General features: G+C 52.2%; 59 protein-coding genes and 1 tRNA gene. 35 read left to right on the top strand and 25 right to left on the bottom strand.

Features of this window, described 5'->3' with window-relative positions; all coding sequences use genetic code 11:
* Positions 1-193: 193 nt before the first annotated feature.
* Entirely contained in the window at positions 194-751 is a 558-nt protein-coding gene (locus EHW56_RS14205) for a single-stranded DNA-binding protein (RefSeq protein WP_152796955.1), read from the top strand.
* Between the two features lie 105 nt (positions 752-856).
* Here EHW56_RS14205 and EHW56_RS14200 read toward each other — a convergent pair whose 3' ends face one another.
* Together EHW56_RS14200 and EHW56_RS14195 are read right to left on the bottom strand one after the other, a co-directional pair.
* Positions 857-2,017: an alpha-hydroxy acid oxidase gene (locus tag EHW56_RS14200; protein ID WP_152796953.1), complete on the bottom strand. Its 1,161-nt coding sequence runs from the start codon at positions 2,015-2,017 to the stop codon at positions 857-859.
* Between the two features lie 145 nt (positions 2,018-2,162).
* Positions 2,163-3,050, bottom strand: coding sequence for a LysR family transcriptional regulator (locus tag EHW56_RS14195; RefSeq protein WP_046073884.1), 888 nt, complete (start codon positions 3,048-3,050; stop codon positions 2,163-2,165).
* Between the two features lie 120 nt (positions 3,051-3,170).
* On the opposite strand from EHW56_RS14195, the gene csrD reads away from it, so the two are divergent.
* The 10 genes from csrD to tldD all read left to right on the top strand — a co-directional run bounded on the left by csrD (position 3,171) and on the right by tldD (position 16,613).
* The gene (csrD, locus tag EHW56_RS14190; RefSeq protein ID WP_046073885.1) at positions 3,171-5,150 is read left to right on the top strand and encodes an RNase E specificity factor CsrD; all 1,980 of its coding nucleotides are present in this window, start codon (positions 3,171-3,173) and stop codon (positions 5,148-5,150) included.
* A complete protein-coding gene (locus EHW56_RS14185; RefSeq protein ID WP_152796951.1) occupies positions 5,147-5,641 on the top strand; it encodes a hypothetical protein in 495 nt (164 codons plus the stop codon). Before csrD ends, EHW56_RS14185 begins: the two co-directional genes overlap by 4 nt.
* Before the next feature lie 173 nt (positions 5,642-5,814).
* Positions 5,815-6,858 carry a rod shape-determining protein gene (locus EHW56_RS14180; RefSeq protein WP_046073887.1) on the top strand — a complete coding sequence of 348 codons (1,044 nt, stop codon included), beginning with the start codon at positions 5,815-5,817 and terminating at the stop codon, positions 6,856-6,858.
* A 33-nt stretch (positions 6,859-6,891) separates the two neighbouring features.
* The gene (gene mreC / locus EHW56_RS14175; protein WP_077606033.1) at positions 6,892-7,821 is read left to right on the top strand and encodes a rod shape-determining protein MreC; all 930 of its coding nucleotides are present in this window, start codon (positions 6,892-6,894) and stop codon (positions 7,819-7,821) included.
* The gene (mreD, locus tag EHW56_RS14170; RefSeq protein ID WP_046073888.1) at positions 7,821-8,309 is read left to right on the top strand and encodes a rod shape-determining protein MreD; all 489 of its coding nucleotides are present in this window, start codon (positions 7,821-7,823) and stop codon (positions 8,307-8,309) included. Before mreC ends, mreD begins: the two co-directional genes overlap by 1 nt.
* Positions 8,310-8,332: 23 nt before the next feature.
* Positions 8,333-8,899: a nucleoside triphosphate pyrophosphatase gene (locus EHW56_RS14165; protein WP_046073889.1), complete on the top strand. Its 567-nt coding sequence runs from the start codon at positions 8,333-8,335 to the stop codon at positions 8,897-8,899.
* 47 nt (positions 8,900-8,946) lie between these two features.
* Positions 8,947-10,416 carry a ribonuclease G gene (gene rng / locus EHW56_RS14160; RefSeq protein WP_046073890.1) on the top strand — a complete coding sequence of 490 codons (1,470 nt, stop codon included), beginning with the start codon at positions 8,947-8,949 and terminating at the stop codon, positions 10,414-10,416.
* A 24-nt stretch (positions 10,417-10,440) separates the two neighbouring features.
* On the top strand, positions 10,441-14,277 hold the full coding sequence (locus tag EHW56_RS14155) for a YhdP family protein (protein WP_172970057.1): 3,837 nt from the start codon (positions 10,441-10,443) through the stop codon (positions 14,275-14,277).
* A 2-nt stretch (positions 14,278-14,279) separates the two neighbouring features.
* Entirely contained in the window at positions 14,280-15,098 is an 819-nt protein-coding gene (locus EHW56_RS14150) for a carbon-nitrogen hydrolase family protein (RefSeq protein WP_046073892.1), read from the top strand.
* 66 nt (positions 15,099-15,164) lie between these two features.
* Complete coding sequence (tldD, locus tag EHW56_RS14145) at positions 15,165-16,613, top strand: metalloprotease TldD (RefSeq protein ID WP_152796946.1); 1,449 nt, start codon at positions 15,165-15,167, stop codon at positions 16,611-16,613.
* Between the two features lie 35 nt (positions 16,614-16,648).
* Here tldD and yjgA read toward each other — a convergent pair whose 3' ends face one another.
* Positions 16,649-17,176 (bottom strand): ribosome biogenesis factor YjgA, encoded by a 528-nt coding sequence (gene yjgA, locus EHW56_RS14140; RefSeq protein ID WP_046073894.1) that lies wholly within the window; start codon positions 17,174-17,176, stop codon positions 16,649-16,651.
* Positions 17,177-17,304: 128 nt separating this feature from the next.
* On the opposite strand from yjgA, the gene pmbA reads away from it, so the two are divergent.
* Positions 17,305-18,645, top strand: coding sequence for a metalloprotease PmbA (gene pmbA / locus EHW56_RS14135; protein ID WP_152796944.1), 1,341 nt, complete (start codon positions 17,305-17,307; stop codon positions 18,643-18,645).
* A gap of 65 nt (positions 18,646-18,710) precedes the next feature.
* On the opposite strand, the gene EHW56_RS14130 is transcribed toward pmbA, so the two are convergent.
* Genes EHW56_RS14130 through folB form a run of 3 tightly spaced genes read right to left on the bottom strand, consistent with a single transcriptional unit; the run spans position 18,711 to position 20,361 of the window.
* Entirely contained in the window at positions 18,711-19,508 is a 798-nt protein-coding gene (locus EHW56_RS14130) for an undecaprenyl-diphosphate phosphatase (RefSeq protein WP_077578657.1), read from the bottom strand.
* 5 nt (positions 19,509-19,513) lie between these two features.
* Positions 19,514-20,011, bottom strand: coding sequence for a 2-amino-4-hydroxy-6-hydroxymethyldihydropteridine diphosphokinase (gene folK, locus EHW56_RS14125; RefSeq protein ID WP_172970056.1), 498 nt, complete (start codon positions 20,009-20,011; stop codon positions 19,514-19,516).
* A complete protein-coding gene (gene folB / locus EHW56_RS14120; protein WP_152796942.1) occupies positions 20,008-20,361 on the bottom strand; it encodes a dihydroneopterin aldolase in 354 nt (117 codons plus the stop codon). Before folB ends, folK begins: the two co-directional genes overlap by 4 nt.
* A 170-nt stretch (positions 20,362-20,531) precedes the next feature.
* Between folB and plsY the strand changes: the two genes are divergently transcribed.
* A complete protein-coding gene (plsY, locus tag EHW56_RS14115; protein WP_046073899.1) occupies positions 20,532-21,131 on the top strand; it encodes a glycerol-3-phosphate 1-O-acyltransferase PlsY in 600 nt (199 codons plus the stop codon).
* 88 nt (positions 21,132-21,219) lie between these two features.
* On the opposite strand, the gene tsaD is transcribed toward plsY, so the two are convergent.
* On the bottom strand, positions 21,220-22,245 hold the full coding sequence (gene tsaD / locus EHW56_RS14110; protein ID WP_152796977.1) for a tRNA (adenosine(37)-N6)-threonylcarbamoyltransferase complex transferase subunit TsaD: 1,026 nt from the start codon (positions 22,243-22,245) through the stop codon (positions 21,220-21,222).
* A gap of 253 nt (positions 22,246-22,498) precedes the next feature.
* On the opposite strand from tsaD, the gene rpsU reads away from it, so the two are divergent.
* The 4 genes from rpsU (at position 22,499) to rpoD (ending at position 26,957) form a co-directional block, all read left to right on the top strand.
* Positions 22,499-22,714, top strand: coding sequence for a 30S ribosomal protein S21 (gene rpsU / locus EHW56_RS14105; RefSeq protein ID WP_046073901.1), 216 nt, complete (start codon positions 22,499-22,501; stop codon positions 22,712-22,714).
* A 24-nt stretch (positions 22,715-22,738) separates the two neighbouring features.
* Positions 22,739-23,182, top strand: a complete 444-nt coding sequence (locus tag EHW56_RS14100; protein ID WP_152796939.1) for a GatB/YqeY domain-containing protein — start codon at positions 22,739-22,741, stop codon at positions 23,180-23,182.
* Positions 23,183-23,264: 82 nt separating this feature from the next.
* Positions 23,265-25,016: a DNA primase gene (gene dnaG, locus EHW56_RS14095; protein ID WP_152796937.1), complete on the top strand. Its 1,752-nt coding sequence runs from the start codon at positions 23,265-23,267 to the stop codon at positions 25,014-25,016.
* A gap of 93 nt (positions 25,017-25,109) precedes the next feature.
* Positions 25,110-26,957, top strand: coding sequence for an RNA polymerase sigma factor RpoD (gene rpoD, locus EHW56_RS14090; protein ID WP_046073904.1), 1,848 nt, complete (start codon positions 25,110-25,112; stop codon positions 26,955-26,957).
* A 97-nt stretch (positions 26,958-27,054) separates the two neighbouring features.
* Here the strand turns inward: rpoD and mgtE are convergent, their stop codons facing one another.
* From mgtE to EHW56_RS14030, 12 genes are all read right to left on the bottom strand, one after another.
* Positions 27,055-28,422, bottom strand: a complete 1,368-nt coding sequence (gene mgtE, locus EHW56_RS14085; protein ID WP_152796935.1) for a magnesium transporter — start codon at positions 28,420-28,422, stop codon at positions 27,055-27,057.
* A gap of 134 nt (positions 28,423-28,556) precedes the next feature.
* Complete coding sequence (locus EHW56_RS15575) at positions 28,557-28,832, bottom strand: HPr family phosphocarrier protein (protein WP_046073906.1); 276 nt, start codon at positions 28,830-28,832, stop codon at positions 28,557-28,559.
* On the bottom strand, positions 28,829-29,680 hold the full coding sequence (rapZ, locus tag EHW56_RS14075; protein WP_152796931.1) for an RNase adapter RapZ: 852 nt from the start codon (positions 29,678-29,680) through the stop codon (positions 28,829-28,831). The genes EHW56_RS15575 and rapZ overlap by 4 nt, the downstream gene beginning before the upstream one ends.
* A gap of 25 nt (positions 29,681-29,705) precedes the next feature.
* Positions 29,706-30,149 carry a PTS IIA-like nitrogen regulatory protein PtsN gene (ptsN, locus tag EHW56_RS14070; RefSeq protein ID WP_046073908.1) on the bottom strand — a complete coding sequence of 148 codons (444 nt, stop codon included), beginning with the start codon at positions 30,147-30,149 and terminating at the stop codon, positions 29,706-29,708.
* A 3-nt stretch (positions 30,150-30,152) separates the two neighbouring features.
* Positions 30,153-30,440: a ribosome hibernation promoting factor gene (gene hpf, locus EHW56_RS14065; protein WP_046073909.1), complete on the bottom strand. Its 288-nt coding sequence runs from the start codon at positions 30,438-30,440 to the stop codon at positions 30,153-30,155.
* Positions 30,441-30,465: 25 nt separating this feature from the next.
* Positions 30,466-31,941 (bottom strand): RNA polymerase factor sigma-54, encoded by a 1,476-nt coding sequence (locus EHW56_RS14060; RefSeq protein ID WP_046073910.1) that lies wholly within the window; start codon positions 31,939-31,941, stop codon positions 30,466-30,468.
* A 172-nt stretch (positions 31,942-32,113) separates the two neighbouring features.
* The gene (gene lptB, locus EHW56_RS14055; protein WP_152800432.1) at positions 32,114-32,839 is read right to left on the bottom strand and encodes an LPS export ABC transporter ATP-binding protein; all 726 of its coding nucleotides are present in this window, start codon (positions 32,837-32,839) and stop codon (positions 32,114-32,116) included.
* A gap of 8 nt (positions 32,840-32,847) precedes the next feature.
* Complete coding sequence (gene lptA, locus EHW56_RS14050; protein WP_046074202.1) at positions 32,848-33,381, bottom strand: lipopolysaccharide transport periplasmic protein LptA; 534 nt, start codon at positions 33,379-33,381, stop codon at positions 32,848-32,850.
* A complete protein-coding gene (lptC, locus tag EHW56_RS14045) occupies positions 33,362-33,925 on the bottom strand; it encodes an LPS export ABC transporter periplasmic protein LptC (RefSeq protein WP_046073912.1) in 564 nt (187 codons plus the stop codon). Before lptC ends, lptA begins: the two co-directional genes overlap by 20 nt.
* A complete protein-coding gene (gene kdsC, locus EHW56_RS14040) occupies positions 33,922-34,482 on the bottom strand; it encodes a 3-deoxy-manno-octulosonate-8-phosphatase KdsC (protein ID WP_077606040.1) in 561 nt (186 codons plus the stop codon). The genes lptC and kdsC overlap by 4 nt, the downstream gene beginning before the upstream one ends.
* Positions 34,482-35,456 carry a KpsF/GutQ family sugar-phosphate isomerase gene (locus EHW56_RS14035; RefSeq protein ID WP_046073914.1) on the bottom strand — a complete coding sequence of 325 codons (975 nt, stop codon included), beginning with the start codon at positions 35,454-35,456 and terminating at the stop codon, positions 34,482-34,484. The genes kdsC and EHW56_RS14035 overlap by 1 nt, the downstream gene beginning before the upstream one ends.
* Before the next feature lie 12 nt (positions 35,457-35,468).
* Entirely contained in the window at positions 35,469-36,431 is a 963-nt protein-coding gene (locus EHW56_RS14030; protein WP_046073915.1) for a calcium/sodium antiporter, read from the bottom strand.
* 399 nt (positions 36,432-36,830) lie between these two features.
* On the opposite strand from EHW56_RS14030, the gene mlaF reads away from it, so the two are divergent.
* The 7 genes from mlaF to murA are packed head-to-tail and all read left to right on the top strand — an operon-like array spanning position 36,831 to position 41,406.
* Positions 36,831-37,628 carry a phospholipid ABC transporter ATP-binding protein MlaF gene (gene mlaF, locus EHW56_RS14025; RefSeq protein ID WP_046073916.1) on the top strand — a complete coding sequence of 266 codons (798 nt, stop codon included), beginning with the start codon at positions 36,831-36,833 and terminating at the stop codon, positions 37,626-37,628.
* Complete coding sequence (gene mlaE / locus EHW56_RS14020) at positions 37,628-38,407, top strand: lipid asymmetry maintenance ABC transporter permease subunit MlaE (protein WP_369795692.1); 780 nt, start codon at positions 37,628-37,630, stop codon at positions 38,405-38,407. Before mlaF ends, mlaE begins: the two co-directional genes overlap by 1 nt.
* 2 nt (positions 38,408-38,409) lie before the next feature.
* Positions 38,410-38,889: an outer membrane lipid asymmetry maintenance protein MlaD gene (mlaD, locus tag EHW56_RS14015; protein WP_046073918.1), complete on the top strand. Its 480-nt coding sequence runs from the start codon at positions 38,410-38,412 to the stop codon at positions 38,887-38,889.
* A 5-nt stretch (positions 38,890-38,894) separates the two neighbouring features.
* On the top strand, positions 38,895-39,569 hold the full coding sequence (gene mlaC / locus EHW56_RS14010) for a phospholipid-binding protein MlaC (RefSeq protein WP_046073919.1): 675 nt from the start codon (positions 38,895-38,897) through the stop codon (positions 39,567-39,569).
* On the top strand, positions 39,566-39,880 hold the full coding sequence (locus tag EHW56_RS14005) for a lipid asymmetry maintenance protein MlaB (RefSeq protein WP_046073920.1): 315 nt from the start codon (positions 39,566-39,568) through the stop codon (positions 39,878-39,880). Before mlaC ends, EHW56_RS14005 begins: the two co-directional genes overlap by 4 nt.
* Before the next feature lie 2 nt (positions 39,881-39,882).
* The gene (gene ibaG, locus EHW56_RS14000; RefSeq protein ID WP_077606044.1) at positions 39,883-40,137 is read left to right on the top strand and encodes a BolA family iron metabolism protein IbaG; all 255 of its coding nucleotides are present in this window, start codon (positions 39,883-39,885) and stop codon (positions 40,135-40,137) included.
* A 9-nt stretch (positions 40,138-40,146) separates the two neighbouring features.
* Positions 40,147-41,406: a UDP-N-acetylglucosamine 1-carboxyvinyltransferase gene (gene murA / locus EHW56_RS13995; protein ID WP_152796929.1), complete on the top strand. Its 1,260-nt coding sequence runs from the start codon at positions 40,147-40,149 to the stop codon at positions 41,404-41,406.
* 84 nt (positions 41,407-41,490) lie between these two features.
* On the opposite strand, the gene degS is transcribed toward murA, so the two are convergent.
* From degS to zapG, 3 genes are all read right to left on the bottom strand, one after another.
* Positions 41,491-42,561: an outer membrane-stress sensor serine endopeptidase DegS gene (degS, locus tag EHW56_RS13990; RefSeq protein WP_152796971.1), complete on the bottom strand. Its 1,071-nt coding sequence runs from the start codon at positions 42,559-42,561 to the stop codon at positions 41,491-41,493.
* A 149-nt stretch (positions 42,562-42,710) separates the two neighbouring features.
* The gene (locus tag EHW56_RS13985) at positions 42,711-44,075 is read right to left on the bottom strand and encodes a Do family serine endopeptidase (RefSeq protein ID WP_152796969.1); all 1,365 of its coding nucleotides are present in this window, start codon (positions 44,073-44,075) and stop codon (positions 42,711-42,713) included.
* 71 nt (positions 44,076-44,146) lie between these two features.
* Entirely contained in the window at positions 44,147-44,554 is a 408-nt protein-coding gene (zapG, locus tag EHW56_RS13980; RefSeq protein WP_152796927.1) for a Z-ring associated protein ZapG, read from the bottom strand.
* 267 nt (positions 44,555-44,821) lie between these two features.
* Between zapG and zapE the strand changes: the two genes are divergently transcribed.
* The 8 genes from zapE (at position 44,822) to sspB (ending at position 51,259) form a co-directional block, all read left to right on the top strand.
* Positions 44,822-45,928 carry a cell division protein ZapE gene (zapE, locus tag EHW56_RS13975; protein WP_152796926.1) on the top strand — a complete coding sequence of 369 codons (1,107 nt, stop codon included), beginning with the start codon at positions 44,822-44,824 and terminating at the stop codon, positions 45,926-45,928.
* Positions 45,929-46,206: 278 nt separating this feature from the next.
* Positions 46,207-46,635 (top strand): 50S ribosomal protein L13, encoded by a 429-nt coding sequence (gene rplM / locus EHW56_RS13970; RefSeq protein WP_046073927.1) that lies wholly within the window; start codon positions 46,207-46,209, stop codon positions 46,633-46,635.
* Positions 46,636-46,648: 13 nt separating this feature from the next.
* On the top strand, positions 46,649-47,038 hold the full coding sequence (rpsI, locus tag EHW56_RS13965; RefSeq protein ID WP_046073928.1) for a 30S ribosomal protein S9: 390 nt from the start codon (positions 46,649-46,651) through the stop codon (positions 47,036-47,038).
* Between the two features lie 378 nt (positions 47,039-47,416).
* Positions 47,417-48,007 carry a ubiquinol-cytochrome c reductase iron-sulfur subunit gene (gene petA, locus EHW56_RS13960; protein WP_046073929.1) on the top strand — a complete coding sequence of 197 codons (591 nt, stop codon included), beginning with the start codon at positions 47,417-47,419 and terminating at the stop codon, positions 48,005-48,007.
* Positions 48,007-49,275, top strand: coding sequence for a cytochrome bc complex cytochrome b subunit (locus EHW56_RS13955; RefSeq protein ID WP_046073930.1), 1,269 nt, complete (start codon positions 48,007-48,009; stop codon positions 49,273-49,275). The genes petA and EHW56_RS13955 overlap by 1 nt, the downstream gene beginning before the upstream one ends.
* The gene (locus EHW56_RS13950) at positions 49,272-50,009 is read left to right on the top strand and encodes a cytochrome c1 (protein WP_046073931.1); all 738 of its coding nucleotides are present in this window, start codon (positions 49,272-49,274) and stop codon (positions 50,007-50,009) included. The genes EHW56_RS13955 and EHW56_RS13950 overlap by 4 nt, the downstream gene beginning before the upstream one ends.
* An 87-nt stretch (positions 50,010-50,096) precedes the next feature.
* The gene (sspA, locus tag EHW56_RS13945) at positions 50,097-50,735 is read left to right on the top strand and encodes a stringent starvation protein SspA (protein WP_046073932.1); all 639 of its coding nucleotides are present in this window, start codon (positions 50,097-50,099) and stop codon (positions 50,733-50,735) included.
* Positions 50,735-51,259, top strand: coding sequence for a ClpXP protease specificity-enhancing factor (gene sspB / locus EHW56_RS13940; protein WP_152796924.1), 525 nt, complete (start codon positions 50,735-50,737; stop codon positions 51,257-51,259). The genes sspA and sspB overlap by 1 nt, the downstream gene beginning before the upstream one ends.
* A gap of 128 nt (positions 51,260-51,387) precedes the next feature.
* On the opposite strand, the gene pyrI is transcribed toward sspB, so the two are convergent.
* From pyrI to argF, 3 genes are all read right to left on the bottom strand, one after another.
* A complete protein-coding gene (pyrI, locus tag EHW56_RS13935) occupies positions 51,388-51,855 on the bottom strand; it encodes an aspartate carbamoyltransferase regulatory subunit (protein ID WP_077606047.1) in 468 nt (155 codons plus the stop codon).
* Positions 51,852-52,796, bottom strand: a complete 945-nt coding sequence (gene pyrB / locus EHW56_RS13930) for an aspartate carbamoyltransferase (RefSeq protein WP_152796922.1) — start codon at positions 52,794-52,796, stop codon at positions 51,852-51,854. Before pyrB ends, pyrI begins: the two co-directional genes overlap by 4 nt.
* 214 nt (positions 52,797-53,010) lie before the next feature.
* Entirely contained in the window at positions 53,011-54,018 is a 1,008-nt protein-coding gene (gene argF, locus EHW56_RS13925; RefSeq protein ID WP_152796920.1) for an ornithine carbamoyltransferase, read from the bottom strand.
* 319 nt (positions 54,019-54,337) lie between these two features.
* Between argF and EHW56_RS13920 the strand changes: the two genes are divergently transcribed.
* The 3 genes from EHW56_RS13920 to EHW56_RS13910 form a co-directional block, all read left to right on the top strand.
* The gene (locus tag EHW56_RS13920; RefSeq protein ID WP_152796918.1) at positions 54,338-54,556 is read left to right on the top strand and encodes a hypothetical protein; all 219 of its coding nucleotides are present in this window, start codon (positions 54,338-54,340) and stop codon (positions 54,554-54,556) included.
* Between the two features lie 153 nt (positions 54,557-54,709).
* Positions 54,710-54,785: transfer RNA gene (locus EHW56_RS13915), tRNA-Ile, on the top strand.
* A 695-nt stretch (positions 54,786-55,480) separates the two neighbouring features.
* Positions 55,481-56,532: ISAs1 family transposase (locus tag EHW56_RS13910; protein ID WP_152800034.1), on the top strand; the 1,052-nt coding region annotated here is incomplete at its 3' end.

Below are 56,532 nucleotides of genomic sequence, written 5' to 3'. Positions count from 1 at the left end.
GTCTAAACCATTTTTATCTTTAAGGTATACGCTGCGAGTGATAACCCATTGTGCTGACGCTTTAACTGCAGAATATGGAAACAGATCGCGTGGAAAAGCTTCGAACCTCTGGGGTGCTCGTGCTAGACTTCCTCCTTATTTATCCAGTTTGCGAAATCGTTTCGCGCGCAACCAAGAACAGTGGGAGTCACCTATGGCCAGCCGTGGCATAAACAAAGTCATCTTGATTGGTAATTTGGGCAACGATCCGGAAATCCGTTACCTCCCCAACGGCGGTGCGGTGGCGAACCTCAGCCTCGCGACCTCAGAGTCATGGCGTGATAAAAACACCGGTGAGATGCGTGAGAAAACAGAGTGGCACCGTGTTGTGCTGTTCGGTAAAACGGCCGAAGTCGCGGGTGAGTATCTGCGCAAAGGCTCTCAGGTGTATATCGAAGGTCAACTGCAGACACGCAAGTGGCAAGACCAAAACGGGCAAGACCGTTATACCACGGAAGTCGCGGTACAACCGTTTAGTGGCAGCATGCAAATGCTGGGTGGCCGTGGTGGTCAGAGCCAAGGTCAGCCCATGCAGCAGTCACCGCAGCAGCAAGGTGGATGGGGACAGCCTCAGCAGCCTCAGCAGCCTCAACAACCACAGCAAAACTTTAACCAACAGCCACCGCAGCAGCAGTCGGCACCACAGCCACAGTCGCAACCTCAGCAGCAATACAACGATCTGCCTGATTTTGACGACGATATTCCGTTCTAAAACGGACTGCGTTAAGTGGCGAGTCAACGCCAACGTGGTTGAAACGAAAAAGCCCCTGTTGGGGCTTTTTGCTTTTTGGCGTGGTCGGTGACTGAACGGGCTGGGTTAGGCGACACCAGGGCCCGCTTTTAAAAAGTGCGGCAATTGCGCCGGCGTTGGGCATTTTAACTGGCCCATTACTTGGGTCATTTGTTGGGTGAGCATATCTATCGCGTGTTCCCCCCCATGATGGCCCAACGCGCCACAGGCATAGACAAAAGTGCGGCCCAGCAGGGTGAAGTCGGCGCCCATGGCCATCGCTTGGGCTACATTCCCGCCGCTTTGTACGCCACTGTCCATCAGCAGTTTAATCTTGTCACCATATAAGCGCTTGATGGTTTGAATGGTATCCAGTGGCGACTCGCCAACATCTAACTGACGTCCCCCATGGTTGGATAAGACCACTGCGTCGGCACCGAGCGCAACCGCTTGTTTGACATCGTCTGGGTTGACCAAGCCTTTTAATACCAAGGGGCCGTCCCAGTTATCGCGGATCACCTTGAGGCTGTCGAAGTCGACGGCGCCCATCACCGTATTGTTCATAAAGTTCGCCAGTTCGCTGGTGGGCATGTTTTTTGGCATGTAAGGCTTGAGGGTTTGCATCTCAGGCACGCCAGCCAGTAACGTCTGCCAGCTCCATGCCGGACACTGCATCATTTGCACGATATTGCGTAGGTTCATTTTCGGCGGCATCGCCAAGCCATTTTTTATATCGCGCGGGCGATAACCGAAGGTCGGCACATCCACAGTGACGACCAGCACTTTATACCCTGCACCTTTAATGCGGCCCATGAGATCTTTACGGATCTTGGCATCCGTTGGGTTATAGAGTTGATACCACGCCGTTCCCTCAGAGATCTCGGCGATGGTCTCAAGACTCGCTGAGGATACGGTGCTGAGCACATAAGGAAGCTTTGCTTGATAGGCCGCTTTTGCCAAAATTTCCGGCGCCTTGGGCCACATTAACCCTTGAAGTCCGACGGGGGCGACGCCAAAAGGCGCGGCATAGCGTTGGCCAAATAGCTCGACGGATAAGTCGATCTCTGGGGTAGGCGCAAGCAAGTCAGACTGCAGTTTTACGTGTTCAAACGCCCCGGCATTGTGCGCCACGCCAATTTCATCGTGACAACCGCCGCAAAGATAATCAAAGGCGAAGGCTGGGATACGCCGTTTTGCTGCACGTTTAAGCGAGGGGGTATCAGGGTACTTAGGATTATAATAGGCCATGAATATTGCACGTTGTTGAGGTGAGTGTCTTGTCTCACCCTAGCGCAGTGATTGTTATCGATATATAGATAAAAGATAAAATACTTTTTCCAAAATCGGCTAAGCCCCGATGATAGTTGGCGTTACCTCTTGCTTTACCTGCACACTAAACGTACAAATCTTTAACTTTCTGTTTAATAAAATCGATAAATAATTTGGTTTTGGTGTGGTTGTATTCCAGCTTAGGGTAGTAGGCGTAGGCCGATAATCGTGGTTGCTTAAGGGCTGGTAGCACCGGGACCAATAAGCCTTGGTCGATTTCTTTTTGCACCGTCCCGGCGCCCCCTAAAATGATCCCCATGCCAATCACCGCGGCACTGACCAAGGCTTCAGGGTTGGGTGAGACAAAATTACCGGACAATTGTAAGCGGGTGCCATCTTCAAACACCCGCTCTTGAGGCTGATGCGAATTACCGTAAAGCAAAATATTATGTTGGGTAAGTTGCGCTGGCGTGGTGATGGGCGGATGGCGCTCGAGGTAGGCAGGGGCAGCAAAAAAGCCAGGTTGAAAATCAAATAATTTGGCGGCGATGTAGCTGGCGGAGTTAAAGTACTCGAGTTCACGACTGATTACCACGTCCAGATTCAGATCCGGCAGCTGGCCAGGGGTGAGGGTGGTGAGTTCGACTTTGATTTTCGGATAAATCTCAAGAAACTCAGCAATAAAGTTGACCAGAAAGCGGTTCCCTGTCACCAATGGCGCACCGATACGCAATACACCACTGACCTCACCAAAGGTGGAGGTGGTCTCACTGACTAATTGTTGCCAGTCATCGACCCACGTCTTGGCGCGGTGGTAGAAGAGATCACCCGCATCTGTCATCGACAAACTGCGTGTAGTGCGTTTGAGCAATTGAACCCCCAGTTGGCGTTCTAGCCAGCTTAGGCGTTTTGACAGGGCAGAGCTTGAGGTGTGTAGCTTGGTGGCCGCTTGGGCCAACGAGCCATGATCCACCACGCAGATAAAGCTTTGTGTACAGGTAATCCAGTCCATGAGTCCTCGTTGCGTAAAAAGACAGCCACCGATTCGTGGTCTAGGCATTCACATTATGATAACCAAGCCTGATAATAGCGGCTACTAGCCCCCGAAGGCGACCCAAGTCAGCAGAGAATCATGGATAGAACAGCCAGTGCGATCAAAGTCAGCGGTATGAAGCTGACCAACCGACTCGTTGCATTTGTCACGCTTATTGTGGTGTGCGCCATTTTTGTGTTGTTTATCGGCGGTGCGATCAGCTTCCGCCAATTGGGGATTGATTTCATCTCGCATTATGTTGACGGCATGGTTGAGGTGATTGATCAAGAGATGGCCAGTGACCAGCGTGATAATCAATACTTTTCGCGCTGGCTCCCCAAGATGCTTAAAGCCAGTGACGTGACGTCCCTCACTATCTACTCGGACGCTGGGATCTTGTATCAATATGAGCAAATTCAATACCAGGCGGTGACCAATCAACAGGTAATCTCTCGTGATATACCGCTCGATAGCAACCCAGGGTTTGCGGTCAAACTGACCTTTGTGCCGCCGTATGCGGAGTTTGCCTATTCCATTGGTCCATTGTCCTCCTTATCGGCGGCGATTTTGGTGATTGTCTTGGGGCTCACATGGGGGATCCGTTGGCTCCGGCGTCAGCTGTATGGCAGTGAGGTGCTTGAGCAGCGTGGCCGACTGATCTTAGCGGGGCGACTCGATGATGCGCAGCAAGGTGATAGCCGCGAGTGGCCGATCCCGGCAAGCGCGGCGTTAACGCAACTGATCGAAGAGCTTAAAGAAGCGCGCCAAGAGCGTAGTCGTTTTGACACCTTTATTCGCACCAACACCTTCTTAGACCAACTCACCGGCGCCGCGAATCGAGTGATGTTTGATAATCGCTTGCACACACTAGCTAGTGATGATGCCAGCCAAGGCAGTGTGATCCTAGTGAGGGTGGCGGAATGGGAAGATCTGGTGGCGCAGCACGGGCAAGAAGCCGCCGATCAATTGATTCAAGCGATTGGCAATGTTCTGTCGAATGCGATTCAGCGTTTTCCGGATGCCGTGTTGGCACGTTATTTTGCCTCGGACTTTGCCATTTTGCTGGTCAACCAAGCGGGAGAAGAAGTGCATCCCTTTTTAGCGCAAATCACCAATGCGTTAGATAAACTCGCGCCACCCGAGGCGTTGGATCAAGATAATTGGTTCCACCTTGGGATGACCTCATTTGGCGCCAGTGAGCGACGTGGGCGACTAATGGATGAAGCCGAACGTGCACTTAAAGCGGCGGCGCTAACCGGCCAGAATGGTTGGTCACAGTTCGACAAACAACTAAGCCAACTGGATAAACGTGGTAGTGTACGTTGGCGCACCTTACTCGAGTCGGTGATGGCGGGAGAAGGGCCAATGCTTTATCGCCAACCGGTGTTTGCGCGAGATGGCAAAACCCGCCTTCATTATGAACTTTTAGGCCGAATTAAGGACGAAAAAGGCAAGGTGCTTAAGGCCTCGCGCTTTTGGCCAGGGGTAGAATGGGTTGGCATGGACGTGGCGTTTGACAAGGCGACCGTGGGTCGCGCGCTGTGGTGGCTAAAAACGCGTGACTACATCGATAACTACGCCGTCAATGTAAGTGCGTACTCACTTTGTCAACGTGAGTTTGTGGTGTGGTTGCGCGATATGTTGTTACAAACGCCAAGAAGTACATTGAATCGCTTACTGGTGGAAGTGTCTGAAGGTGCTTTGGTTTCACACTTTGATGCGGCGCGGCCTTGCTTACGAATGATTGCCGCGTTAGGGTGCCGTCTAGTTGTTGACCAAGCAGGTAGAACGATAGTAAGCACTCACTATGTTAAAGATATTCAACCCGCTTATATTAAGCTTCATCGTAGTTTGGTGCGCAATATCCACCAACGGCCAGAGAACCAGCTGTATTTGCGCAGCGTGTTAGGTGCTTGTGAGGCTACCACCACCGAGGTACTGGCGGTAGGCGTGGAAACCAATGAGGAATGGTCAGTGGTTAAAGAACTGGGTGTCGCGGGCGGACAAGGGCGGCTGCTTGGGGCGGAAATGTCTCCGCACCCAGCACAGAAAAAACGCCGCCGATGGGGGAAGCGATGAGTCAAGCCATCAAGCTATCGCATCAATCGGGACGTGGGTGGCTAGAAGCGTTATTACTGGTCAGTATTTTGTCGGTGCTGGTGGTGATTGCGATCCCAAAGTTCTACGATTATGAGGCGGATGCCAATGTGTCAGCACTCAAAGGGTTAAAAAGCGGCATCGAAACCGTCATGGCGCACACCCACGCGTTAGCCACAAAACATGAAATAAGCCGCCAAGCCACACAATCACTGAGTGTTAATGGCACGCAGATCGATATCGCTTATGGTTATCCTGCGATCAGCGCTTTACCCAAGTTAGTGACAACGCTGCAGGATGCAACACGGTGGCGTATTCGGCGCTATCCGGAGCAAGATCGCGTCGATTTTATTTGGCTGTTTCACGATCAGCCCGCGACGGCCTGTTATTTGACCTATCGCGAAGCAACGGCGTCAACGAAGGCATCGACGCAGTTGGTGATTCATCAGTCATGCCAATCACCGACCCGATAAAGATAAAAGGAATAATGCGTTTTTGATGGAAAAACCATCAAAATGACAGCGCATTGAAAAAAAACACAGATCTCATTCAGGTTTACAGCACCGTATCTTGCCGCTTACCTTGCGCGTTGATACATTTAGCTCAATTTGTCTGATTTCATAGCTTGCAGGATTAATCGACCATCATGTTTAAGAAACTTCGCGGGATGTTTTCCAACGATCTATCCATTGACTTGGGAACCGCCAATACACTGATTTACGTAAAAGAACAGGGCATTGTTCTGGATGAGCCGTCTGTTGTCGCTATTCGCCAAGACCGTGCAGGCTCTCCCAAGAGTGTGGCTGCTGTGGGTCATGATGCGAAGCAGATGCTGGGTCGAACACCGGGGAACATTGCCGCGATTCGTCCAATGAAAGACGGTGTGATTGCTGATTTCTACGTCACCGAAAAAATGCTGCAGCACTTTATTAAATCGGTGCACGATCACAGCTACATGCGTCCAAGCCCGCGCGTCTTGGTGGCCGTACCTTGTGGCTCAACCCAAGTTGAACGCCGAGCCATCCGTGAGTCGGCATTAGGTGCCGGTGCACGTGAAGTCTATTTGATTGATGAGCCCATGGCAGCGGCGATTGGCGCAGGCTTGCCGGTATCAGAAGCAACTGGTTCGATGGTGATCGATATCGGCGGTGGTACCACAGAAGTGGCGGTCATTTCGCTTAATGGCGTGGTGTATTCATCGTCGGTACGTATTGGTGGTGACCGTTTCGATGAATCGATTATCAACTATGTTCGCCGAAATTATGGCAGCTTGATTGGTGAAGCCACCGCAGAGCGCATCAAGCATGAAATCGGCTCCGCTTACCCAGGCGATGAAGTGCGTGAAATTGAGGTACGTGGTCGTAACCTTGCTGAAGGGGTGCCGCGTAGCTTCACGCTTAATTCCAATGAGATCCTAGAAGCGCTGCAAGAGCCCCTAACTGGGATTGTCTCTGCGGTGATGGTGGCACTAGAGCAATGCCCACCAGAGCTGGCGTCTGATATTTCTGAGCGTGGCATGGTGATCACCGGTGGTGGTGCGCTGCTGCGCGATCTTGACCGTTTGCTTACCGAAGAAACCGGCATTCCAGTCGTCGTTGCCGAAGATCCGCTGACTTGTGTCGCACGTGGCGGAGGTAAAGCGCTAGAAATGATCGATATGCACGGCGGTGATCTTTTTAGCGAAGATTAACGTGACTGCGCCTACAAACAGGTCGTTTTCATTATGAAACCTATGTTTGGCAGAGGACCCTCTCTGCAACTGCGCCTGTTTTTCGCTCTTTTACTATCAGTCAGCCTTATGCTGGCTGATAGTCGTCTTGATGCGTTCGCAGGAGTGCGTTATTTCCTAAACACGCTGGTGGCACCGCTACAGTATGCGTCCAACGTCCCGCGCGACACCTTAGATGAACTGGTGATGCAGTTTCGCTCTCATCAACGTTTAGTTGCAGAGAACCGCGCATTGCGAAAACAGGTGTTACAACTGGAAAGTGACCAGCTTCTTTTAGCGCAGACAGAGCGCGAAAATCAGCGCCTACGCGAGCTACTGGGCTCATCGTTTATTCGTGACGAACGCAAAATGGTGGCTGAAGTCATGGCCGTTGACTCGGACCCTTATAAACATCAAGTCATGCTAGATAAAGGGCGGACCAATGGGGTTTATGAAGGGCAACCGGTAATCAACGAGCACGGGGTGGTTGGCCAAATTGCGTATGTGGGCGCCCACAATAGCCGCGTTCTGCTGCTGACCGATCCCACCCATGCGATCCCGGTTCAGGTCATGCGTAATGATATACGGGTAATTGCCTCTGGGCGCGGGTCGACCCACTACATTGGTTTAGACAATATTCCTAGCAGCACGGATATCAAGGTGGGTGACAAGTTAGTTACCTCGGGACTGGGCGGTGTCTTTCCTGAAGGCTACCCGGTTGGTACGGTGACGGAGTTTTCGTTTGATAATAAGCGCCCATTTGCCCAAGTGCGAGCCACCACAGCAGTGAAGTTTGATCGCCTGCGTTATCTGCTTTTGGTGTGGCCAACACCTGAAAAGGGCGAGAATGCACGCCCGGATCAACCTGTCGCGCAGCCGCCATCAGACACCGCACCATCACCTGATACAGCGCCATCTCCAGATGGTGAGGGAGAATCGCCGTAATGGCAAATGTGACATTTCGCGGCCAGTTTGTAATTTGGCTCTCTTTTATCATAGCGCTGATTTTGCAAGCCGCGCCCTGGCCGGGGGAGCTTGCACCCTTTCGTCCTTCTTGGGTATTGCTGGTGACGTTTTATTGGGTGCTGGCATTGCCCCACAGGGTTAATGTCGGTACCGCGTTAGTACTCGGCCTTTTATGGGATTTGATGTTGGGCTCGACCCTTGGGGTGCGTGGCTTGATGATGGCGATTTTGGTTTACATCGTCGCGCTGAACTTTCAATTGTTACGCAACATGTCGTATTGGCAGCAGGCACTCTTATTGGCATTGCTGACCTTGGCGGGAAAATTGATCGAGTTCTGGGCGGAGTACTTGGTGTCTAACGTACAGTTTAATCCAGAGCAGCTTTGGGCGGGTGTGCTTAACTTTATACTCTGGCCTTGGATCTTCCTATTATTGCGCCGTTTACGCCGTCGCTTTGCCATTCGCTAACGCACTAATCGTAAAGAGGTATCATGAGCTTTGATTTATATCTGGCCTCGGGGTCGCCTCGGCGTCATGAACTGCTCACCGAGATGGGCGTGAATTTCTCCCGTGTCGTGGTCGATGTGGAGGAGCAACAACAGGCCGGTGAGTCGCCTTATGCTTACGTGTCTCGCTTATCGCAAGACAAGGCACGGGCAGGGGTTGTGCAAACCGGTGGCCATACCCCAGTGCTCGGTGCTGATACCATTGTGGTTGACGGTGAACAGGTCCTCGAAAAGCCTCATGATAAAGCGGAGGCGATCCGAATGCTTAAGCAACTGTCAGGGCGCGAACACCAAGTGATGACAGCGGTCACTGTCGCCAATGCCATGAAGCAGATCACCACTGTGGTGACCACCAAGGTGTGGTTTTGTACGCTAAGTGACGAACAGATTGAGGCTTATTGGCAATCGGGCGAGCCAGTCGATAAGGCTGGCGCCTATGCGATTCAAGGGCTGGGCGGTAAATTTGTCACCCGGATTGATGGAAGCTATCACGCCGTGGTTGGTTTGCCACTGTATGAAACCGAGCAGCTGCTCAAACAATTTTCGGTCTGAGCGCACATCTGTCGCTAGACCCCACTTTTGAGAGATTCGGGGAAACCATGAGTGCGGAACTGCTAATAAACGTCACCCCCAGCGAAACCAGGGTGGCGATGATTGAGGGGGGGAACCTCCAAGAGATCCATATCGAGCGAGAAGCCAAACGCGGTATTGTAGGCAATATCTACAAAGGCAAAGTCAGTCGTGTGTTGCCTGGCATGCAGGCAGCCTTTGTCGATATTGGCCTAGAGAAGGCCGCGTTTTTACATGCCTCAGATATTGTTCCCCATACCGAGTGTGTGTCGGAAAATGAGAAGCAACAATTCCAAGTGCGCGATATCTCCGAGCTGGTTCGCCAAGGGCAAGATATTGTGGTGCAAGTGGTCAAAGACCCGCTGGGCACCAAGGGCGCGCGCCTTACCACCGATATTACCTTGCCTTCGCGTTATCTGGTCTTCATGCCAGGTGCGGCCCATGTTGGGGTATCACAACGCATTGAAAGTGAAGACGAGCGTAAACGTCTCAAAAGCATTGTCAGTGATTATTGCGACGAGCTCGGTGGCTTTATTATCCGTACCGCCGCTGAAGGGGCAACAGACAATGAAATGGCGCAAGATGCTGCCTTTTTAAAGCGTTTGTGGAATAAGGTGTTAGAGCGCCGCACGCGTTATCCAGCCAAATCCATGCTGTATGGTGAGCTGGCACTGGCACAGCGCATCGTGCGTGACTTTGTGGGTACCGAGCTGGATTTAATTCGGGTTGACTCCAAGCAAGCCTATGAAAAGCTCCAAGAGTTCACCTCTGAGTTTGTGCCGGAGCTGGCCGACAAGCTGGTGTATTACGACGGTCAGGTGCCGATTTTCGATATGTATGATACCGAAAATGAAATCCAACGCTCGTTGGAGCGCAAAGTCCAGCTCAAGTCTGGCGGCTACCTGATTATCGATCAGACCGAGGCGATGACCACCATTGACATCAATACAGGCGCGTTTGTTGGGCGGCGGAATCTGGATGAGACTATCTTTAATACCAATATTGAGGCCACACGCGCGATTGCTCGCCAATTACGGCTGAGAAACCTCGGTGGGATCATCATTATCGATTTTATCGATATGAGCACGGATGAGCACCGGCGTCGCGTGTTGCACTCTCTCGAGCAAGCGCTCAGCCAAGACAGAGTGAAAACCAACATCAATGGTTTCACTCAGCTAGGGCTGGTGGAAATGACACGCAAACGCACGCGAGAAAGTATTGAACATGTACTGTGTGGTGGCTGTCCAACCTGTGATGGGCGAGGGTCGGTTAAAACCGTGGAAACCGTCTGCTATGAAGTGCTACGTGAAATTACTCGCGTTAACCGCATTTATGAAGCGGATAAATTTGTGGTGTACGCGGCCCCTGCGGTGATTGAGGCATTGGCAGAGGAAGACTCGCACCTTGTGGCGGAGTTAGAAGTGTTTATCGGTAAGCAAGTGAAAGTGAAATCCGAGCCGTTATACACGCAAGAACAGTTTGACGTAGTAATGATGTAATCCATGACCTGGGTGATAAGGGGTATGCGCTGGCTTACGGTCAGCGTGATCAGTGTGATAGTGATAACCGCCCTACTAGTCGGCGGTTTGCGCTTTCTATTGCCCAATATGGAGATCTTGCAAGCGCCGCTCCGGCAGTGGGTATCGGCGCAAACCGGCTTTAGCGCACAACTGGATGGTATTGCGGGCCAGTGGCGCAATCTGACGCCGTCACTGCGACTCGAAAACGTCGCGCTCGCCACCAGCGACAACGGCCCCCCGCTGTTAACCGCTCGCGCAATCAGTTTGCAACTGGATGTCTCTGCCACCCTCATTCGGCGTCAGCCGGTATTCTCCCATGTCACACTCGACGGCTTGGTGTTTGATACCGGTCAGCTACCAGATAAAAATACCCAAGCGGGCGTACGCGAGCGGCTAGAAGACTTATTCCTGGCGCGGTTAGGGCAATTTTCGATCCCCAATGCCAAGGTGATCCTGGTCACTCCTTCGCTGGAAACGCAGACGCTGGTGATCAGTGACTTGTTTTGGCGCAATAACCAAGGTGAGCACCAGGTACAAGCCAGGCTTGGCATGCAAGGCACGCAACTGGAAAAGGTGCGTGTTAATGCTGCCTTCCGCGAAACCGACGGCTTGAGTACGTTAACGGGAGATTTTTATTTGGCCAGTGAGGCGATGGATATTGCCCCTTGGCTGACCCAACAGCTCACGCCATCCGCCACCATCAACACCGCGCGTTTAGATGCAAAAGCCTGGGTCAGGGTGGAGCAGGGGCGTGTCGACAACGGACTGTTGTCGATTGATCATTTCGCGTTAGCGTGGCAAGAGGATGAGCGTCAAGCGAAGCAATGGGCGATAAAAGATAGCCATGTTCAGTTGCAGGCCTTGGATGAACAGACATGGCGCCTCGACACGGATGGACTATGGGTACAAACCGGCACGACCACGCAAGCGGCGATGTCACAGCTTTCTTGGCAGGGGGCATTAGACAACTGGCGTCTCAATGCGGCCGACGTCGATATTGCCTCTTTACGGCCTTTGCTTGGGCTTGCCAGTCAATCGGCGCAACAGCACAGTGTGGCGGCCGCGTTGTCCCCATCAGGTCAGATCCGCTCCTTAGCGTTGAGTAAAGCACCCGACGCCCCGTTACGTTATCAAGCCAAGCTCGAAGCGGTCTCAGCCAAGCGCTGGGGCTACCTGCCGGCGTTCAAAGGCTTGAGCGCGACGATTTCTGGGCAAGGCCGACAAGGCCAAGCTGAGCTAGCGCTGGGGGCACAACCTCTGCCGTACGGGGACTTTTTTCAAGCACCGCTCCCGCTTGAGCACGGCAGTTTAACCCTGAATTGGCAGCAAACGGATCGTGGCCTGAGTGTATGGAGTGATAAGGCCAAGGTGCGCGGGGCAGACGTGCAAGGCTCAGGCGCATTTCGTCTGGATATTCCCTCAAAAGGCGCGCCTTTTTTGGCGTTATACGTGCAGGCTGACGTATCTGATGCTGGACAGACATGGCGCTATCTCCCCACCCGAGCATTGCCAGACTCCTTAACCGATTACCTTTCTCGCGCCATTCAAGCCGGACGAGCCAAAGACAGTGAAATTCTTTGGTTTGGAGCCCTCGACGCTTTCCCTTACTCAGATCACAGCGGTATTTTCCAAGCCATGGTGCCACTTCGCGGCGGGGCATTTAGCTTTAACACTGCTTGGCCGACGTTGACGGAGCTCGACGCCCGTTTACTGTTTGAAAATGCGCGCTTAGCGATTGAAGGTGATCATGTTCGTTTGGGCGACGCCGTCAGTCGCCAAGTGCAGGCTGAGATTGCCGATATGACCCAGCCGGACAGTTACCTCGATATTAACGCGTCATTGGCGGCAACCGGATCGGCTGTCCGTCAATACATGCTGGCGACGCCTTTGGTCGATACGGTGGGAGCGGCCTTGACCCATGTGCAAGTCGATGGGCTTGTCAACGCTGACCTAGGACTCGATATCCCGCTCAATGGTGAGCAACCTCATGCCGAGGGGAGGGTTCGCTTTACCGGCAACCAGGTATCGATTCAGGCACCCGATATGCAACTGGATAACCTGTCCGGCGAGCTGGCTTTTAGTGACGATACCCTGACTACCCGATCGATGCAGGCGCAGTGGTTAGGGCAGCCGATCAGTCTTGGCTTTAGCGGAGAAACGGTGGAGGCCGGGTATCAGCTTGATTTAGATCTCGACGCTGATTGGGATGTAGTGCCATTGCTGGACACGCTTTCGTTGCCACTTGACCCCTATCTGGCGGGCGGTGCACGTTGGCAGGCGGGGCTCGATTTAACCTTAAATGACACCAGTTTTGATTATCGGCTCGGTGTGGATGTTGATACCACGCCGCTGCAGTCGACGTTGCCAGCCCCGCTTAACAAGCCACGCTGGCAAAAAGGGCAGGCGCGTATCGAGGCGACGGGAAACAGTGAAGGCTTGACGGGGCGCGTGGTCCTGCCCAAAGTGAGCTATCACGCACGGATTGATACCCAAGGTCAGCGCCCGCAGTTTACAGCGAGTCAATGGCAGATTGGAGAGCCAGGGACCCGGCTATTGGCAACGCGTGATCATCGTTTTGATCTAAAGCTTGAACAACTCGATCTCGCGGCTTGGAAAAACGTCTGGGAGCAAGCCCGTCAATCTTGGCCGAGCGGAAGCGGACAATACCCTGCTTTACCCATGCCTCAGCGTATTAATGCCAAGGTTGATTCTGTCAGTGCCGACCCTTTAGCGTTTCATGATGTGTCTTTAGCCGCGCGACACAAAGCCGATGGCTGGGATGTGTTAATGGGCAGTCGTGAGCTTAGCGGGCAAGCCATGTGGCCGACACAAGGGCGCTTGAATGTTGAGATTGACCATTGGCATATCAATCGCCAGTTGACCGACGACGAGCAACCGACGGATACCCCCCTTTTTGAACCTGTGGATACACGGGCGACCCCGGAAGATAAAGCCTTGCTTGCCGCCATTCCGCCGACACACTTGGTGATTGAGGATCTGTGGTTACAAGGGTATCGGCTCGGACGCATTGAGGCGGTACTTGATAAGAAAGCCTCTCAGGTCGACCTGTCTTCTCTGACGCTGGAGAGTGGGAAAAACCACGCGTCCATCAGCGGCCATTGGCTAATTGACGAGCAAGGCCACAATCAAACCGCATTGACCCTCGCGTTAGGCGGGGAGAGTACGTCAGATCTCATGGGACGGTTTGGCATCAGTGGTGGGATCCAAGACGCCAGCTTTTCGACTCAAGCCTCGTTAGATTACGCCGGCCTGCCTTGGCAGGTCGATATTGCCAGCCTTAATGGTGACATTCGCTCGGATGTAAAAGACGGCTATTTAAGCGGAGTGGGGGGCGCCGGTAAACTGTTGGGGCTGTTCAGCCTTGATTCTATCTTACGTAAAATCCAGCTCGATTTCTCGGGCGTATTTGAAGATGGTTTGGCCTTTGATGACATTACCGGACGGGCTGTGATCACAAATGGCGTGGTTGTGACGGATAATATCCGCATGGATGGGATTGCCGGTGATATGGTTATTAAAGGGATTGCCAATTTGGTGACCAATCGCGTCAACGCCGATGTTCGGTTTACGCCGGATATTACCTCTGGGATCCCAGTACTGAGCGCGTTTGCGGTCACGCCGCAGACGGCGCTGTATGTGTTAGCGGTCACCACCGCCATTTCACCCGTGGTGGACGTTTTCACCCAAGTCCGTTATCAAGTAAGCGGCCCGATAGGGACGCCCGATATCAGGGAAGTGTCGCGTGATAAAGAGGCACTCGCATTGCCGGCCGACGCGACGGAACGATTGCGCCAACAAGCAGAAAACGCCAAGGAGTGAGCATGATGAAAGCAGGTGTTGTCCAGATGACATCCAGCGCCGATCCCAGCCACAACATGAAGGCATTGCAAGCCAGTTTACATCGCTTGAGTGAACAAGGCGTCAAACTGGTGCTTACCCCAGAAAATGCCCTGGTGTTTGGCAGTAAACAAGATTATCAGCGCCATGCCGAGCGATTGGGTCACGGTCCATTGCAGCAACAGCTTGCCGAATTGGCCCATCATTATGATCTTTGGCTGGTGGTCGGCGCCTTTCCGATTCAAAACGACAACGGCATGTTAAGCAGTACCAGCTTGGTGTTTGATAACGCTGGGCATTTACGCGGCAGCTATGACAAATTGCACTTGTTTGATGTGGAAGTGGCCGATGCCCACGGGCGGTATTGTGAGTCTGACTACTTTGAAGCGGGTGACCGTCTCGCAACACTCGATACCCCCTTTGGCTGCCTTGGATTAAGTATCTGCTACGATGTGCGCTTTGCCCCCATGTATCAAGCGCTGCGTGCCCAAGGTGCCGACATTATCACTGTGCCGGCGGCCTTTACCCGCGTGACCGGTCAAGCACACTGGGAAACCTTGTTGCGGGCGCGAGCGATAGAAACCCAATGTTGGGTGATTGCGGCAGGGCAGTGTGGTGAGCACAGCAAAGGGCGCCAAACTTGGGGGCACTCGATGATCATCGACCCTTGGGGGCAGGTTGTGGCGTCACTGGGGAGTGAGCCAGGCGTTACCTGGGCTGAGCTTGATTTAAGTGTGGGGGAATCCATTCGGCATAAGATGCCCGTACTGTCTCATACCCGGTTGCAAAGCCAACTGAAATAGCGCACCCTCGGCGCGTTATCTTTTTTCTCGGCTGCCAGTTCGGCAGCCACAACCAAGAGTAAACGAATGAGTCTGGAACAGGTCGAAGAAACCTTGCTGCGCCCGGCGGGCGTGAGTGAGTCGCAACTGCATGCGACACTGGCGCACCTGAGCGGTCGCCAGATTGACTACGGTGATATTTTCTTCCAATCCACCTGGCATGAATCCCTCGCCTTGGAAGACAGCATCATCAAAGACGGTTCATTTAATATCGACCGTGGGGTCGGTGTCAGAGCGATCAGCGGTGAAAAAACCGGGTTTGCCTACTCGGATCAGCTCACCCCGGACGCCTTGATGCAAAGTGCCACCGCAGCACGCGGTATTGCCCCGACAGGGGGACAAGGCAAAGTGCGTGCTTTTTCAGCCGTACAAGCCAAACCTTATTATGGCCCGACGGATCCGCTTGCAAGTTTAACGCGCGAGCAAAAAATCGCCCTACTTAAAGAAATAGACAGCTATATCCGTGCCAAAGAGCCTCGAGTGAAAGAGGTAAATGCCAGCTTGAATGGCCTGTATGAGCAAGTGCTGGTGGCGGCTACTGATGGTACTTATGGCGCCGATATTCGCCCGTTGGTTCGCTTATCTGTCTCTGTGTTGGTTGAACAAGATGGACGCCGTGAACGCGGCAGTGCGGGAGGCGGTGGCCGTTATGGCTATGACGTATTCCTGCAAGAGCAAGCAGGTAAGTCACGCGCGCTGCAATTTGCCGATGAAGCGATTCGTTTAGCCCTGGTCAACCTGCGCGCCGGCGCGGCACCGGCAGGCACCATGCCCGTGGTATTGGGTGCGGGGTGGCCGGGCGTACTTTTACATGAAGCTGTTGGTCACGGCCTTGAAGGGGACTTTAACCGAAAAGAGTCATCGGTATTTACCGGTAGCCTTGGCGAGCAGGTGACCTCTTCGCTGTGCACCATAGTCGATGATGGCACCATGAATGATCGCCGCGGCTCACTGAGCATCGATGATGAAGGGGTCCCGGGCCAGTACAATGTGTTAATCGAAAACGGTGTGCTCAAAGGCTATATGCAAGATAAGCACAATGCCAGTCTCATGGGCGTTGCGCCCACTGGCAATGGCCGACGAGAGTCTTATGCGCACCTGCCTATGCCGCGGATGACCAATACCTACATGCTGGGTGGCGAGAGCTCGCCAGCGTCGATGATTGCCAGTGTGGAGCGTGGCTTATATGCGCCAAACTTTGGTGGCGGTCAGGTCGATATTACCTCGGGTAAGTTTGTGTTCTCCACCTCAGAGGCTTACCTGATTGAAAATGGTGAAATTACCACCCCAGTGAAAGGGGCGACCTTAATTGGCAGCGGTATCGAAGCGATGCAGCAAGTCTCAATGGTGGGGAATGATTTGGCCATTGACCCAGGTGTGGGGGTATGTGGTAAAGCCGGACAAAGCGTCCCTGTGGGGGTTGGACAGCCGACCTTGAAACTGGATGCGATGACGGTTGGAGGCACTGAGTCCTAAGTCTGCACGCCAGTGCGGGGCACTGGCGTGGCAGTTTACAGGCTTTGGTCGTAAAAGCTTTTGAGATACTGGAAAATTTCGCGATACGCCTTCGGCGGTTTGTTTTGTTGCTGCTCTTTTTTCGCCTGACGAGCCAGTTGACGTAATCGTTGACGATCGGCATCAGGATACTGCAAAAGCACATCGCTAATTGCACTGTCGCCTTGGTCAATGATGCGGTCACGGAGCTGCTCAAGCTTGTGAAGCTCGACCGTTTGCTGAGCATGCTTGTTTTGCAACTTATCAAGCGCAGCCTGAATCGGTTCAGGGTCGCGAGAGCGCATAAGCTTGCCAACATATTGCAGTTGGCGACGGCGTGCTTCGTTTTTCAAGCGTTGTGCGTCGGTAATCGCGCTGAGCAAGTCATCGTCGAGCGGGAATTTTTCTAACACGGCTGGTTTGAGTTTGACCAGTGCTTCGCCAAGTTCTTGCAAGGCAAGCATATCGCGTTTCATCTCGGACTTGCTGACCCAGATGATCTCTTCCTCTTCCTCCCAGGGAGCGGGTTTATTTTTACGGCCCATGTTCAACCTCAGTGAGAATGTGCAATGACACGTATGTTAACAAGAAATGCGCCCAAACGCGGGCTTTTTTATCATAGGCGCGTGGCGCTGAGTGTGTCGAACTTGAATGCGAATCAAAAAGGTCAACTATGAGTGTGAAACAACAAGTCGCCGAGCAAGAGCAGCAACTTCGTCAAGCTGTCAGCCGTGCGCTCGACATGGCATCGGCCAAAAGTGACCAGGCGGAAGTGGCGATTACCAAAAGTACCGGCATCAGCGTCAGCTCGCGGATGGGCGAAGTCGAAAACGTGGAGTTCAATCAAGACGGTGCCCTTGGGATCACCGTATATTGTGAGCAGCGCAAAGGCAGCGCATCCACGACTGATTTGTCAGAAAAAGCGATTGCGAAAACCGTTGAAGCGGCGCTTGAGATTGCAAGCTATACTTCGCCTGACCCCTTTGGCGGCCCTGCGCCTAAAGCGTTAATGGCGTTTGACTATCCTGATCTCGATTTGTTCTATCCCGATGAGCCCGAGCCTGATACCGCCGCCGCCTTGGCGATTGAAGCCGAGCAAGCGGCGCTCAATCACGACAGCCGCATCAAATTCAGTGATGGTGCCAGCTATGACAGTCATTATGGTGTGCGAGTGTATGGCAACAGCCATGGCATGCTGGGCAGCTATCCCTCGAGCCGCCAAGCGTTAAGCTGCTCAGTGATTGCGGAAAGTGATGCAGGGATGGAGCGTGACATGAGCTACACCGTGGCGCGTGACAAAGCGGACTTATGGACACCGACCTTTGTGGGAGTCGAAGCGGCCAAACACGCCGTGGCGCGCTTAAATCCACGCAGTGTCTCCACATGCCAAGTGCCGGTGATGTTCGATCGCAGTGTGGCGACCGGGCTGTTTGGCCATTTGGTGATGGCCATCAGCGGTTCCGCACTTTACCGCAAGTCCTCTTTCTTGCTCGATAAGAAAGGCGAGCAGATCTTCCCAGATTGGCTCACCATCAATGAGCTGCCTCATGTACGAAAAGGCTCCGCCAGTGCGCCTTTTGATAGCGAAGGGATGATCACGCAAGACAGGCGTATCATTGAAAAGGGTGTACTAAACACGTATCTCGCCACCAGTTATGCCGCGCGTAAGCTGGGCATGGAACCAACCGGGCATGCAGGCGGTATTCACAACTGGTACGTTAGCCACACTGGCCAAGATGCCGATGCCATGCTAAAAACCTTAGGCACGGGATTATTGGTGACTGAGTTGATGGGACAAGGGGTGAACCCAGTGACTGGGGATTACTCACGGGGCGCGGCAGGCTTTTGGGTGGAAAACGGTGAGATCCAATACCCGGTGAGTGGGATCACCATTGCCGGTAATCTCAACGAGATGTTCGCTAACATTGTCGCGATTGGCACCGATATCGAAACGCGCAGCCAAATTCAAACTGGCTCAGTGATCATTGATGCAATGAAAGTCGCGGGGGAATAACGCTTAGGTCGCTAATCCCCCTCAGTGTGAGATCACCAAGCACGTATATCGTGCTTGGTGTTTTTTTATCCGGCGATAAACGCCAGCAATAGCACACCCAATACCAAGCGATAGATCACGAAGGGTAACATGCCCACCCGTGTCACCAGCTTTAAAAAGGCGTGAATACACGCATAAGCACTGACAAACGATACCAACAAGCCAACCCCAATCGCGTCCATCGCCACCGGCTCTGGGCTGGTCGCAAGCTGTAGGCCTAGATAGGAGCCGGCGAGTGTGATGATAGGAATTGACATCAAAAATGAAAAACGTGCCGCGGCTTCGCGTGTATAACCGAGCATTAAGGCTGCGGTAATGGTCGCCCCCGAGCGCGAGGTGCCAGGAATGAGGGCAAGGGCTTGCGCAACGCCTATCAGTACCGCGCGGTAGGGCGTGGTTTGATATTCATCGCATGTTTGGGTCGCTTTGCGATCCGCCCACCACAATAAACCACCAAAAATCAGTGTGGTTGCCGCGATCACCCAGGCTGCTCGCAGGTAAAGCTCGATCACGTCTTTTAAGAACAAACCGGCCACACACGCCGGGATCGTGGCTAAGACGATCATCCATGCCAATTGACTATCCGAGCTGTGCTCCCCTTTGAGTGAGGCAAAAAAGGCCTTAAGCAGACGCCACACTTCACGGCGAAAATACCCCACCACTGCGGCCAGTGTGCCGACGTGTACGGCAACATCAAAGGCGAGCCCCTGATCGGCCCAGCCAAAAAGCTGTGAAGGCAGAATAAGGTGTGCGGAGCTGGAAATAGGAAGAAACTCGGTTAACCCTTGAATCAAGGCCAGAAAAAAGGCTTCAAAGAGGCTCATGGTGCTTAAATATCCTTCAAATACGGCGGCGTCTCAATCGGCCAGAGTGGTTGGTCTTGGTCAAAGGTCTGCCAAAGCTGGGCGAAGGTACGGCCATCGCCAGGAATAGCTTGGTCAGGGCAGAGCTCGGCGAGCGGGCGGAGCGTGAAGGCAAATTTATAGATATCGTCTCGAGGCAGCATGGGCCCTTTTGCCTGGCAATGTTCGCCAAACGTGAGTAAGTCGATGTCTATGGTGCGATCGCGGCATTTAAGATCGTTGCGCTCGCGGCCTTGTTGCGATTCAACGTCACGAACGGCTTGCCAAAAGTCGTGCAACGGAAGCGAGGTGTGAAGCTCGGCAATCAGGTTGTAAAAATGAGGGCCTTCAAACCCGACTGGTTCGGCTTCAAAAATGCGGGAAAAGCGGCAGTGTGGGTCAAGCTGGCGCAAGGCTTTAACGGCCTGTTCGATGTGATGATCGCGCTCAATGTTAGAGCCAATACTAAGTAATGCTTGTGTCACCGTGTGCCTCGCTCTATGACTACACCCACGTTACGAGCCTGCGCGACTGCGCCTGGCTTGGCTACCCGCACTTTAATCCAGCGGACGCCAAACTGGGTTTGGATTAAGTGAGCGACCTCTTCCGCGACACGTTCGATCAACGCACAGCGGCTGACTTGTACATGGGCGATGACCGCCTCACTGATACTGGCATAATCAAGCGCCAGTGCCACGTCATCCTGTTGGGCGGCGGGTTGATTATCGTGCGCCATTTCAATATCCAACACCAACTTTTGCTGGATGGTTTGTTCCCAATCGTAGACACCGATAGTGGTGTACACGTCGAGTTGCTCTATGAATACGGAATCCATGTTTTTTCACACTCCGTGACAGGTCGGATACCACTGTGGTAAGAAAGTTCGTATTATTGGATGTGTTCATTGACAGATGGATACGCAATGCGTTCCGATCCATGATAGGTTTATCGATGAACGTCGGCGCACTATAGCAACGAATGCGGCACAAACTCTAGGGATTTCACATGACTGCATTGGCCATTGCCATCATCATCGCTGCCTACTTACTTGGCTCTGTGTCCAGTGCCGTGTTGGTCTGTCGAGCGTTTGGCCTGCCAGACCCAAGAGATCAAGGGTCGAAAAACCCAGGTGCGACTAACGTTTATCGCCTTGGTGGGCGCTTTGCCGCGGCATGGGTGCTGCTGTGTGACATGCTAAAAGGGATGATCCCCGTTTGGCTAAGCTACCTGATTGGCATTAACCCATTCCTGCTGGGCCTGATTGCGATTGCTGCCTGTCTTGGACATATTTATCCGGTCTTTTTCCATTTCCGTGGCGGCAAAGGGGTGGCGACCGCACTGGGCGCGATGGCGCCGATTGGTTTGAGTCTAACCGGCTTGCTGGTGGCGACCTGGGGGCTGGTGCTTGTGTTGACGGGCTACTCCTCACTGAGTGCGATTGTAACAGCGATCGTCGCCCCCCTATTTACCTGGTGGATTAAGCCGCAATTTACCATGCCCGTCGCCATGCTTTCGTGTTTGATTTTGTTTCGTCACTACGACAATATCCGGCGCTTGTTGGATGGTGACGAAAAACCCGTGCTTCTTGGTTGGTGGCGACGTTAGCGACAGGTAAGAGGCAGGTTATACGCTGGTGCGTTAGTAGCAAAAAGGCAGCGTAAGGCTGCCTTTTGTCTATCTGGTTTGACCAATGTTAGGCGTCGGTGTCGACCGCGGCAAGCGTGTCGAGTGGCCAACGTGGCTGCGCTTTCACACCCAGCCCCATATGCTCGCCGTTTTTAAGCCGCTGCATGCCCGCATAGGCGATCATCGCGCCATTATCGGTACAAAACTCAGGGCGAGGATAGAACACGTCGCCACCCCGTTTTTGCGTCAGCGCTTCGAGCTTTTCCCGCAAATGACGGTTGGCACTCACGCCGCCCGCGACCACTAAGCGATTTAGTCCGCACTGGTCTAGCGCACGCTTACACTTGATAGCCAGGGTATCGACCACGGCATCCTGAAACGCATAGGCAATATCAGCACGGGTTTGCGCATCCGTCTCATTGGCGGCAATGGTATTGGCGGCAAAGGTTTTTAACCCTGAGAAGCTAAAGTCTAAACCGGGACGGTCGGTCATCGGGCGTGGAAAGGTAAAACGGCCGTGGGTGCCGTTTTCTGCCAGTTTCGACAGCAAGGGCCCTCCTGGATAGTCAAGGCCCATCAGCTTGGCGGTTTTGTCAAACGCCTCACCGGCGGCGTCGTCAATTGACTCACCAAGAATGCGATACTGACCAATCCCTTTCACTTCGACCAATTGTGTGTGTCCGCCAGAGACCAACAAGGCGATAAACGGAAACGGCGGCGGGTTGTCTTCTAGCATCGGGGCGAGAAGGTGACCTTCCATATGGTGAACGCCTACCGCGGGGACTTGCCAGGCATAGGCGAGGCTTCGGCCAATGGTGGAGCCAACCAGTAAGGCACCGACCAATCCTGGACCGGCGGTATAGGCAATACCGTCAATCTGGGCGGGGGTGAGGTTGGCTTCTGCCATGGCCGCTTTAATCAGTGGCAAGGTTTTTTTAACATGATCGCGCGAGGCCAGCTCGGGTACCACGCCGCCATAATCGGCATGCAGTTTTACCTGACTGTAAAGTTGGTGTGACAAGAGACCTGCGTGATCGTCGTAGATCGCAATGCCGGTTTCGTCACAAGATGTCTCTATGCCTAAAATGCGCATCATAACCTCAGGTTAACAGCCGATAGATTGTGTATTTAAGATCAATGCCCACATGATATAATGTGACAATCGAAGTGGAGAAGAGAGGGTCAGAACAGACTGACCGTGCGCGCAATCTTACATGGCTTAGAAGTAATTCGCCAGATGTGCTTTACATTCACCCCCTCTTCGGATTAGAATTTCGCACCATTTTTAATCAAGGCTGGCCAATTGTTCGCCAGCAGTAACTGACAACCCCCGAGGTGAAAGGCACATGCCAGTAGTTAAAGTACGTGAAAACGAACCATTTGACGTAGCACTGCGTCGCTTTAAGCGCTCTTGTGAAAAAGCCGGTATTCTTTCTGAAGTTCGCCGTCGTGAGAACTATGAAAAGCCAACTACCGTTCGCAAACGCGCTAAAGCTGCCGCTCAGAAGCGTCACCTGAAGAAGTTGGCACGCGAAAACCAACGCCGCGTACGTCTGTACTAATAAAGACAGATTCAGGAAGGTGCTATGGAATTGCTTGAACGTCTAAAAGACGCCCAGAAAACGGCGATGAAACAAAAAGACAAGGCACGTCTAGGGACGCTTCGCCTTGTTATGGCAGCCATTAAGCAGCAAGAGGTGGATACCCGTCAGTCGCTGAGCGACGACGAGATCCAGGCTGTGCTGACCAAAAATGTTAAGCAGCGCCGTGATTCCGTAGCCCAGTACCAAGCAGCCGGTCGTGATGATCTTGCCGAGACAGAACTCGCTGAGATTGCGGTGATAGAAGAATTTCTACCCCATCCTCTAAGCGATGACGAGGTCGATGCATTGGTGAAAGCAGCGGTTGAACAATCCGGTGCATCGTCAATGCAAGACATGGGCAAAGTGATGGGGGTATTAAAACCCCAAGTTCAAGGCCGTGCTGATATGGGAAAAGTAAGCCAGCGTGTTAAAGCACACCTAGGCTAGCCTTTTCCCACTCTATAACAAGCCGTGCTTTCCTATTTGGACGGCGCGGCTTGTTTGCTTCTCTCCCTATAAATTTCAGGTTATGGCAGGCAGAATCCCGCGCGCATTCATTGATGACTTGCTTTCACGTCTCGACATCGTTGAGATCATTGATGCACGGGTCAAGCTCAAGAAAAAAGGCAAAAACTACAGTGCCTGTTGCCCTTTCCATAACGAAAAGACGCCTTCATTCAGTGTAAGCCAAGATAAGCAGTTTTATCACTGCTTCGGATGTGGTGTGCACGGCAATGCCATCGACTTTGTGATGGAGTTTGAACGACTGGAGTTTCCTGATGCCATCGAAGAGCTTGCCAGCACGTTAGGCTTAGAGGTACCTCGTGAGCAAACAGGAGGCGGTAACACGCGTCCGAGTATGCCCAGTGATGACAAGCGTCAGATCTACGAGATGATGGAAGCCATTGCCCGAACCTACAGTGGGGAATTACGCACTGATGCAGGGCAAGTGGCCATTGATTACCTCAAACAGCGTGGTCTATCCGGCGAAGTGGTTAAACAGTTTGGTATCGGTTTTGTCCCTGATAAATGGGACACCATTAAGCGCCGCTTTGGTCGCAATCAAGCCGATATTCGCCAGTTGCTTACCGCAGGTATGTTGATTGAGAACGATAACGGCCATAGCTACGACAGATTCCGTGGCCGCGTGATGTTCCCGATCCGTGACCGCCGCGGGCGAGTGATCGGTTTTGGTGGGCGTGTATTAGGCGATGGCACCCCTAAATACCTCAACTCGCCAGAAACGCCGATTTTCCATAAAGGCCGTGAGCTATATGGCTTGTATGAGGTGATGCAACGCTATCGCCATCCAGAGCGTATACTCGTGGTAGAAGGGTACATGGACGTGGTCGCATTGGCGCAATTTGGCGTGGATTATGCGGTCGCCTCCTTGGGCACCTCGACCACGGGAGAACATATTCAAACCCTTTTCCGGCAAACCGGTACTATACTGTGTTGCTACGACGGCGATAGAGCCGGGCGCGATGCCGCTTGGCGGGCGATGGAGCAAGCGTTGCCGTATATTCATGATGGTCGCCAATTAAAATTTATGTTTTTGCCGGATGGTGACGACCCTGACTCCATGATCCGCCAAGAAGGCAAAGAGGGGTTTGAGCAACGTTTAGGTGAGGCACAAAGCCTATCGACCTTTATGTTTAATACGTTGCTCAAGCAGGTGGACACCAGTAGCCAAGAGGGCAAAGCCAAGCTGGCGAATTTGGCGGTGCCGCTGATTGAAAAGGTGCCGGGTGATACCTTACGTCTTTACTTGCGAAATACCCTAGGACAGAAACTGGGTATCATGGATGACCATCAGCTCGATACCCTGATTCGTCGTCAGGGCCAGCCGGCAAAAGTCCATGGTCAGCAGGATATTAAACGCACGCCGATGCGTGAGGTGATTGCGCTATTAGTGCAGTACCCTAAACTCGGCCAAGAGGTGCCGCCGTTACCATCGGCCGACACCATTGATTTACCTGGGTTAGCGTTGTTAAACCCCATCCTTGAGATTTGTCGACAGCGCCCCCATATCACTACCGGTCAGTTGCTTGAGCGCTGGCGGGGAACCAAACAAGAGCCCTTGCTAGCCCGCTTGGCTGGCTGGGATCTACATGTTGACGATGAAAATGCGTCAGAACTTTTTTGCGATTCACTGGATAAAATACTCGCCCAGTGTGTCGAACAACAAATAGCCAAGTTGCAAGCGAAGTCAAATACCGTCGGCTTATCAGTCGAAGAGAAGCGGGAACTGATGCTACTGATACAGAGCCAGTCCGTTTAGAAAGTAGCCAGCAAAGGTGACATTTGTTAAAATTGGCGGTTTGCGTTTCCGCATACTAAATTCTTCACTCAGACCCGAAGTTGGATATCGTCTATGGATCAAAATCCGCAGTCACAGCTAAAGTTGCTTGTCGCAAAAGGCAAGGAGCAAGGCTATCTGACCTATGCCGAAGTTAATGACCACCTCCCGGAAGACATTGTCGATTCCGACCAAATAGAAGACATCATTCAGATGATTAACGACATGGGCATTCAAGTGGTGGAAGCCGCTCCTGATGCCGATGAGCTAATGATGTCAGAAACCGTGGCCGACGAAGACGCAGCCGAAGCAGCGGCGGCAGCACTTTCTAGCGTGGAGAGTGAAATCGGTCGCACCACGGATCCTGTTCGCATGTATATGCGAGAAATGGGCACGGTTGAGCTGTTGACCCGTGAGGGTGAGATCGATATCGCCAAGCGTATCGAAGACGGCATCAACCAGGTGCAGTGTTCGGTGGCAGAATATCCGGCCTCGATTGCCTCACTGCTCGATCAGTTCGATAAAGTGGAAGCAGAAGAGCTTCGCTTAACCGACATTATTTCTGGTTTTATCGATCCAGACCAGGATGACGTCGCACCTACGGCGACCCATATCGGCTCCGAGCTCAGCGAAAAAGAGCTTGATGACGAAGATGATGAAGACGAAGACAAAGACGATACCGACGAAGACGATGAGAGTGATGAAGATGTTGGTATCGATCCTGAACTGGCGCGTGAGAAGTTCAGCGAGCTTCGTCGCACCTATGCGGCGATGGAAACGGCGATCCAACAGTACGGCCGTTATGATGAGCGTACGAAAGAATCGATCGATGCGCTGTCTGAAACGTTTAAGCAGTTCCGTCTGATCCCCAAACAGTTTGATCGTCTGGTTAATGACATGCGTCAAACCATGGACAAGGTGCGCACCCAAGAGCGTTTGGTGATGCGTCTTTGTGTCGATCAGGCCAAAATGCCGAAGAAAACCTTCGTTCAATTGTTTGCGGGCAATGAGTCATCGGATGCATGGATTGACGAAGCACTGAACTCTGGCAAGCCTTACGCAGAGCGTGTGGCGCGTTACGAAGAAGATCTTCGCCGCTGTGTGCAGAAGCTGAAGATCATCGAGGAAGAGACGGGCTTGTCGGTCGAGCGGATCAAAGACATCAGCCGTCGTATGTCTATCGGTGAAGCGAAAGCACGCCGTGCGAAAAAAGAAATGGTTGAGGCCAACCTACGTCTGGTTATTTCGATTGCTAAGAAATATACCAACCGTGGCCTGCAGTTCTTGGACCTTATCCAGGAAGGTAACATTGGCTTGATGAAAGCGGTCGATAAGTTTGAATATCGCCGTGGCTATAAGTTCTCAACTTATGCGACCTGGTGGATCCGTCAGGCAATCACGCGTTCGATTGCGGACCAAGCGCGAACCATCCGTATTCCGGTACACATGATTGAGACTATCAACAAGCTCAACCGTATTTCGCGTCAGATGCTTCAGGAAATGGGGCGTGAGCCGCTGCCTGAAGAGCTGGCTGAGCGGATGTTGATGCCGGAAGATAAAATTCGCAAGGTACTGAAGATCGCCAAAGAACCGATCTCGATGGAAACCCCAATTGGTGATGATGAAGATTCACACCTGGGTGACTTTATCGAGGACACGACGTTGGAGCTACCGATGGATTCGGCAACGTCGAACAACCTCAAAATGGCAACCAATGACGTGCTAGCTGGCCTGACACCGCGTGAAGCGAAAGTACTGCGTATGCGCTTTGGTATTGAAATGAATACCGACCATACGCTGGAAGAAGTGGGTAAGCAGTTTGATGTGACCCGTGAACGTATTCGCCAGATTGAGGCGAAAGCGCTGCGTAAGTTACGTCATCCAAGCCGCTCTGAGACATTGCGTAGCTTCTTGGACGAGTAATGACGCGGTTTCAAGCGACCTGACAAGAAAGGCGAGCCAGATGGCTCGCCTTTTTTTATCCTACCGAGCCTAGTTAATAGAGGCTAGGTAATAGAGGCTAAGTAATAAATAAGGTAGCCAGCCCCAAAAAGGCGAGCAGACCGACCACATCGGTGACCGTGGTCAGGGCCATCCCACCGGCCAATGCCGGATCAATATTGTACTTTTTCAGCAACGTGGGGATCGCTACCCCAGCAATACCTGCGACAAACAGGTTAACCATCATCGCGCCTGAGATGATCAAGCCCAGCTCAATATTGCCTTTCCATAACACCACCACACCGCCAATGATCATCGACCACACTAGGCCGTTAATCATGCCGACAGTGGCTTCTTTGGCCAGCAGCCAGCGGGTATTGGAGTCGCCAATATGGCCAACGGCCAGGCCGCGAATCACCAAGGCGACGGTCTGGTTACCGGCCACACCGCCCATGGAGGGGACAATGGTCATCAACACCGCGATGGCCGCCATTTTATCCAGGGTCCCTTCAAACATGTTGGACACCGAGGCCGCGGTTAAGGCCGCCAATACATTGATCCCCAGCCAGATGCTACGACGACGCGCACTTTTAAACGCGGGGGCAAAGGTGTCTTCTTCGTCATCAAGGCCTGCCATGCTCATCATCGAGTGCTCAGCGTCTTCACGAATAATGTCCACCACATCATCAATGGTGATTCGACCGACCAAGTGGTTGTGCTCATCCACCACGGGGGCTGAGACCCAATTACGGCGTTCAAACAGGCTGGCGACATCACCGTCGTCCATGGTGACACTGATCGCCTCATCCGGTGCATCCATGATGTCAGCGATATCGGTATCCGGTTGGTTAACCAACAGGGCGCTGATCGGCAAATTACCAATTAATCGGCCGTTTGGGTCGATCACATACAGGGTATCTGTGGTGTCGGGTAACTCACCGCGCATCCGCAAATAGCGTAATACCACATCCACGGTCACATCATCACGAATGGTGATGACGTCAGTGTTCATGATCCCGCCCGCGGACTCCTCGGGGTAGGAGAGGGCTTGCTGTACGCGCGTCCGGTCTTGGGCATCCATTTCCGCCAGCACGTCTTGGGAAACGTCTTGCGGTAGGCTACGGAGCAAGTAAGCGACATCATCGGTTTCCATCCCTTCCGTCGCTGCCGCGAGCTGATCAGGGGCCATGCGAACCATGATGCCGTCTTTCACATCTTCTGAGAGCTCATCAAGGATCTCACCTTGATCTTCCGGGTCGGTGAGCTGCCAAAGTACCAGACGTCCTTTCGGCGGAGAGGCCTCTAAAAGGTGAGCTGTGTCTTCTGGCTCCATGTCCTCAAGCATACGGCGTACGCGCACAAACATGCCTTGCTCAAGCAATTGAGTAACTTCTTGGAGCCGTTGGTGGGTTAGGTTACTTTGTTCTTGTTCTAATGTGTCTGCCATCGGCCACTCCCCCAAATGCAATGACTAAAATTCTAACCTAATCAGGGGAGTCTGTCGCATGACAAATCGGTGATAGAGGGGATTTAGCGCCATTCACCGCGCTGGTCAGCGCAGTGGTTGAGGAGGCGAGACCGTTAGCTGTCTTCGTCGAAGCCCGCCTCAAATAATGCTTTCACCGCATCAAGCGCTGTTGTTGCCTGCGGGCCGCTGGCCGATACCGTAATGGTTTCGCCTTGCGCTGATTCCAGCATCAGCATGGCCATTACACTGTCAGCAGTGGCGGATTTATCTGTGCTTTGCAGCACCACATCGGCATCATACTCTTGCACCAGTTCAACCAGCTTGATGGCGGCGCGTGCATGCAAGCCTAAACGGTTACGAATACACACTTGAGTCGATACCGAGGTCACTGTTTTTGCTCCAAGGTACGGTGACGCGTTTGCACTTGCTCGCCCAGCTCCTGAAAATAATCCGACAAGTATTGCGCGACATACACCGAGCGGTGTTTGCCCCCGGTACAGCCAATCGCCACGGTCACATAGCTACGGTTATTATTTTTAAGTGCAGGTAGCCACGACTCGAGGAAACCTTTAATTTGCGCCACTAACATGGCCACGTCAGGTTGGGCGGCGAGAAACATACGCACAGGCTTCTCGAGCCCAGTATGAGGGCGAAGCGCGGGCTCCCAGTGTGGATTGGGGAGAAAGCGGACATCAAAGACATAATCGGCATCGGCGGGCAAACCATGCTTAAAGCCAAAGGATTCAAACACCATCACCAAATCGCTGCTGGTGCGACCAAGTACTAGTGAACGTACGGACTCACTCAAGTCGTGAATCGACAAGCCCGTGGTGTTAATTACCCGATCCGCGTGCTCTTTAATTGGCGCCATTTGCTGCTTTTCAGCTTGGATGGCCTGCTCTAATGAGAGGTTGTGTCGAGAAAGGGGATGCAGACGACGGGTTTCACTGAAGCGTTTAATCAGATCTTTATCGTCGGCGTCTAAATAGTACACAGTGACATCGCAGATTTCGCGCAGTGCAGCCAAGGTATCGGCAACTGGCTCTTTAGCGTTAGGGAAATTGCGAATATCGAGACTGACGGCAATTTTTGCGTCCGCATCGTCTTGCGAGACAACAAAGTCACGCAGTAAGTTGACGGGCAGGTTATCCACGCAGTAATAACCAAGATCCTCCAGTACCCGCAATGCCACTGACTTTCCTGAGCCGGAACGGCCACTGACAATTTTTAGCATCATAGTTCGCTCCCGTCAGCGTTGCTCATTATTGGGTAATGATATTGTACAGCTCTTGGTCTGAATTGGCATTGCGCAGCTGACGACACAGCTTTTTGTCATTCAACTTCTCGGCAATCGCAGACAGGGTTTGCAGGTGTACCTTGCACTGTTCGTCAGGCACTAGCAGCGCAAACAGCAGATCGACAGGCCGTTTGTCCACCGCATCAAACTCGATGGGCTCGGCGCATTGTAGCAGCACGCCCACGGCATGTTGGCTGTCGAGCGTGCGGCCATGGGGAATGGCAATGCCCGCCCCAATGCCGGTCGTCCCCAGCTTTTCGCGGCTTAGCATGCATTCAAACAAGGTTTGTGCGTTGGTGCCCAGCTTGTCCGCAGCAACCTGGCTGATGATTTCCAGGGCGCGTTTCTTGCTAGAGCAGTGGACGGCACTGCGGGTGCAGTCCACTGACAGTACTTCTTTCAGTTCCATAGCTTAGTGCTGTTTGAGCTTTTCTTTGTGTTTACTCAGTTGCTTGACCAGCTTATCGGTCAGCCCATCGATGGCCGCATACATATCATGCGATTGTGCTTTTGCATGGATCTCCCCGTTGTTCACGTGGAGCGTTGCTTCTGCAATCTGGTCGAGCTTTTGGACATTCAGTACAACATGGACATTATTAATGTGCTCGAAAAAGCGCTCGAGTTTAGCAAACTTGGTCTCCACATACTCGCGTAGTGGTGGCGTGACGTCGACAGACTGTCCGGTCAGATTGATTTGCATACACACTTTCCTTCTGTTGAGGCGCCTATAGCAGACGCTTACGCTGGTTTGACGGCGCAATACCCAGTGACTCTCGGTACTTAGCAATGGTCCGTCGTGCAACTTTAATGCCTTGCTCGGCCAGCAATGTGGCAATCTTACTGTCGCTAAGCGGCTTATTAGCCGGCTCGTCAGCGACCAATTTTTTGATCAGTGCGCGAATTGCTGTGGATGAGCACTCGCCGCCATTGTCGGTACTGACGTGACTAGAGAAAAAGTACTTCAGCTCGAAAATACCGCGCGGCGTATGCATGAACTTTTGTGTCGTGACACGGGAAATGGTTGACTCATGCATATCGACATCCAAGGCGATGTCGTTAAGCACCATCGGCTTCATGGCCTCTTCCCCGTACTCAAAGAAGTCGTGTTGATGTTCGACAATACAGCGTGCCACCTTCAGCAAGGTGTCATTACGGCTTTCCAGGCTTTTGATCAGCCACTTGGCTTCTTGTAGGTGTGAGCGAATAAACTGGCTATCAGAGGGGCTACAACCATTACGACCATAGGCAGCGTATTGCTCGTTCACTTTCAGTTTGGGCACGCTATCTGGGTTGATTTGGACCACCCACTGCCCTTGATGCTTAAACACGGAGACATCAGGCACCACATATTCGGCCTCGTTGGTCACAATCAAGTTACCTGGGCGCGGCTCGAGGCTATGAATCAATTGCATCACTGACTTAAGCTCAGGCTCTTTTAGCCGGGTTTCACGCATCAACTGGCGATAATCACGGTTGGCGAGTAAGTCCATGTGTTCAGTGAGCACTTTACGAGCCTCGTTGAGCCAAGGGGTATCGGCGTCGTAGGTTGCCAGTTGCAGCATCAAACACTCTTGCAGTGAGCGAGACGCCACACCCAGCGGATCAAAATGTTGCACGCGTTTGAGCACCGCTTCGACTTCGTCAAGCTCAATCTCTTCGCTTCCTAAGCTGTCGAGGATCTCTTCGGTGCTAACCGACAAGTAACCTTGATCGTCCACCGCATCAATGATCGCCATGGCGATCACCTGATCGTTTTCCGAAAAGGGCGTCAGCTCGAGCTGCCATTTTAAATAGTCGTAGAGCGTTTGGGTGGTTTCCCCTTGGTAAACGGGTTGGTCGTCGTATCCGCTGGCCCCTGCGCCTGTGTTGCCGGTACCGGCAGAGTAGAGATGATCCCAGGTCGTATCGACCGGGAGATCGTCCGGCATTTCGTTCTTTTCAAACGCGTCCGAGGTTTCCATGGTGTCCGCGCTGGCGGTTGCTGTTTCTTGCTCAGCAGTATCTTGATCATGGGATTGCTCGTGCTGACTGGCCTCCTGCTCTTGGCCTTCGTCATGTTCCAACAGCGGGTTGGTTTCCAACGCTTCTTGGATCTCCTGTTGCAAGTCCAGCGTCGACAATTGCAGCAGACGGATAGCCTGCTGCAATTGCGGTGTCATTGCGAGCTGTTGTCCAAGCTTAAGCTGAAGCGTGGGTTTCATAGAGGCGGTACACCTTTCCTTATTTCAACGACCGAAGAGGTTAAAAACGCTTGCTCTGGCTAACAGGGCAAGCGCTCTTTATTAACTATAGCCTTGATTGGCAGTTTGTAGCGTGAGCCAGTCCACTATATTTTATCCGAACACGCTCACCGAGTTGGCGTAATCAGGTGCATTAGAGTTTGAACTGATCACCCAAATAGACCCGTTTGACATGCTCATCATTAAGCACTTCATCAGGGGTACCGTGTGCAATCAAGTGTCCTTGGCTGACAATGTAAGCATGTTCACAGACACTGAGCGTTTCGCGCACATTGTGGTCGGTAATCAGCACGCCTAAGCCACGATCACGTAAGTGCTCGATGATTTTCTTAATATCGATCACCGATATCGGGTCGACCCCTGCAAACGGCTCATCCAGCAAAATAAATTTGGGGTTGGCGGCCAATGCACGCGCGATCTCTACCCGACGGCGCTCACCACCGGATAAGGCCATCCCCAGGCTGTCACGGATATGCTGAATATTAAACTCATCCAACAGATCTTCTGCCTTGTCTTGGCGCTCTTCTTTGCTTAACGACTCACGGGTTTGTAGCACCGCCATTAGGTTATCGTAGACGCTCAGCTTGCGAAATATCGAGGCCTCTTGTGGTAAGTAGCCAATCCCCAGGCGTGAGCGGTTATGCATCGGCTGAATGCTAATGTCTTTGTCATCGATATAGATGGCCCCTTCGTCACGAGCGACCAAGCCGACAATCATGTAAAAAGACGTGGTTTTACCTGCACCGTTAGGGCCTAAAAGACCAACAATTTCACCGGATTTCACTTCCAAGCTGACATCGGCGACCACCTTTCGCCCTTTATAACTTTTGGCCAAATTGGCTGCTGTGAGTGTTGCCATGTCGCCTCTTATTGCTCGTCTGACGTGGATGCATCCTGAGAGGATGACGATTTGGTGCTCGGCTGCAAAATCGTGGTGACGCGTTTGGTACTATCACTTTCTGCTACAAGTTGTTGCTTGTCGATTTCATAGGTGATCACGTTGCCTTCCACCTGATTGCCACTTTGCTCAAGCATCGCATTGGTCGACATTTTAAGAAATTCATTGCCCACTTCGTAGCGCAGTTTGTTGGCTTCGCCATGAATCTCTTTGCCATCGTCCATGGTTTGCTCAAACGTCGCCGGCTTGCCATACGCCTCGATGGTTTCATCACCTTCTTGGCCTTCTGGGCGAATCACGATCAGTTTATCGGCCAAGATTTTAATGCTGCCTTGGGTCAGGACCACGTTTTGGGTAAAGGTTACCGTGTTGGTCGCCATATCTAGGTGCTGGCTTTCTGACTCTATATAAATAGGTTGCTCAGTATCACTGCTCAGAGCCAGTGAGTAATGCGACAGCAGCAACATGGCACCTGCCAGCGCTTTAACGAGGGGTCGTTTCATATCGGCCTCTAACATCGTCTAACAATTCCATCTGGTGGTTACCGAAATTTCCTTTCACCCGTTTACCTTTGGTTTGAAAACGGGTGCCGGTGATCGTCGTCGGACTCTCTGACCAAAAATCTCGTGTGGTGAGATTCAGGGTCACCGAATCAGTGGCTACCGAATCAATTTGCGCATTCGGTAGTAGGTTAAAAATGCGCACGTTGCCCGTCATGGTCAACAGGTGGTCATCGGACAATATCGCGTAGTCTGCACTCACGCGCCATTCTTCCTCTTTGCCTGCTTTGTACGTCCACAGAACGGGCTCGTTAAAGTGGGTTTCATCAATCTTGGCATAATGCTCAAGATGTTTGGCGTGCACCGTGTAGCTGCGCACGCCGTCCGCATCATATTGCACGGTTTGAATCGCTTCGCCAGTAAACAGCGGTTTTTCGGCATCAGGCGTGACCTGCTGTACCCGCTGCCAGCCATGCTGAACCAATAAATAGTAACCGGTTACCGCACAAAGCACGACCAATAGAAGCAGGCCAAGCCGCCGGATCATAAACTCAAGCCCTTGTGTTGGTCGAGTTCGCCACGCGCCTCTAACATCAGATCGCACACTTCACGCACGGCACCAAAGCCACCGCCTGTTTGCGTGACAAAGTGCGCTCGACGCTTAAGGAGTGGGTGACCATCGGCCACACAGCAGGCAAGCCCGACTTTCTCCATCACCGGCCAATCAATTAAGTCATCGCCAATGTAGGCCGTGTGTGCGGGTAAAACATCAACATGGCGGCACAAGTCTTGATATGCGGTGAGTTTGTCACTTTGTCCTTGATAAACATGTTGGACACCGAGGGCGTGCATTCGGTTCGCGACAATCTGCGATTGGCGGCCTGTGATCACTGCGACCTCGATGCCGGCATTCATGATCGACTTGATGCCATACCCATCACGGGTATGAAATGCTTTGAGCTCTTCACCCTGATTGCCCATGTATACGCGGCCATCGGAGAAGACGCCGTCAATATCGCAAATCAGCAGTTTTATCGCCGCCGCACGTTGAAAAACGTCGGCAGCCACAGGGCCATAGAGGGTGTCAATCACAGTGGAGGCCATTAGATAACTCCGGCTTTTAAAAGGTCATGCATGTTAAGGGCGCCGAGCAGCTGGCCGTTTTTAGCAACCAGCAGTCCGTTAATTTTACGCTCTTCCATGAGTTTGAGTCCTTCTGCCGCGAGCAGTTCCGGTTCAATGGTCACCGGGTTTGTCGACATCACTGAGCCAATGGTGGTGGTATGCAGGTCAATGCGCATATCCAGCAAGCGGCGCAAATCGCCATCGGTAAACACGCCCGTCAGTTGCCCGTGACTATCGACAATCGCTGTCATGCCCAGGCCTTTTTCTGACACCTCTAAAAGCGCATCACGGACGGTGGCGGAGTCCTCAACCACGGGTAAGCGCTCGTCTTGGTGCATTAAATCACTGATACGTAATAATAGCTTACGCCCCAGTGCGCCGCCGGGGTGGGAGAGGGCAAAGTCGTTCGCGGTAAAGCCTCTGGCTTGCATCAACGCCATCGCGAGGGCATCGCCCATCACTAAGGTGGCGGTGGTGCTGGAGGTGGGGGCCAAGGCCAATGGGCAGGCTTCTTGCGGGACATGAATATTAAGATTCACTTTCGCGAGCTGACCCATGCTGGAATTAGGGTTGCCGGTCATACAGACCAAGGGGATCCCGAGGCGTTTAATCACGGGTAGCAAGGTTAAGATTTCACCGGCTTCCCCCGAGTTGGAAATGGCCAGTACCACATCACCTTGGTTTATCATTCCCAGATCGCCGTGGCTGGCTTCCCCTGGATGGACAAAAAACGCGGGCGTCCCCGTGCTGGCCAATGTCGCGGCGATTTTTTTACCAATATGGCCGGATTTACCCATGCCCATCACCACCACTTTCCCCGTGGCATGTAAGATGAGTTGGCAAGCGGCCGCGAAGTGGTCATCGATCGCCGTTTTTAGCTGCGCAATCGCGTCTTGCTCAATGTTGAGCACATCAAGCCCTGCGCGGCGAAAATCAAAACTGTAATCACTCATACTTGTGTCCGTTTAGGCTGCTGCGTTAACAAACAGGTAGCCTTGATAGCCGATATAACAAAGGAGAAAAACAGCGCCTTCAATGCGGTTGATGCTACGTGATTTACCGAGCGCAAAAATCAGTAACATGATGGAAAGCACCAACATAATATAATAATCGCGGCTCATGGCATACTCACTGATCGCTGAGGGGTTGAGTAACCCTGGGATCCCCATCACCGCGAGAATATTGAACACGTTTGAGCCGATAATATTGCCGACGGCCAAATCATCTTCCCCTTTCATTACCCCTGCTATCGACGCGGCGAGCTCAGGCAAGCTGGTGCCAATGGCGATGATGGTCAAGCCGATCACCAAATCGCTCATGCCAAAGTACTGCGCGATGGTCACCGCCGAGTCAACCACTTGATCGGAAGAGACCAGCAGCAATGGCAAACCAATGATGATCCACAGCACCGCTTTCAGGTTACTGACATCATTAGGAATATCCGATTGTTGGTCGGCCAGTATTGGATCGGTGCCACCCGAGTCTTTGCCGATTTTTAGCATCATTAGGATGAAAATCACAAACAGGGTGAACAGCCCCACGCCTTCAAAAAAGCCTAGGTGGTTGTTCCAAAGCAGCACCCCAGCCAATACGGTGACCCCTAGCATCAGAGGCAGCTCGCGACGAATAATAGTCGAGCCAATAGAAAGGGGCTTGATCAGTGCGGTGAAACCGAGGATCAGCGCAATATTAGCGATGTTGGAGCCCAACACATTACCCACGGCGGTGTCGGTTTTATCCGCTAAGGCGGCGTTGGCCGAGACCATCATCTCTGGGGCAGAGGAGCCCATGGCCAAAATAGTCATCCCGATCACCAGCGGAGAGACCCCGTAGTTTTTCGCGATTGCTGCCGCGCCGAACACTAATCGGTCGGCACTCCACACTAGCACGATGAGTCCAACAATGAGTATGGCAACCGCTATGACCATGACACCTATCCTTTGCGTTTTTTGATTGGGTACAAATGAGGTGCAATTCTGACGGCTAACGGGGTAAATGTGAAGCGAAAAGCCCGTGCTTTAGCGATGAAATCGGTGATTTCATTCATCAACATGAGAGTTGTCGCCATGAAATGGTCGCCGTGAAACGGTCGCCATGAAACGGTCGCCATGAAACGGTCATCGTGAAACAGTCGCTATGAATGGCAGCGTTACATTAGTCGGACGTAAGCTGACCTATGTCTGACAAGAAAAGCGAAGATAAGCTGCTATTATCAGGGATAAGTCACGTCCTGTGGGCGCTGAGGTGCGGCGTGGCTTGTGTTAGGGTGGGTGACGCCTTATTATCAGCCACTTAATTTTGTTCCTTTCTAACCATGAGATGCGGCCATGGCAGCACAGAGCCTGATAGATATCAGTGGGATGACCTTCTCACGGGGCAATCGATGCATTTTTGACAATATTGATTTGCAAGTGCCACGTGGCCAAGTAACCGCGATCATGGGGCCATCAGGGATAGGCAAAACCACCTTGCTGCGTTTGATTGCCGGTCAGCTTAAACCCGATGCGGGCGAGATTGTGTTTGATGGCCACGCTATTCCTTCCCTAGGACGACGCAAGTTGTTTGAAGTCCGTCAGCGTATGAGCATGCTGTTCCAATCAGGGGCGTTATTCACCGATATGTCGGTGTTTGATAATGTCGCTTTCCCGCTGCGCGAACATACCGACTTGGACGAGTCGCTTATTCACACCATCGTGATGCTCAAGCTAGAAGCGGTGGGCTTACGTGGCGCGCAAGGATTAATGCCCAGTGATTTATCGGGCGGGATGGCACGTCGTGCGGCTCTCGCACGCTCGATTGCGCTTGACCCTGAATTGATTTTGTTTGATGAGCCCTTTGTCGGCCAAGATCCGATCACCATGGGGGTGCTGGTGACCTTGATTCGTCAGCTTAACCAAGCACTGGGATTGACATGTGTGGTGGTTTCGCACGATGTGCCAGAGGTCATGAGTATTGCCGATCAGGTATATTTGCTCGCCGATAGCCGCATTATTGCCAGTGGTTCGCCCCAATCGCTGCGTGACAATCCTGACCCGTGGGTAAAACAGTTTTTAGAAGGGCATGCTGATGGGCCGGTACCTTTTCGCTATCCCGCTGGCGAGTTAACCCAGGAGATTTTCCGGTGATCAGAACACACATAGAAGACGTGGGCCGCCGGGCCATGCGCGTGGCCGAATCCATGGGCCGCGCAACCTTTGTGATGACAGGCGCACTGATTGGCCGTCCGCAACCGAGCAAAACCTTCCCGCTATTGGTCAAGCAGCTCTATTCGGTAGGCGTTCGCTCACTGGCGATCATCATGGTCTCTGGCCTGTTTATTGGTATGGTGCTGAGCTTGCAAGGGTATCTGGTGTTGTCAGACTTTGGCGCGGAAACCAGCCTTGGACAAATGGTGGCCTTGTCGCTGCTACGTGAGCTTGGCCCTGTGGTGACTGCCTTGCTATTTGCTGGCCGAGCTGGGTCAGCACTGACCGCAGAAATTGGCTTAATGAAAGCCACCGAGCAGTTATCAAGCCTAGAGATGATGGCGGTTGACCCGCTACGCCGAGTGATAGCACCGCGCTTTTGGGCGGGTGTGATTGCCATGCCACTGCTGGCAGTGATTTTTATGCTGGTGGGCATTTGGGGCGGCGAGCTGGTCGGCGTCGACTGGAAAGGCATTGACCACGGCAGTTTCTGGTCGGTGATGCAAGCGTCGGTCGATCTGGGCTATGACGTGGGCAACGCACTGATAAAAAGTGTGGTGTTTGCGGTGGCTGTGACCTGGATTGCGCTTTTTAACGGCTATGATGCCACGCCGACATCGGAAGGGATCAGCCGCGCCACCACGCGTACTGTGGTACATTCATCGTTGGCCGTGCTCGGCCTAGACTTTGTCCTTACTGCACTCATGTTTGGGAATTAATCATGCAACAGAGTCGTAAAACAGAATTTTGGGTAGGTTGTTTTGTCATTGCTGGCATTGCAGCGTTATTGGTCTTGGCGTTTCAAGTGGCCGATGTCCAGCGTTGGGGACGGGCGGATACTTACACGCTAACCGCTGAGTTCGACAATATTGGTGGCTTAAAAGTGCGCTCACCGGTCAAAGTGGGTGGCGTGACCGTTGGCCAAGTGACCGACATTGCGTTGGACGCCGAGACTTATGTCCCCCAAGTCACCCTGCAAATCAATGCTGACGCCGGACGTTTTCCGGAATCAAGCTCGGCATCGATTTATACCGCAGGTTTATTGGGTGAACAGTACATTGGTATCACCCCAGGCTTCGTGGATGAAGCGCTGGGTATTGGCTATTTAGACGCCGGCGACAAGATTCAGGACACCAAATCGGCACTGGTACTCGAAGATTTGATTGGTCAGTTCCTCTATAGCGTTGGTGACAAGGAGTAAACAGCATGAAAAAGACATGGATCGCACTGAGCAGCGCCGTTTGCCTGCTGGTTTCAAGCCTTGGCACTGTGGCCCAGGCGAGCGAGCCGGTTGATCAATCCAACCCTTATCAGCTCATCGAGCAAGTGGCGGACAACACCTTTACCCGCCTGCGTAAAGACCGCACCTTATTCCGCGCTGATCCTGACTTGCTGCGTGATGTGGTCAAAGATGAGTTACTGCCTTATATTCATACTCGGTATGCCGCATCACTGGTGTTGGGCGCGCAGTACTATCGCAAAGCCACGCCCGCGCAGCGTGACGCCTTTACCGAGGCATTCACTGAATACATGATTGCCTCTTACGCGCAGATCTTGCTTGAATACGATGACCAAGATGTCGAGGTACAAAAAGATCAGCCGATTGCCCCTGACGATAAGATTGTCAAAGTGCGGGTCGATATTACCGATCCGTCACGGCCACCGATTCGCCTCGACTTTAGCTTACGTAAAAATACTCGGACAGGAAATTGGCAAGCCTATGACGTCACCGCCGAGGGCGTGAGTATGATCCAGTCTAAGCAGTCGGAATGGAAAGCACCGCTACGTCGCGATGGTATTGATTCGGTCATCGAGCAATTAAAAACCTTGGCTGAACGTCCCATCCGTCGCGAAGACAAACAAAAGCAGGACGCCTCATGAGCGTGAGCTTCACCGCCGGCGACGGGCAACAGTATCACTTGTCAGGGCGGCTAGATCGTGACACAGTGCCTGACTTTTGGCGCCAGCGTGACCAGTGGCTCCCCACTGACACTGCCTTGAGCCTGGATTTAAGCGCGCTATCACGTGTAGATTCCGCCGGCATGGCGATGTTGCTACACCTGGATAAGCAACTGCGTGAAAAAGGGCAACAGGTGCGTTATCAAGGGGTGCCAGAGCAACTTAAGTTGCTCTTATCGCTGAGCAATGTAGAGACATTTTTGGACGATGCTGAGCATCAAAAAGGGGTTTAAACGTGGAAGCAAGCGAAGTTAAAGCCATTTTAGAGGCAGCTTTGTCAGTGGACGAGCTGCACGTGAAAGGCGATGGCAGCCACTTTGAAGTGATTGCCGTGGCAGAGATGTTTGACGGGATGTCACGTGTGAAAAAGCAACAAACGATTTATGCACCGCTGATGGCGCATATTGCACGCAATGATATCCATGCCGTCAGTATTAAAGCGATGACCCCAACTGAATGGGCGCGCGATAAAAAGCTGATGCAGTTGTAAGAGGGTCTGATGCAAAAGTTTCGAGTGACGGGCAATGGCCCGCTAAAAGGTGATGTGGCCATTTCCGGCGCGAAAAATGCCGCCCTCCCGATTTTATTTGCTTCACTACTGGCCGAAGAGCCGGTCGAAGTGGCGAATGTCCCTAAGCTGCGTGACATTGATACCACTATGGCACTGTTATCTCGCTTAGGTGCCAAGGTTAATCGCAACGGCTCTGTGCATGTCGATGCCAGTGACATTACTGAGCTGTGTGCCCCTTATGATTTGGTCAAAACCATGCGCGCGTCTATTTGGGCGTTAGGGCCCTTAGTGGCGCGTTTTGGTAAAGGCGAAGTGTCATTGCCTGGTGGCTGTGCCATCGGTGCCCGCCCGGTCGACTTGCACATCAATGGTCTAGAGCAACTCGGTGCCACCATCACCTTGGATGAGGGCTATGTGCGCGCGACCGTGGATGGCCGCTTGCAAGGGGCGCATATTGTGATGGACAAAGTCAGCGTTGGCGCGACGGTCACCATCATGAGCGCAGCCACCTTGGCTGACGGTACCACAGTGATCGAAAATGCCGCCCGTGAGCCAGAGATTGTTGATACCGCGAAGTTCCTCAATATGCTGGGCGCGAAGGTGTCAGGTGCAGGCACTGACCGGATTGAAATTGAAGGGGTGGAGCGCCTCGGCGGCGGCAAGCACTCAGTCGTGGCCGATCGGATTGAAACCGGCACCTTCTTGGTCGCCGCGGCCGTGTCTGGCGGGCATATTACTTGTCGCCATACTTCGCCGGAGTTGCTCGAAGCGGTATTGCACAAGCTCGAAGAGGCGGGGGCTAAAGTGGTGACCGGTGATGACTTCATTGAGCTCGACATGACCGATCGCGAGCTAAAAGCGGTCAATGTGCGCACGGCGCCACATCCGGGCTTTCCGACCGATATGCAAGCCCAATTTAGCTTGCTCAACTTGGTGGCAAAAGGCACGGGTATTATCACCGAAACCATCTTTGAAAATCGCTTTATGCACGTGCCTGAACTGCAGCGCATGGGCGCACATGCAGAAATTGAGGGCAACACAGTGATCTGTGGTGATACCGACAGCTTAAGCGGGGCACAGGTGATGGCCACCGACTTACGCGCCTCAGCAAGCCTCGTGATTGCTGGCTGCATTGCCAAAGGTGAGACCATTGTTGATCGGATTTATCATATCGATAGAGGCTATGAGCGTATCGAGGATAAACTCCAAGCCTTGGGAGCCAAAATAGAGCGGATTGATTCGGAGTAACCTGCCTCTCACTCGACACAAAAACGCCAGCATCTTGCTGGCGTTTTTTATAGCGTGACGCGATAAGCGTCGAGAGCGATTGTATTAGCGGCGCTGCCTTTCATCGCCCACTTTGACCGGCAGTGTCAGGGTCTCACCATCACGAATAAGGGTCACATCTAGCGTTGAGCCTGGGCGAGTATCGGTGACCATATCCATGGCACTGCGTGCCCCGCGTACGGACTGACCATCAATCTTAATGATTAAATCTTGCGGTTGGATCCCCGCTTTATCCGCCGGTCCCCCTTGGTCAACATCAGACACCATGACGCCTCGTTGCTGCTCGGCATCCAGCAATCGCGCCATCACTGGGTTGACATCGCGTCCATCAATCCCGATATAGCCTCGGATCACTCGGCCATCGGCAATCAGTTTATTCATGATCTTCTCGGTCAAGCCGTAGGGGATAGCAAAGGAGATGCCGTAGGTTTCCAAATCGGTGGCTTGCTGGAACGAGGCGGTATTAATCCCCACTAACTCGCCGCGACTGTTGACCAAGGCGCCGCCGGAGTTGCCCCGGTTAATTGCGGCATCGGTTTGTAAAAAGTCTTGGCGGCCATAAAAGCTCATCCCGGTACGCCCAGTCGCGGAAATAATGCCATAAGTGGTGGTTTGGCCGAGGTTATAGGGGTTGCCAATCGCGAGCACCGTATCGCCCACCGCAGGCTGATAACGCTCGTTGACCGGGATCACGGGTAAGTTATCGGCTTGTACCTTGATCACCGCTAAGTCGGTGCGTTGATCTTTGCCCACCATTTGGGCGGTAAAAATACGGCCATCTTGCAAAGCCACAATCACCTGGTCGGCTTCGGCGACCACGTGATAGTTAGTGACAATATAGCCCTTAGCGCTCATGATCACCCCAGAGCCTAACCCCTGAGTGTTGAGGGCTAATCGTTCGTTACCGGTGTAGTTGCGGGTGTAAATATTGACCACTGCCGGCGACGCGCGCTTAACCGCGTAATTGAACGACACCAGCTCCACAGGGTCGTCCTCGATGCTGTCTGCCATTGAAAAGCCGGATAGCAGACCCGAGCGTAAGTCTGGCACCGCTACCAACAATAAAGCAGCCGTCACCAAGCCAATAATCACAGAGCGAATCAATAACGCCAGCATAAATAATGCCATCCTCAAGCAACTTAACGCGGAGCTAGAGAATAGCATTGTCAGCGAGGGTTGGGGAAATCATCACCGCGCTCTGGGCAAAAAAATGCCTGCCGAGAAGGCAGGCATCAATCGGTGTGCGCCAGGCGCGCGTGCGCGGACTAGCGGATCACCAGGTACAAGGAGCTGTTGTCGCGGACGATATTGAGCGCCAGCACACTGGGTTTGTCTTCCAGCAGTTTGCGCAGATCGCCTAAGTTCTCAACCTTGTGACGATTAAGACCGACAATCACATCCCCTTCACGCAGCCCATAGCGCGCGGCGAGTGACCCTTCTTCAATCGCCGTCACTTCTACCCCAGCGGGCTCGGTGTCGTGATTTTTCAGCTCAGCACCGGTGAGGGCTTTGTGTAAGTTGTCGGCCTTGGTTTGCGTTTGGCTCGCCTCTTTAAGGGTGGTGTCCATTTCTAGGTTTTCACCGTCGCGGATAACCCCCAAGGTCACTGGCTTACCCGCGCCCAAGGTGGCAATTTTAGCGCGTAGCTCGCCAAAGCTGCGGATGCTCTTGCCATTAACCGAGACGATGATGTCCCCGGCTTCCAAGCCTGCCTCTTCTGCTGCAGATTCAGGCATGACTTGGCTCACAAAGGCACCGTGTTTTGTGGCAAGGCCAAAGGCATCGGCCAGCTCCGATGTTAGCTCGCGACCGGTTACCCCCAGCATACCGCGGCGCACTGAGCCGTATTCGATAATTTGGTCGACCAGGCTTTTCGCCATATTCACCGGAATCGCAAAGCCAATCCCGACGTTCCCGCCATTGGGGCCTAAAATGGCGGTGTTGATCCCCATCAACTCGCCATTAAGGTTCACCAGGGCGCCCCCCGAGTTACCACTGTTGATCGCCGCATCGGTTTGAATAAAGTTCTCAAAGTTTTCCAAATTCAAACCACTGCGTCCCAGTGCTGAGATGATCCCTGATGTAACGGTTTGTCCCAGTCCAAACGGGTTACCAATCGCCACCGCAAAATCGCCCACGCGGAGCTCGTCAGAGTTGGCCAGTGGGATCTGTGTGAGGTTATTGGCATCTTCATCCAACTGGAGGAGGGCAATGTCAGACATTTCGTCACTGCCAATCAAGGTGGCGTCGTACTCGCGACCATCTTTTAGTTGTACTCGGATTTGGTCTGCATCATCAATCACATGGTGGTTGGTGACTATATAGCCTTTATCCGCATCAATGATCACTCCCGAGCCTAATCCGCGAAATGGGCGCTCTTGGGCTTGCTCGGGCGGTAGGTTGGGGCCAAAGAAAAAACGAAAGGCTTCTGGAATACGCTGCTTCGCGACTTTATTGCCTTCAACGGCAATACTGACGACGGCCGGAGAGACCTTCTCCAACATGGGTGCCAAGCTCGGCATGGCTTCGCCGTTTACGGTTTGCGGTAGGGCAGCGTGGCTTGGGAGAGGGGAAAAGGCCGCGCCAAGAGTCAGCGCGGCGATACTCATCGCTAGTAAAGACTTCTTCATCATAGACTCACACTCCGATTGTCGAGGTATGAAGTGAGAGTGGGGGCAATCTGAAAAAGTTCAATCCTCCATCAATTCGTCGCGCGCGAACCTTCACCGCTTTTGAGCAGTCCTGAGGCACTGCCTGAGTAGTCTCTGGGCGGCTCACTGGCTGTTTCGGCCTTCACTTCGGTGATTTTACCCAGCCTTTTAGCAAATGGGTTGTCCTGATCGGGCAAATTCGGCATCAAATCGGTCGAGGTCTTTGCCATATGCTGATAGAGCTTGTTGTAATCTTTGGATAGTGTATCGAGCAGCTCTGCGCTTTGGGCAAAATGATCCACCAACTCTTGGCGATATTGCTCCAGCTCGTAACGTGACTTTTCTAGCTCCCTTTTCATGTTTTTTTGTTGTTTCAGATCGCGCGTCGTCATGCGGGCAATAAAGAAGCCTACCGCGATACCGATGACGAGAAAGATCAGGCTATTAATCCAGGCCATAACTGCTCCTTGTAGTCACAAGTTGACTGTCCACAGATACCACTGACGGGTCAGTCAAGACAAGTAAAATCACTTGCCTACCTAATAATATCGTACATTCCCCAATGACTCAGCAAGGGAAGATTTAGCTCACTATACACGTCGCTTTCCGCTTGGGATACTGTCTTACGTGTTTGGTCTGTTGTGCGCGGTGACGCCCGACGTGTGACGTTTTCACGGGGCGTGTTACTATGCGTGCGAGGCGATAACCAATGAGGCTTTCACGGAATGACGCCACTCGAGCATTATAATAACGATCTGACCCACAACGATTTTATTGAAGACCCGGCGCAGCGTTTGGCAGTGGAGAAACTCGATGATCTCTACCATCGCTTGGTCGCCAATCCCATTGTCCCCACCATGTCCGAAAAGCGCAGCTGGCTGCCTTGGCGTAAGCGCGAACCCGCGCCAGTGACCCCAGTAAAAGGCTTATATTTCTGGGGTGGGGTGGGGCGCGGCAAAACCTACCTAATGGATACGTTTTTCCACGCTTTGCCGTTTGAAAACAAGATGCGGATGCACTTTCACCGCTTTATGCATCGCGTTCACCAAGAGCTCAAAACCTTGGATGGCGAGGTTGACCCTCTGCCACAAATCGCCGATAAGTTTGCTCAAGAAACCCGAGTATTGTGCTTTGATGAGTTCTTTGTCTCTGACATCACCGATGCGATGATTTTGGGCACCTTAATGGAAGCCCTATTTGCGCGTGGTATTACCCTGGTGGCCACCTCCAACATCGTGCCCGATGAGCTTTATTGGAATGGATTGCAACGTGCGCGTTTTTTACCTGCGATCGCCTTGATTAATCAGCATTGTGAGGTGGTCAATGTCGACTCAGGGGTAGATTACCGCTTACGCACGCTAGAGCAAGCGGAGATCTTTCATCATCCTTTAGATGACGCCGCCACCGCGCAAATGCATGCCTACTTTAAAAAGCTCAATGGCGAGGGCGGGGTGAAACAGGATGTGATTGAAGTGAATCATCGGCCGCTGCAAACCCTCGAAAATGGCGACGGCGTGGTGCACTTTAGTTTTGCTGAGCTTTGCCAATCGGCACGTAGTCAAACCGACTACATGGAGCTGGCACGCCTTTACCATACGGTGCTGCTGGCTGATATGCCTCAGCTAACCGGGGCGCAAGACGACGCCGCACGGCGCTTTATTGCCTTGGTGGATGAGTTTTACGAGCGTAGCGTGAAATTGATCATTTCGGCGGCGGAGCCTATGGATAGCCTCTATCAAGGCGAACGGCTGGCGTTTGAATTTAGGCGCTGCCAATCACGCCTCATTGAGATGCAAAGCCATGACTATCTTGCGTTGCCGCATTTGCCCTAAATCGGATAGAACGCGGGGCGCAAGCTCGCTAACGGCGCGCGTCCCGCAACACAATGGTGTGCAGTAGCCAAACAACCACCAACTGAAAAAAATCCACCGAATTTTTTTGCCAAAAGGAGGTGATTTTTTCTCCACTCTTCCCTATAATCTCGCGACCCACCGTTACTGTTGAAAGGCTTAGGCCGAGTGTACCACCACTCGAAGGGGTGATGTATGGGCGCTTAACAGTGGGAGCTTAGGCTCCTGAAGTGAAACTTATTAATCGGGTAATCATTAGCATGAAAACTTTCGTTGCTAAACCAGAAACTGTAAAACGCGACTGGTTCGTTGTAGACGCTGAAGGCAAAACGCTGGGCCGTCTGGCCACTGAAATTGCAACGCGTCTGCGTGGCAAGCACAAGCCAGAATACACTCCTCACGTTGACACCGGTGACTACATCGTTGTTATCAACGCTGAGAAAGTGGCTGTTACTGGCCGCAAAAAGTCTGACAAGATGTACTACAGCCACACTGGCTACATTGGTGGCATCAAGTCAATCAGCTTTGAAAAACTGATCGCGGAAAAACCTGAACTGGTTATTGAAAAAGCCGTTAAAGGTATGTTGCCACGCGGTCCTCTAGGTCGTGCTATGTACCGTAAACTGAAAGTTTACGCAGGTTCTGAGCACAAGCACGCGGCACAACAACCGCAAGTACTAGACATCTAAGAGGAATAAAGCAATGGCAGAACAATACTACGGCACCGGCCGTCGCAAAAGCTCCGCAGCGCGTGTCTTCATCAAGCCGGGCAGCGGTAACATCGAGATCAACAAGCGTTCTCTCGAGACTTATTTCGGTCGCGAAACCGCTCGCATGGTCGTTCGTCAGCCGCTTGAGCTGGTAGAAATGACCGAGAAGCTAGACCTGTACATCACCGTTTCTGGTGGTGGTATCTCTGGTCAAGCTGGCGCAATCCGTCACGGCATCACTCGTGCCCTGATGGAGTATGACGAGTCACTACGTCCTGCGCTACGTGCAGCTGGCTTTGTTACGCGTGACGCTCGTCGCGTTGAGCGTAAAAAAGTGGGTCTACGCAAAGCACGTCGCAGCCCGCAGTTCTCGAAGCGTTAATCGACGTTCCAGTCAGATTTGCTGCAAAAGCCTGGTGGCAACGCCAGGCTTTTTTTATCCATCAATTTATCCGTCATTCTTGGGTGCAATACTCATTTATTTCCTTTCAAAACAGTGTATAAGCACTCACTTTCCAACATTTTTATTACCCTTTCCTCAATTCTGTGCACACCGCTCACATTTGTTACAAAAAGGTAGCTTTATCTTGTCAAAAAGTAGGGTTTTCTCTATCATCTAGCCGACGTAATAGCAGCTAAGATTTAATCGAACTGATCCCAGTCAGCCGTTATTACATATTCGTTTTTAAGTAAGCCGTACGCTCCATGGACGCAAAGGACACAATAAAAATCCAAGCGGGAGCACATGGGAGAATGTTGGATGAGCAATGCGCCAGTGAATACCGGCCGACGCCGTTTCCTGACTGCGACGACGTCAGTTGTTGGCGGTTTAGGGGCCGTAGCAGTTGCCGTACCTTTTATTAAGTCTTGGAACCCAAGCGCGAAAGCCAAAGCGGCGGGCGCGCCTGTCGAAGTCGATATCAGTAAGCTACAAGACGGACAAATGATCCGTGTTGAGTGGCGAGGAAAACCTGTATGGATCGTGCGTCGTAGTGACGCGGTCGTCGAAGAGCTGTCTAGCTTCGAGGACCAGCTTCGTGATCCCGGTTCGGCACAGCCGCAACAGCCAGAATACGCAGCCAACCAGACCCGCTCTATTAAACCTGAAATTTTCGTCGCGGTTGGTATCTGTACCCATCTAGGTTGTTCGCCAACCTACCTGCCTGACAGTTTCAGTGAGCAAGTGAGTGGGGTGAAAGCCGGGTTCTTCTGTCCGTGTCATGGTTCCAAATTTGACATGGCAGGACGCGTATTCCAAGGCGTACCTGCACCACTAAACCTGGTCGTTCCACCTTACATGTACTTGGACGACAAACGGGTACTCGTGGGACAAGATGAGGGGACTGCGTAATGGAAAACTTGCTGAACTGGGTTGAGAAACGCATTCCAGCGATGAATGCGTATCGCAAACACATGACTGAGTACCCCATGCCGAAGAACTTCAACTTCTGGTATATGTTTGGGGTGCTCGCAATGCTGGTTCTGGTTAACCAAATTCTTACTGGGATTTGGCTAACCATGAACTACGTACCTTCAGCGGAAGGCGCATTTGCGTCTGTTGAATACATCATGCGTGATGTGGAGTACGGCTGGCTCTTGAGGTATATGCACTCCACCGGGGCCTCGGCCTTCTTTGTGGTGGTCTACCTGCATATGTTCCGTGGCCTGATCTACGGCTCCTACCAAAAGCCACGTGAGCTGTTATGGCTATTTGGTATGCTGATCTTCCTGGTGCTGATGGCTGAGGCCTTTATGGGCTATCTGCTGCCATGGGGACAAATGTCGTACTGGGGCGCACAGGTTATCATCTCCTTGTTCGGAGCCATCCCAGTGATTGGTGATGACCTAACACTGTGGATTCGTGGTGACTACGTTGTCTCTGGCGCGACCTTGAACCGTTTCTTTGCCCTCCACGTGATTGCACTGCCGATTGTGCTCTTGCTGTTGGTGGCATTGCACGTGCTTGCACTGCACGAAGTGGGCTCAAACAACCCAGATGGTATCGACACTAAATTACCGAAAGGTGAGGCAGATGACGATGGCCAGCAGTCACAGTTCAAGTTCCACCCGGATTACACCAAGAAATATAAGATCATTGATTCGATTCCTTTCCACCCTTACGGGACAGTGAAAGACTTGATTGGTGTGGGTGTGTTCGGCATCTTGTTCGCCTACGTGATTTTCTTTAATCCCGAAATGGGCGGTTATTTCCTTGAGCCACCCAACTTTGAAGCGGCTAACCCGCTGAAGACCCCTGAGCACATTGCCCCTGTTTGGTACTTCACGCCGTTCTACGCGATTTTGCGTGCGATCCCAGACAAGCTAATTGGTGTTATTGCCATGGGCGCGTCGATTGTGATGCTGTTCATCCTACCGTGGCTTGACCGCTGCCGTGTGCGCTCATACCGCTACCGCAGCAAGCTGCACTTGGCGAACATCGTCCAATTTGTGATTGCCTTTATTGCTCTGGGTATTCTGGGCGCGTTGCCAGCAACCCCAACGTACACCTTGCTGGCGCAGATCTTCAGCTTCTGTTACTTCATGTTCTTCGTGCTGTTGTTCTTCTACAGCAAAAATGAGGCAACAAAACCGCTACCAGAGAGGGTGACATTCAAATGAGAAAATGGATTGTAATCTTGTGCGCGCTGTTGCCCTCTTTGGCGATGGCCGCCGGTGGCAATGTCCACTTGGACGAAGCCAACAATGATTTGACGGACAAAGCCTCATTGCAACGTGGCGCCAAACTGTTCATGAACTACTGTTTTGGTTGCCATGCTACGCAGTATCAGCGCTATCAGCGTGTGGCCGAAGATCTCAATATTCCTAAAGACTTGATGGAAGACAACCTGATTGTCGATAAGAATGCTGATTACGGCGAGTTGATGAAAAACGCCATGACGCAAGAGGCGGGCGCGCAGTACTTCGGTGCACCCGCTCCCGATCTCACCTTGGTGGCACGTGTGCGTGGCGTGGATTGGCTATATACCTATTTACGTTCGTTCTACGTTGACCCATCTCGCCCATTTGGCGTGAACAACACCGTGTTCCCGAACGTGGGTATGCCACACGTGCTTGAAGAGCTGCAAGGGACACCCCGTAAAGTATACGAAACACGTATGGTGGACGGTGAGCCGGTGGAAGAGTTTGTGGGTCTCAAGTCTGATGGCAACGGCGAACTCAGTGCCAGCGAGTACGATAATGCGGTGCGCGATCTGGTTAACTTCCTTGAATATTCAGGGGAACCTGTGAAGCTAGAGCGCCAGCAACTGGGCTGGTGGGTGATTGGTTTCTTCGTGGTATTCTTGATTTTGGCGTACTTCCTCAAGAAAGAATATTGGCGCGATGTGCACTGATCGGTTAATCTAGTGTGTTGCTAATCCGCAATGGGGACTTTAGGTCCCCATTGCTTTCTATTGTTATTGAACATCCTGGAGGGGTTGATGGCTGTTGCTGCCAATAAACGCTCGGTGATGACGTTATTCTCTGACGCATCTGATCTCTATAGTCATCAGGTACGCATCGTCCTCGCAGAGAAAGGTGTCAGTGTAGAAATCGAGCTGGTGGATCCGAATAATCTGCCAGAAGATCTGGTTGACTTAAATCCTTATAACTCTGTTCCAACCTTGGTAGACCGTGAGTTAGCGTTGTACAACGCGGATATCATCATGGAATACTTGGATGAGCGTTTCCCTCACCCGCCATTGATGCCGGTATACCCTGTTGCCCGTGCACAAAGCCGTTTGATGATGTATCGCATCAAGCGCAACTGGTATACCTTGGTTGACCAAATTATGGAAGGCAGTGCTGACGACGCCGACAAAGCGCGTAAGCAGCTGCGTGAAGAGCTTCTGGCGCTGGCACCGGTATTTGCCGAAGATCCCTACTTCCTAAGCGAAGAGTTTAGCTTGGTGGATTGCTACTTAGCCCCGCTGCTGTGGCGTTTGCCGGCACTGGGTATTGAGCTAACTGGCCCAGGCGCGAAGCAAGTAAAAGACTACATGACGCGTCTGTTTGAGCGTGATTCGTTTCTCGCCTCACTGACAGAAGCTGAACGTGAAATGCGACTAACAGGTCAATAATGTCTACATCAGAATTTGCGATGACACCACGCCGCCCCTATTTGGTTCGCGCGTTCTATGATTGGTTACTGGATAACGATCTCACCCCACACATGGTGGTGGACGCGACGTTACCTGGGGTACAAGTCCCGTTTGACTACGTCAAAGACGGACAAATTGTTCTCAACATTGCCCCGCGTGCGGTGGGAAACTTAGAGCTTAGCAACGACCATGTGTGCTTTAATGCCCGCTTTGGTGGCAAGCCTCAACAAGTCTTCGTGCCTATGGCCGCAGTGCTCGCCATCTATGCGCGTGAAAATGGTGCCGGCACCATGTTTGATATGGAGCCCGCCTACGCGCAGGCCGATGAGGAGGAAATGTTTGAACAATCTCCCTCATCCAGCGAGGTAGAAGACGACGAGCCGCCTTTGGTGTCGGTTGACAGCGTTGACGACCCAGACGCCTTGCCGCAAGCCGATGACGAAGACGACACGCCGGCTACGCCAAGCAAAAAAGGCAAGCCGACGCTAACCGTGGTGAAATAACCGCGTCGCAAGTTCTACCGAAGGTAAGACACAAAAAACCAGCACCCAAGTGCTGGTTTTTTTATGCGCAGGGGCCTGCCGCACAGAAAAGGCGCCCGACTCGACGCCCTCAATGTACGGCGTCTGAATCAATGACGCTCGGTCATGATCTCGCGCGAGAACACCTTCTCACAGTATTTGCAGCGCAGCTTCACATCGTCTGCTTCACTCAGCACGCGGAATGAGCTATCGACCGCCGGCTCACCGTGAGTAATACAGTTAGAATTTGGGCAGCGGAACACGCCTTGAATCACCTCAGGCAAGGTCAGCGGCAACTTGGCGACCACTTGGTAATCTTCAATTTGATTCACGGTTGCCTGTGGGGCGTACAATGCGAGTTGGCTGGCCTGATCTTCGCTGATCACCACGTTCTCGATTTTGATCAGATCTTTGCAGCCTAACGCCGACGATGGCAAGTTAAGGCCAATGGTGATCCGCTGATCGCTGCCGTGCATTTGAAACAGGTTTAAGATCTTAAAGCCAATGTGCGCGGGAATATGATCGATCACCGTGCCGTGACAGATGGCTTCAACTTGTAGTTTGTTATCCGTGCTCATTTTGCAACTCCTTCAACCTGTTCGTTTAATACCAGTGCCAGCAGGGCTTCTCGGGCATAGACGCCGTTCTCAGCTTGCTCAAAGTAATAGGCGTGCGGGGTTTTATCGACATCCACAGTAATCTCATCCACACGGGGCAGGGGGTGCATCACCTTCATGTTGGGTTTGGCATCACGCAGCATCCCCGCATTTAAAATGAACGCCGCTTTAATGTGCGCATACTCTGATTCATCAAAGCGCTCTTTTTGTACCCGCGTCATATACAATACATCCAGCTCAGGCACCACATCGGTGATGCTACTGTGCAGGCTATACGGGTGGCCCGCGGCAGTCAGCTCATCTAACAAATACTCAGGCATCGCCAGGGCATCCGGGGCAATATAGAAAAAGCGGTTACCCTCGAATTTTGACAAGGCTTGCGTCAGTGAATGCACGGTTCGGCCATATTTCAGATCGCCCACCATGGCAATGTTGAGGTTATCGAGCCGGCCTTGGGTTTCGTAAATCGAGAACAGGTCGAGCAGGGTTTGGGTTGGATGCTGGTTAGCGCCATCACCACCGTTCACTACTGGCACACCGTCAGAGAACTCCGAGGCCAACCGCGCTGCGCCTTCTTTGGGATGGCGCATCACAAAGCCATCGACATACGAAGAAATCACCCGTACTGAGTCGGCCAAGGTTTCGCCTTTTTTGCCTGACGAGGTATTGCCACCGTCGGGGAAGCCGATCACCGAGCCGCCAAGGCGCTGAATCGCGGTTTCAAACGACAAACGTGTGCGCGTCGACGCCTCAAAAAAGCAGCTGGCAATCACTTTATTCTTCAACAGCGTCGGGTTAGGGCGCGCTTTTAGCTCGCCCGCCGTGGCGACGATTAACTCCAGCTCGTCGCGGCTGAGCTCGGGAATGGAAATAATATGTTTGTTATAAAGCGTATTGGCCATAACGCGAGTCCCTTTCTTTGCAGTGTGCTACAGGCAAAAAAAAACCTCCTAAACGGAGGTTTTTACGATCACGACCAATGCGGATACCGTCCCGTAATGGGGCGGATAAATCGCTGTTTGTGGGTGGAATAACCAACATAACTTCTGGCCGTGTAGTGAAATCTGGCCGAATTATACGCCCCTATTTATGTCGTGCAAGCAAAAGTGCAATCGTTTACGTGCTTGCGTTGACGAGTGTGGCAACCATCACAGCCTTGATGGTATGCATACGGTTCTCTGCTTGGTCAAAGACGATCGACTGCTCAGATTCGAACACCTCGTCGGTCACCTCCAAGCCATTAAGCCCGTATTGATCGGCGATTTGTTTACCCACACCAGTCTCATCGTTATGAAAGGCAGGCAAACAGTGCATAAACTTAGCGTGTGGATTCGCGGTGGCGGCCATCAAACCGGGGTTAACCTGATAAGGGGTGAGATCGGCCACGCGCTGCGCCCAGACCGATTCGGGCTCACCCATCGACACCCAGATATCGGTATACACAAAATCACAGCCGTTCACCGCTGCGGTGTCTTCGGTTAAGGTGATCGTCGCGCCAGTATTGGCGGCGATATCTTGGCAGGCGGCAATCAAATCAGCCTCAGGCCAATAGGCTTTGGGGCCAATCAGGCGCAGATCCATGCCCATTTTCGCCGCACCGACCAATAGCGAATTACCCATGTTGTTGCGCGCATCTCCCACATACGCAAACGCGATTTGATCAAGCGGTTTGTCACTGTGCTCTTGCAAGGTGAGCAGATCGGCCAACACCTGGGTAGGGTGAAAATCATCGGTTAAGCCATTCCACACCGGCACCCCGGCATGCGCGGCGAGCGTCTCGACCACTTCTTGGCCAAAGCCACGGTATTGAATGCCATCGTACATTCTCCCTAATACCCGCGCGGTATCCTTCATGGTTTCTTTATGGCCAATTTGGGTGCCGCTAGGGCCGAGGTAACTGACTTGCGCGCCTTGATCAAACGCCGCCACCTCAAAGGCACAGCGCGTACGGGTCGAGGTTTTCTCAAAAATCAGCGCAATATTTTTGCCTGTTAGTTGCGGCGTTTCCTCACCGCGAGCTTTGGCCGCTTTAAGTGCGGCGGCATCATCAATCAGATCGTGGATTTGCTGAGGTGACAAGTCGAGTAAGGTGAGCAGTGATTGCTGGTAGAGGTCGCTTTTCATATCTATCCCTAAATAACGCGCCAAAATGAATATTAAATCGATATTTATGTTTAATTATTCTTTGATGGTAAAGCGCGTGCTAGCAAGATGCAAGCGACAAATCCGAGCGTAAAGGCCATAAATTGACCAATAACACACCGTTTTGATGGTTTTCTGACCGCGGGAGGGGGATTTAATCAAGCACTGACAATGCTGATAAATTGGCGACAAACTAGACAATCCTTTTACTGCCTTATAGCGGGGGAATGACAGGGCCGCGCGATGAGTGAGAGATAGTGTTTATGTCCTCAAGGGCAACGACAATACTAGGAAGGAGAACATGATGAAAACACAAAACAAAGCACTGACTCTTAGCGCACTCATGATGATGATTGGTCTCGCCGGCCCCGCGATGGCCAACGAAGCCAGCCAACCACAAGGCGACCAACCCGTGGTAACCTGCCCAGACGGCGGCACGGATTGCGACACGCAACCAATGCCAGAAGACGACAACAGCACCTGGCCGGCTGAAGACAGCCAAGACCCCGCCATGCAATAAGGCGGCAGCCTCCTAAGCAAGCAAAGCGTGAGTGCCGCCACATTGGCGGCGCTTGTTTATCCGCAACACGCTAAGTGCTCAAAAAGCATACTGAATTCGCCCCCCTTACAGCTAGACACCCTGTGAGCCTTCCCCTATAATCCCATTCCATTCGGCCCCTTAGCTCAGTGGTTAGAGCAGTCGACTCATAATCGATTGGTCCCCAGTTCAAGTCTGGGAGGGGCCACCAGTCATAGAAAGGCCTGAGAGGTTAGTAACCACTCAGGCCTTTTGCTTTTTATTTTGCTGTGTAGCATATATGTAGCAAATTAATCGCTCTTAAACGTCTTGTTGATCCGCTCTCCCCACCTACCATACCCATCTCAGGTTCGATATTAGTGATAGCTGGCTTGAGCGCAGCTTTCGAACAGACCGCCTTTTGTACCCATATCACAAAACATGTGCCATCTAACATTTTGGATAACAGCGCACGAAAACCCACACACGGCTTGATACACTCATCTATAAATTTGCCAATACGATGGCGTGTTAGGTGCCGACAACTGATCGGCGGTAGCATGGCTAAACACTGGATGCTTAACCAGCTTATCGGCAATATACGCCCAGTAGCGTGCGCGTTTATCCGCGACCGATTCACACTATCCCAGAACGGATGATAAAAAGATCTTATTAATTATGCGTTTACAGACTCACGCTTGGGGATAGTGTGAATACCAGAATAGAGATAGGCGGCATGCACACAGGGAAAACGCATGAAGATCCGCGCCATGCTTGGGCTATCGATTTAATGACTTAGTTGTCAATTAAGGCTGAAAACCGTGCGTTGCACCATGTTTATTCATAAAAATGAGTGAAAATAAAGGATCAATTTGTTGATCATTTTCAGTGCGATTTAATGGTCTCCTAATGTTTAGGAGATTAAAAATGACAGAAGAAAAAAGCCCATTTATGCATTTCGTTTCCATCAAAGATATTCGCCAAGAAGGAAAGGTTGAACATACGTTATCAGATATTATTTTGATAACGATTTGTGCGGTTCTTTCTGGCCATGATACTTGGAAAGGGATTAGTGATTATGGCCGTAAGCAGCGCGATTTCTTATTACGTTTTGGCTTTTCAGGTAAAACGTCACCGTCGGCAGATACGATCGCAAGAGTGATGGGAGCCATCAGTCCAAAGGCATTACAAAAAGCCTTTATAGAATGGATGAAATCGTGTCATGAATTAACGGATGGCGAAGTGGTTTCCATTGATGGAAAAACACTAAGGGGCTCATATAATCGAGCAACAGACCAAGCTGCGATTCATATGGTTAATGCGTTCGCAACCGCAAATGGAGTGTGTCTCGGACAGTCGAAAGTAGACAGTAAAACCAATGAGATTACTGCCATTCCTAAGTTGCTGGAATTGCTCGATATTTCAGGTTGTTTGATTACCATAGATGCTATGGGTTGTCAGCACAAAATCGCACAGAAAATCATTGATAAAAATGCCGATTATTTGCTTGCCGTCAAAGCGAATCAAGGTAAATTAGATGAAGCGTTTGATAATTATTACCGGCCTTCAATGCTTCAAAACTTTGACGGTGACAGCTACTCATCACAAGAGAAATCGCATGGACGTTTAGAAACACGATGTGCACTCATCAATACCGATTTAAGTGTATTAGGTGATTTAGCTTATGATTGGCCTGAATTAAAAACGATGGGCATCATGGTGAGCGTTCGACAAGAAGGCAAACACGCCGACGAATCCGATATTTCTGTGCGCTATTATATAAGTTCAAAAGCACTGACAGCGAAAGACCTTCATGATGCCACTCGCTCGCACTGGTTAATTGAATCAATGTACTGGCAACTTGATGTTGGATTAAAAGAAGATGCTTGCCGAATAAGAGTCGATGATCGAGCGGAAGTGTTTGCACGAATAAGGCAAATGGTTTTGAATTTATTAAAGCAAGAGAAGAGTTTCAAAGC

It is taken from the genome of Salinivibrio sp. VGrn1 (assembly GCF_009377995.1).
GTDB lineage: Bacteria > Pseudomonadota > Gammaproteobacteria > Enterobacterales > Vibrionaceae > Salinivibrio > Salinivibrio siamensis.
This window is presented reverse-complemented; position numbering and strand designations above follow the sequence as displayed.

Bases quoted from the DNA above. Each gene is read 5' to 3' on its own strand.
- EHW56_RS14185 (WP_152796951.1), top strand. From the start codon at position 5,147: ATGAGTCAAGCCATCAAGCTATCGCATCAATCGGGACGTGGGTGGCTA.
- rpoD (WP_046073904.1), top strand. From the start codon at position 25,110: ATGGATCAAAATCCGCAGTCACAGCTAAAGTTGCTTGTCGCAAAAGGC.
- EHW56_RS14005 (WP_046073920.1), top strand. From the start codon at position 39,566: ATGAGCGTGAGCTTCACCGCCGGCGACGGGCAACAGTATCACTTGTCA.
- EHW56_RS14060 (WP_046073910.1), bottom strand. From the start codon at position 31,941: ATGAAACCCACGCTTCAGCTTAAGCTTGGACAACAGCTCGCAATGACA.
- pyrI (WP_077606047.1), bottom strand. From the start codon at position 51,855: ATGAGCACGGATAACAAACTACAAGTTGAAGCCATCTGTCACGGCACG.
- murA (WP_152796929.1), top strand. From the start codon at position 40,147: ATGCAAAAGTTTCGAGTGACGGGCAATGGCCCGCTAAAAGGTGATGTG.
- lptC (WP_046073912.1), bottom strand. From the start codon at position 33,925: ATGATCCGGCGGCTTGGCCTGCTTCTATTGGTCGTGCTTTGTGCGGTA.
- lptB (WP_152800432.1), bottom strand. From the start codon at position 32,839: ATGGCAACACTCACAGCAGCCAATTTGGCCAAAAGTTATAAAGGGCGA.
- yjgA (WP_046073894.1), bottom strand. From the start codon at position 17,176: ATGGGCCGTAAAAATAAACCCGCTCCCTGGGAGGAAGAGGAAGAGATC.
- tsaD (WP_152796977.1), bottom strand. From the start codon at position 22,245: ATGCGCATTTTAGGCATAGAGACATCTTGTGACGAAACCGGCATTGCG.
- EHW56_RS14180 (WP_046073887.1), top strand. From the start codon at position 5,815: ATGTTTAAGAAACTTCGCGGGATGTTTTCCAACGATCTATCCATTGAC.
- EHW56_RS13950 (WP_046073931.1), top strand. From the start codon at position 49,272: ATGAGAAAATGGATTGTAATCTTGTGCGCGCTGTTGCCCTCTTTGGCG.
- EHW56_RS14130 (WP_077578657.1), bottom strand. From the start codon at position 19,508: ATGAGCCTCTTTGAAGCCTTTTTTCTGGCCTTGATTCAAGGGTTAACC.
- degS (WP_152796971.1), bottom strand. From the start codon at position 42,561: ATGCTGGCGTTATTGATTCGCTCTGTGATTATTGGCTTGGTGACGGCT.
- EHW56_RS14035 (WP_046073914.1), bottom strand. From the start codon at position 35,456: ATGAGTGATTACAGTTTTGATTTTCGCCGCGCAGGGCTTGATGTGCTC.
- lptA (WP_046074202.1), bottom strand. From the start codon at position 33,381: ATGAAACGACCCCTCGTTAAAGCGCTGGCAGGTGCCATGTTGCTGCTG.
- hpf (WP_046073909.1), bottom strand. From the start codon at position 30,440: ATGCAAATCAATCTGACCGGACAGTCTGTCGACGTCACGCCACCACTA.
- rplM (WP_046073927.1), top strand. From the start codon at position 46,207: ATGAAAACTTTCGTTGCTAAACCAGAAACTGTAAAACGCGACTGGTTC.
- csrD (WP_046073885.1), top strand. From the start codon at position 3,171: ATGGATAGAACAGCCAGTGCGATCAAAGTCAGCGGTATGAAGCTGACC.
- plsY (WP_046073899.1), top strand. From the start codon at position 20,532: ATGACTGCATTGGCCATTGCCATCATCATCGCTGCCTACTTACTTGGC.
- kdsC (WP_077606040.1), bottom strand. From the start codon at position 34,482: ATGGCCTCCACTGTGATTGACACCCTCTATGGCCCTGTGGCTGCCGAC.
- zapG (WP_152796927.1), bottom strand. From the start codon at position 44,554: ATGGCCTGGATTAATAGCCTGATCTTTCTCGTCATCGGTATCGCGGTA.
- EHW56_RS14165 (WP_046073889.1), top strand. From the start codon at position 8,333: ATGAGCTTTGATTTATATCTGGCCTCGGGGTCGCCTCGGCGTCATGAA.
- petA (WP_046073929.1), top strand. From the start codon at position 47,417: ATGAGCAATGCGCCAGTGAATACCGGCCGACGCCGTTTCCTGACTGCG.
- EHW56_RS13920 (WP_152796918.1), top strand. From the start codon at position 54,338: ATGATGAAAACACAAAACAAAGCACTGACTCTTAGCGCACTCATGATG.
- mreC (WP_077606033.1), top strand. From the start codon at position 6,892: ATGAAACCTATGTTTGGCAGAGGACCCTCTCTGCAACTGCGCCTGTTT.
- rpsI (WP_046073928.1), top strand. From the start codon at position 46,649: ATGGCAGAACAATACTACGGCACCGGCCGTCGCAAAAGCTCCGCAGCG.
- sspA (WP_046073932.1), top strand. From the start codon at position 50,097: ATGGCTGTTGCTGCCAATAAACGCTCGGTGATGACGTTATTCTCTGAC.
- mlaF (WP_046073916.1), top strand. From the start codon at position 36,831: ATGGCAGCACAGAGCCTGATAGATATCAGTGGGATGACCTTCTCACGG.
- EHW56_RS13985 (WP_152796969.1), bottom strand. From the start codon at position 44,075: ATGAAGAAGTCTTTACTAGCGATGAGTATCGCCGCGCTGACTCTTGGC.
- sspB (WP_152796924.1), top strand. From the start codon at position 50,735: ATGTCTACATCAGAATTTGCGATGACACCACGCCGCCCCTATTTGGTT.
- mreD (WP_046073888.1), top strand. From the start codon at position 7,821: ATGGCAAATGTGACATTTCGCGGCCAGTTTGTAATTTGGCTCTCTTTT.
- mlaD (WP_046073918.1), top strand. From the start codon at position 38,410: ATGCAACAGAGTCGTAAAACAGAATTTTGGGTAGGTTGTTTTGTCATT.
- argF (WP_152796920.1), bottom strand. From the start codon at position 54,018: ATGAAAAGCGACCTCTACCAGCAATCACTGCTCACCTTACTCGACTTG.
- pmbA (WP_152796944.1), top strand. From the start codon at position 17,305: ATGAGTGTGAAACAACAAGTCGCCGAGCAAGAGCAGCAACTTCGTCAA.
- tldD (WP_152796946.1), top strand. From the start codon at position 15,165: ATGAGTCTGGAACAGGTCGAAGAAACCTTGCTGCGCCCGGCGGGCGTG.
- pyrB (WP_152796922.1), bottom strand. From the start codon at position 52,796: ATGGCCAATACGCTTTATAACAAACATATTATTTCCATTCCCGAGCTC.
- mgtE (WP_152796935.1), bottom strand. From the start codon at position 28,422: ATGGCAGACACATTAGAACAAGAACAAAGTAACCTAACCCACCAACGG.
- EHW56_RS13955 (WP_046073930.1), top strand. From the start codon at position 48,007: ATGGAAAACTTGCTGAACTGGGTTGAGAAACGCATTCCAGCGATGAAT.
- EHW56_RS14150 (WP_046073892.1), top strand. From the start codon at position 14,280: ATGATGAAAGCAGGTGTTGTCCAGATGACATCCAGCGCCGATCCCAGC.
- rng (WP_046073890.1), top strand. From the start codon at position 8,947: ATGAGTGCGGAACTGCTAATAAACGTCACCCCCAGCGAAACCAGGGTG.
- ptsN (WP_046073908.1), bottom strand. From the start codon at position 30,149: ATGGAACTGAAAGAAGTACTGTCAGTGGACTGCACCCGCAGTGCCGTC.
- EHW56_RS14100 (WP_152796939.1), top strand. From the start codon at position 22,739: ATGGAATTGCTTGAACGTCTAAAAGACGCCCAGAAAACGGCGATGAAA.
- mlaC (WP_046073919.1), top strand. From the start codon at position 38,895: ATGAAAAAGACATGGATCGCACTGAGCAGCGCCGTTTGCCTGCTGGTT.
- EHW56_RS14195 (WP_046073884.1), bottom strand. From the start codon at position 3,050: ATGGACTGGATTACCTGTACACAAAGCTTTATCTGCGTGGTGGATCAT.
- EHW56_RS14205 (WP_152796955.1), top strand. From the start codon at position 194: ATGGCCAGCCGTGGCATAAACAAAGTCATCTTGATTGGTAATTTGGGC.
- rapZ (WP_152796931.1), bottom strand. From the start codon at position 29,680: ATGATGCTAAAAATTGTCAGTGGCCGTTCCGGCTCAGGAAAGTCAGTG.
- rpsU (WP_046073901.1), top strand. From the start codon at position 22,499: ATGCCAGTAGTTAAAGTACGTGAAAACGAACCATTTGACGTAGCACTG.
- dnaG (WP_152796937.1), top strand. From the start codon at position 23,265: ATGGCAGGCAGAATCCCGCGCGCATTCATTGATGACTTGCTTTCACGT.
- EHW56_RS14200 (WP_152796953.1), bottom strand. From the start codon at position 2,017: ATGGCCTATTATAATCCTAAGTACCCTGATACCCCCTCGCTTAAACGT.
- EHW56_RS14155 (WP_172970057.1), top strand. From the start codon at position 10,441: ATGCGCTGGCTTACGGTCAGCGTGATCAGTGTGATAGTGATAACCGCC.
- folB (WP_152796942.1), bottom strand. From the start codon at position 20,361: ATGGATTCCGTATTCATAGAGCAACTCGACGTGTACACCACTATCGGT.
- EHW56_RS14030 (WP_046073915.1), bottom strand. From the start codon at position 36,431: ATGGTCATAGCGGTTGCCATACTCATTGTTGGACTCATCGTGCTAGTG.
- zapE (WP_152796926.1), top strand. From the start codon at position 44,822: ATGACGCCACTCGAGCATTATAATAACGATCTGACCCACAACGATTTT.